This window comes from Sphingobium sp. RSMS (assembly GCF_005406185.4).
In the GTDB taxonomy this organism is placed as follows: Bacteria; Pseudomonadota; Alphaproteobacteria; order Sphingomonadales; family Sphingomonadaceae; genus Sphingobium; species Sphingobium fuliginis.
Genome location: NZ_CM191257.1, coordinates 1307402 through 1364758 on the forward strand (window position 1 = coordinate 1307402; position 57357 = coordinate 1364758).

The 57357-nt window shown below is 64.9% G+C and carries 50 protein-coding genes (2 of these 50 only partly in view); 21 read left to right on the forward strand and 29 right to left on the reverse strand.

The genetic code is table 11. The annotated features are described in order from the left end of the window. The 5 genes from EGM87_RS06070 to EGM87_RS06090 all read right to left on the reverse strand — a co-directional run. Nucleotides 1-502, reverse strand: the beginning of a protein-coding gene (locus tag EGM87_RS06070; RefSeq protein WP_044662350.1) for an acetyl-CoA carboxylase biotin carboxylase subunit. The gene continues 1499 nt to the left of window position 1, outside the view; 502 of the gene's 2001 nt are visible here — the first part of the coding sequence; it begins with the start codon at nt 500-502; the stop codon falls past the left edge of the window. 230 nt (nt 503-732) lie between these two features. Next, complete coding sequence (bioB, locus tag EGM87_RS06075) at nt 733-1731, reverse strand: biotin synthase BioB (RefSeq protein ID WP_044662351.1); 999 nt, start codon at nt 1729-1731, stop codon at nt 733-735. Further along, a complete protein-coding gene (gene scpA, locus EGM87_RS06080; protein ID WP_044662352.1) occupies nt 1731-3896 on the reverse strand; it encodes a methylmalonyl-CoA mutase in 2166 nt (721 codons plus the stop codon). The genes bioB and scpA overlap by 1 nt, the downstream gene beginning before the upstream one ends. 1 nt (nt 3897) lies before the next feature. Then, nucleotides 3898-4338 carry a methylmalonyl-CoA epimerase gene (gene mce, locus EGM87_RS06085; RefSeq protein ID WP_025547355.1) on the reverse strand — a complete coding sequence of 147 codons (441 nt, stop codon included), beginning with the start codon at nt 4336-4338 and terminating at the stop codon, nt 3898-3900. Nucleotides 4339-4452: 114 nt separating this feature from the next. Beyond that, nucleotides 4453-5985, reverse strand: coding sequence for an acyl-CoA carboxylase subunit beta (locus EGM87_RS06090; protein WP_025547356.1), 1533 nt, complete (start codon nt 5983-5985; stop codon nt 4453-4455). A 121-nt stretch (nt 5986-6106) separates the two neighbouring features. On the opposite strand from EGM87_RS06090, the gene EGM87_RS06095 reads away from it, so the two are divergent. Then, the gene (locus EGM87_RS06095) at nt 6107-7522 is read left to right on the forward strand and encodes a helix-turn-helix domain-containing protein (protein ID WP_025547357.1); all 1416 of its coding nucleotides are present in this window, start codon (nt 6107-6109) and stop codon (nt 7520-7522) included. Nucleotides 7523-7559: 37 nt separating this feature from the next. On the opposite strand, the gene EGM87_RS06100 is transcribed toward EGM87_RS06095, so the two are convergent. After that, complete coding sequence (locus tag EGM87_RS06100) at nt 7560-8456, reverse strand: LysR family transcriptional regulator (RefSeq protein ID WP_025547359.1); 897 nt, start codon at nt 8454-8456, stop codon at nt 7560-7562. Between the two features lie 108 nt (nt 8457-8564). On the opposite strand from EGM87_RS06100, the gene EGM87_RS06105 reads away from it, so the two are divergent. After that, the gene (locus tag EGM87_RS06105; protein ID WP_044662353.1) at nt 8565-9350 is read left to right on the forward strand and encodes an SDR family NAD(P)-dependent oxidoreductase; all 786 of its coding nucleotides are present in this window, start codon (nt 8565-8567) and stop codon (nt 9348-9350) included. Between the two features lie 89 nt (nt 9351-9439). Further along, nucleotides 9440-10147, forward strand: a complete 708-nt coding sequence (locus tag EGM87_RS06110) for a 2OG-Fe dioxygenase family protein (RefSeq protein WP_044662354.1) — start codon at nt 9440-9442, stop codon at nt 10145-10147. Nucleotides 10148-10150: 3 nt separating this feature from the next. Here the strand turns inward: EGM87_RS06110 and gor are convergent, their stop codons facing one another. Beyond that, a complete protein-coding gene (gor, locus tag EGM87_RS06115; protein WP_025547364.1) occupies nt 10151-11497 on the reverse strand; it encodes a glutathione-disulfide reductase in 1347 nt (448 codons plus the stop codon). A gap of 164 nt (nt 11498-11661) precedes the next feature. Further along, nucleotides 11662-13167 (reverse strand): glucose-6-phosphate isomerase, encoded by a 1506-nt coding sequence (pgi, locus tag EGM87_RS06120; RefSeq protein WP_044662355.1) that lies wholly within the window; start codon nt 13165-13167, stop codon nt 11662-11664. A gap of 234 nt (nt 13168-13401) precedes the next feature. On the opposite strand from pgi, the gene lepB reads away from it, so the two are divergent. From lepB to era, 4 genes are all read left to right on the forward strand, one after another. Continuing rightward, a complete protein-coding gene (lepB, locus tag EGM87_RS06125) occupies nt 13402-14223 on the forward strand; it encodes a signal peptidase I (RefSeq protein WP_025547367.1) in 822 nt (273 codons plus the stop codon). Further along, nucleotides 14178-14891 (forward strand): ribonuclease III, encoded by a 714-nt coding sequence (rnc, locus tag EGM87_RS06130; RefSeq protein WP_044662356.1) that lies wholly within the window; start codon nt 14178-14180, stop codon nt 14889-14891. Before lepB ends, rnc begins: the two co-directional genes overlap by 46 nt. A gap of 84 nt (nt 14892-14975) precedes the next feature. Next, entirely contained in the window at nt 14976-15296 is a 321-nt protein-coding gene (locus EGM87_RS06135; RefSeq protein ID WP_044662357.1) for a GIY-YIG nuclease family protein, read from the forward strand. Nucleotides 15297-15300: 4 nt separating this feature from the next. After that, nucleotides 15301-16209, forward strand: a complete 909-nt coding sequence (gene era / locus EGM87_RS06140) for a GTPase Era (RefSeq protein ID WP_044662358.1) — start codon at nt 15301-15303, stop codon at nt 16207-16209. A 118-nt stretch (nt 16210-16327) separates the two neighbouring features. On the opposite strand, the gene topA is transcribed toward era, so the two are convergent. The 3 genes from topA to plsY form a co-directional block, all read right to left on the reverse strand. Next, nucleotides 16328-18880 (reverse strand): type I DNA topoisomerase, encoded by a 2553-nt coding sequence (gene topA / locus EGM87_RS06145; RefSeq protein ID WP_044662359.1) that lies wholly within the window; start codon nt 18878-18880, stop codon nt 16328-16330. A gap of 113 nt (nt 18881-18993) precedes the next feature. Next, complete coding sequence (gene dprA, locus EGM87_RS06150) at nt 18994-20076, reverse strand: DNA-processing protein DprA (RefSeq protein ID WP_044662360.1); 1083 nt, start codon at nt 20074-20076, stop codon at nt 18994-18996. Continuing rightward, nucleotides 20073-20687, reverse strand: a complete 615-nt coding sequence (gene plsY, locus EGM87_RS06155) for a glycerol-3-phosphate 1-O-acyltransferase PlsY (RefSeq protein WP_037481602.1) — start codon at nt 20685-20687, stop codon at nt 20073-20075. The genes dprA and plsY overlap by 4 nt, the downstream gene beginning before the upstream one ends. A 183-nt stretch (nt 20688-20870) precedes the next feature. Here plsY and murI point away from each other — a divergent pair, with 183 nt between their 5' ends. Together murI and hemA are read left to right on the forward strand one after the other, a co-directional pair. Further along, the gene (gene murI / locus EGM87_RS06160) at nt 20871-21674 is read left to right on the forward strand and encodes a glutamate racemase (RefSeq protein WP_025547377.1); all 804 of its coding nucleotides are present in this window, start codon (nt 20871-20873) and stop codon (nt 21672-21674) included. Nucleotides 21675-21826: 152 nt separating this feature from the next. Beyond that, nucleotides 21827-23047 carry a 5-aminolevulinate synthase gene (hemA, locus tag EGM87_RS06165; protein ID WP_044662361.1) on the forward strand — a complete coding sequence of 407 codons (1221 nt, stop codon included), beginning with the start codon at nt 21827-21829 and terminating at the stop codon, nt 23045-23047. Nucleotides 23048-23193: 146 nt separating this feature from the next. Here hemA and EGM87_RS06170 read toward each other — a convergent pair whose 3' ends face one another. Both EGM87_RS06170 and EGM87_RS06175 read right to left on the reverse strand, forming a co-directional pair. Then, the gene (locus tag EGM87_RS06170) at nt 23194-23841 is read right to left on the reverse strand and encodes a class I SAM-dependent methyltransferase (protein WP_044662362.1); all 648 of its coding nucleotides are present in this window, start codon (nt 23839-23841) and stop codon (nt 23194-23196) included. Next, a complete protein-coding gene (locus EGM87_RS06175) occupies nt 23841-25058 on the reverse strand; it encodes a BtaA family protein (protein ID WP_044663158.1) in 1218 nt (405 codons plus the stop codon). Before EGM87_RS06175 ends, EGM87_RS06170 begins: the two co-directional genes overlap by 1 nt. A gap of 133 nt (nt 25059-25191) precedes the next feature. Here EGM87_RS06175 and EGM87_RS06180 point away from each other — a divergent pair, with 133 nt between their 5' ends. The 6 genes from EGM87_RS06180 (at nt 25192) to EGM87_RS06205 (ending at nt 32211) form a co-directional block, all read left to right on the forward strand. Beyond that, on the forward strand, nt 25192-26184 hold the full coding sequence (locus EGM87_RS06180; RefSeq protein ID WP_044662363.1) for a ligase-associated DNA damage response exonuclease: 993 nt from the start codon (nt 25192-25194) through the stop codon (nt 26182-26184). Beyond that, nucleotides 26184-27767 (forward strand): cisplatin damage response ATP-dependent DNA ligase, encoded by a 1584-nt coding sequence (locus tag EGM87_RS06185; protein ID WP_025547386.1) that lies wholly within the window; start codon nt 26184-26186, stop codon nt 27765-27767. The genes EGM87_RS06180 and EGM87_RS06185 overlap by 1 nt, the downstream gene beginning before the upstream one ends. Before the next feature lie 112 nt (nt 27768-27879). Then, nucleotides 27880-28230 (forward strand): GFA family protein, encoded by a 351-nt coding sequence (locus EGM87_RS06190; RefSeq protein ID WP_025547387.1) that lies wholly within the window; start codon nt 27880-27882, stop codon nt 28228-28230. Between the two features lie 142 nt (nt 28231-28372). Further along, entirely contained in the window at nt 28373-29578 is a 1206-nt protein-coding gene (locus tag EGM87_RS06195) for a saccharopine dehydrogenase family protein (protein WP_025547389.1), read from the forward strand. Between the two features lie 118 nt (nt 29579-29696). Continuing rightward, nucleotides 29697-30869 carry a carboxynorspermidine decarboxylase gene (locus EGM87_RS06200; protein ID WP_044662364.1) on the forward strand — a complete coding sequence of 391 codons (1173 nt, stop codon included), beginning with the start codon at nt 29697-29699 and terminating at the stop codon, nt 30867-30869. A gap of 148 nt (nt 30870-31017) precedes the next feature. Further along, on the forward strand, nt 31018-32211 hold the full coding sequence (locus EGM87_RS06205; protein ID WP_044662365.1) for a type III PLP-dependent enzyme: 1194 nt from the start codon (nt 31018-31020) through the stop codon (nt 32209-32211). Nucleotides 32212-32285: 74 nt separating this feature from the next. On the opposite strand, the gene EGM87_RS06210 is transcribed toward EGM87_RS06205, so the two are convergent. Genes EGM87_RS06210 through EGM87_RS06240 form a run of 7 tightly spaced genes read right to left on the reverse strand, consistent with a single transcriptional unit; the run spans nt 32286 to nt 40166 of the window. After that, entirely contained in the window at nt 32286-33491 is a 1206-nt protein-coding gene (locus EGM87_RS06210; RefSeq protein WP_044662366.1) for a class I SAM-dependent RNA methyltransferase, read from the reverse strand. Continuing rightward, the gene (locus EGM87_RS06215) at nt 33488-34882 is read right to left on the reverse strand and encodes an NAD(P)H-hydrate dehydratase (protein WP_084694385.1); all 1395 of its coding nucleotides are present in this window, start codon (nt 34880-34882) and stop codon (nt 33488-33490) included. The genes EGM87_RS06210 and EGM87_RS06215 overlap by 4 nt, the downstream gene beginning before the upstream one ends. Then, entirely contained in the window at nt 34882-35241 is a 360-nt protein-coding gene (locus tag EGM87_RS06220; protein ID WP_044663160.1) for a hypothetical protein, read from the reverse strand. Before EGM87_RS06220 ends, EGM87_RS06215 begins: the two co-directional genes overlap by 1 nt. 19 nt (nt 35242-35260) lie before the next feature. Continuing rightward, nucleotides 35261-35977: an N-formylglutamate amidohydrolase gene (locus EGM87_RS06225; protein ID WP_044662367.1), complete on the reverse strand. Its 717-nt coding sequence runs from the start codon at nt 35975-35977 to the stop codon at nt 35261-35263. Next, nucleotides 35974-36873, reverse strand: a complete 900-nt coding sequence (locus EGM87_RS06230) for a 4-(cytidine 5'-diphospho)-2-C-methyl-D-erythritol kinase (RefSeq protein WP_044662368.1) — start codon at nt 36871-36873, stop codon at nt 35974-35976. The genes EGM87_RS06225 and EGM87_RS06230 overlap by 4 nt, the downstream gene beginning before the upstream one ends. After that, nucleotides 36860-38482: a tetratricopeptide repeat protein gene (locus EGM87_RS06235; RefSeq protein WP_044662369.1), complete on the reverse strand. Its 1623-nt coding sequence runs from the start codon at nt 38480-38482 to the stop codon at nt 36860-36862. The genes EGM87_RS06230 and EGM87_RS06235 overlap by 14 nt, the downstream gene beginning before the upstream one ends. Nucleotides 38483-38513: 31 nt before the next feature. Further along, nucleotides 38514-40166 (reverse strand): electron transfer flavoprotein-ubiquinone oxidoreductase, encoded by a 1653-nt coding sequence (locus EGM87_RS06240; RefSeq protein ID WP_044662370.1) that lies wholly within the window; start codon nt 40164-40166, stop codon nt 38514-38516. A gap of 128 nt (nt 40167-40294) precedes the next feature. On the opposite strand from EGM87_RS06240, the gene EGM87_RS06245 reads away from it, so the two are divergent. The 3 genes from EGM87_RS06245 to moaB are packed head-to-tail and all read left to right on the forward strand — an operon-like array spanning nt 40295 to nt 43334. Next, entirely contained in the window at nt 40295-41011 is a 717-nt protein-coding gene (locus EGM87_RS06245; protein WP_044662371.1) for a uracil-DNA glycosylase family protein, read from the forward strand. Next, the gene (locus EGM87_RS06250) at nt 41008-42807 is read left to right on the forward strand and encodes a lytic transglycosylase domain-containing protein (protein WP_044662372.1); all 1800 of its coding nucleotides are present in this window, start codon (nt 41008-41010) and stop codon (nt 42805-42807) included. Before EGM87_RS06245 ends, EGM87_RS06250 begins: the two co-directional genes overlap by 4 nt. After that, a complete protein-coding gene (gene moaB, locus EGM87_RS06255) occupies nt 42807-43334 on the forward strand; it encodes a molybdenum cofactor biosynthesis protein B (RefSeq protein WP_044662373.1) in 528 nt (175 codons plus the stop codon). The genes EGM87_RS06250 and moaB overlap by 1 nt, the downstream gene beginning before the upstream one ends. A gap of 22 nt (nt 43335-43356) precedes the next feature. On the opposite strand, the gene EGM87_RS06260 is transcribed toward moaB, so the two are convergent. Beyond that, complete coding sequence (locus tag EGM87_RS06260; RefSeq protein WP_044662374.1) at nt 43357-43866, reverse strand: YbjN domain-containing protein; 510 nt, start codon at nt 43864-43866, stop codon at nt 43357-43359. Between the two features lie 83 nt (nt 43867-43949). Between EGM87_RS06260 and EGM87_RS06265 the strand changes: the two genes are divergently transcribed. Then, a complete protein-coding gene (locus tag EGM87_RS06265) occupies nt 43950-45017 on the forward strand; it encodes a PA0069 family radical SAM protein (protein ID WP_044662375.1) in 1068 nt (355 codons plus the stop codon). Between the two features lie 85 nt (nt 45018-45102). On the opposite strand, the gene dnaE is transcribed toward EGM87_RS06265, so the two are convergent. Continuing rightward, nucleotides 45103-48639 (reverse strand): DNA polymerase III subunit alpha, encoded by a 3537-nt coding sequence (gene dnaE / locus EGM87_RS06270; RefSeq protein ID WP_044662376.1) that lies wholly within the window; start codon nt 48637-48639, stop codon nt 45103-45105. Between the two features lie 128 nt (nt 48640-48767). Between dnaE and EGM87_RS06275 the strand changes: the two genes are divergently transcribed. Next, nucleotides 48768-50576, forward strand: coding sequence for a diguanylate cyclase (locus tag EGM87_RS06275; protein WP_044662377.1), 1809 nt, complete (start codon nt 48768-48770; stop codon nt 50574-50576). On the opposite strand, the gene EGM87_RS06280 is transcribed toward EGM87_RS06275, so the two are convergent. Both EGM87_RS06280 and EGM87_RS06285 read right to left on the reverse strand, forming a co-directional pair. Then, nucleotides 50562-51251, reverse strand: coding sequence for an ABC transporter ATP-binding protein (locus tag EGM87_RS06280; RefSeq protein ID WP_025547415.1), 690 nt, complete (start codon nt 51249-51251; stop codon nt 50562-50564). The two genes, EGM87_RS06275 and EGM87_RS06280, sit on opposite strands and share 15 nt — an antisense overlap. Continuing rightward, nucleotides 51244-52494 carry a lipoprotein-releasing ABC transporter permease subunit gene (locus EGM87_RS06285; RefSeq protein ID WP_044662378.1) on the reverse strand — a complete coding sequence of 417 codons (1251 nt, stop codon included), beginning with the start codon at nt 52492-52494 and terminating at the stop codon, nt 51244-51246. The genes EGM87_RS06280 and EGM87_RS06285 overlap by 8 nt, the downstream gene beginning before the upstream one ends. A 538-nt stretch (nt 52495-53032) precedes the next feature. Here EGM87_RS06285 and EGM87_RS06290 point away from each other — a divergent pair. Further along, nucleotides 53033-53497: an Hsp20 family protein gene (locus EGM87_RS06290; RefSeq protein ID WP_007685769.1), complete on the forward strand. Its 465-nt coding sequence runs from the start codon at nt 53033-53035 to the stop codon at nt 53495-53497. A 54-nt stretch (nt 53498-53551) separates the two neighbouring features. On the opposite strand, the gene EGM87_RS06295 is transcribed toward EGM87_RS06290, so the two are convergent. The 5 genes from EGM87_RS06295 to EGM87_RS06315 form a co-directional block, all read right to left on the reverse strand. Next, complete coding sequence (locus EGM87_RS06295) at nt 53552-55480, reverse strand: potassium transporter Kup (RefSeq protein WP_044662379.1); 1929 nt, start codon at nt 55478-55480, stop codon at nt 53552-53554. A gap of 142 nt (nt 55481-55622) precedes the next feature. Then, a complete protein-coding gene (locus EGM87_RS06300) occupies nt 55623-56258 on the reverse strand; it encodes a tetratricopeptide repeat protein (RefSeq protein WP_044662380.1) in 636 nt (211 codons plus the stop codon). Beyond that, nucleotides 56255-56665, reverse strand: a complete 411-nt coding sequence (locus tag EGM87_RS06305) for a cytochrome c-type biogenesis protein (protein ID WP_025547423.1) — start codon at nt 56663-56665, stop codon at nt 56255-56257. The genes EGM87_RS06300 and EGM87_RS06305 overlap by 4 nt, the downstream gene beginning before the upstream one ends. Then, complete coding sequence (locus tag EGM87_RS06310) at nt 56662-57189, reverse strand: redoxin family protein (protein WP_025547425.1); 528 nt, start codon at nt 57187-57189, stop codon at nt 56662-56664. Before EGM87_RS06310 ends, EGM87_RS06305 begins: the two co-directional genes overlap by 4 nt. Next, nucleotides 57186-57357: the 3' portion of a heme lyase CcmF/NrfE family subunit gene (locus EGM87_RS06315; protein ID WP_044662382.1), read on the reverse strand. 1769 nt of this gene lie beyond the right edge of the window; only the last 172 of its 1941 coding nucleotides appear in the window; its start codon lies beyond the right edge, outside the window — the gene reads right to left on this strand; its stop codon occupies nt 57186-57188. Before EGM87_RS06315 ends, EGM87_RS06310 begins: the two co-directional genes overlap by 4 nt.

A 57357-nucleotide genomic window follows, 5' to 3' on the forward strand; every position in this document is an offset into this window, starting at 1 on the left:
CCTTGCCGCCGCCGCCGGCCGATGCCTTCATCATCACCGGATAGCCGATCTCGTTCGAGATGCGGACGGCATGTTCGGTATCCTCGATCACGCCGACATAGCCGGGGACCACATTGACGCCCGCCGCCTTGGCGAGCTTCTTCGATTCGATCTTGTCGCCCATGGCGGCGATTGCGTTGGCGGGAGGACCGACGAAGACGATGCCCGCTTCGTCCAGCGCCTTGCGGAAGCTCTCCCGCTCGGAGAGAAAGCCGTAGCCGGGGTGAACCGCGTCGGCGCCGGTCGCCCTGCACGCCTCGATGATCTTGTCGGCCAGCAGATAGGACTGGGCGGCAGGCGGCGGGCCCAGATGCACGGCCTCGTCCGCCATCAGCACATGGGGGCTGCGCGCATCCGCGTCGGAATAGACCGCAACGGTCTTGATGCCCATCTTCCGCGCGGTGCGGATGACGCGGCACGCAATTTCGCCACGGTTCGCGATCAGGATCTTGGTGATTGCCATTATCTATCCTTGCCCCAGTCCTTATTCAGTTCCTCTCACCCCGTTCGGGCTGAGCTTGTCGAAGCCCCCTCCTTCCCTTTCGAAGAGAAGTGCAGCCCTTCGACAAGCTCAGGGCGAACGGAGGTGGTGGTTGATGCTAATCGCCGTGCATGAAGGCGCCCGACGAGAACAAACCCCAGAAGATCACGGCCAGCACAACGACTATCACCGTCATCATTTTCGGCCGAATTTCACTCAGCCGCCTCCAGATGCCCATGCGGCTGAGCCATCATCGGCGTCAGCCCGAGCTTCCCGAGCAACGCGCTATCCTTGTCGTCCCCGGCATTGGCCGCGGTCAGCAGTTTGTCGCCGGTGAAGATGCTGTTCGCCCCCGCCATGAAGCAGAGCGCCTGACAAGCCTCGCTCATGCTCTCGCGCCCGGCGGAAAGCCGCACCATCGACCGCGGCATGACGATCCGCGCCACGGCGACCGTGCGGACGAACTCCACCTCATCGATCTTCGCGAGCGGCGTGTCCTTCAGCATATCGCCCAGCACCGTGCCCTCGACCGGCACCAGCGCATTGATCGGCACGCTTTCGGGATGCGGCATGGTGGCGAGCGCATGCAGGAAGCCGATGCGATCCGATCGCGTCTCCCCCATGCCGACGATTCCGCCGCAGCACACATTGATGCCCGCGTCCCGGACATTTTCCAGCGTCTCGATCCGGTCCGCGAAGGTCCGGGTGGTGATGACGTTGGCGTAATTTTCCGGCGAGGTGTCGATATTGTGGTTGTAATAATCCAGCCCCGCATCGGCCAACTGCTTGGCCTGACCAGCCGACAGCATGCCCAGCGTCATGCAGGTTTCCATGCCCATCTGGCGAACGCCCTTCACCATTTCGATGAGCTTGGGCATGTCCCGTTCCTTGGGATTGCGCCACGCCGCGCCCATGCAGAAACGGCCCGAACCATGGTCCTTCGCCTGCGCCGCCGCCTGAAGCACCGCCTGCACGTCCATCAGCTTGGTGGCCTTGAGGCCGCTTTCCGCGTCGGTCGACTGGCTGCAATAGCCGCAATCCTCCGGACAACCGCCCGTCTTGATCGACAGCAGGGTCGAAAGCTGCACCTCATTGCGCGGGAAGTTCGCACGATGGATCGACTGCGCCTCGAACATCAAGTCGTTGAAGGGCAGGTCGAACAGCGCGGCGATTTCGTCGCGGGTCCAGTCAGTGCGAGGCGTCTTAGTCATTATGCGGCTTCCTCCAGCCCCGCCGGGGGCATGTTGTGGCCGAGGAGGCGCAGCACATCGGCGGCGCATTCCACGACGTTGGAGCCCGGTCCATAAATCCCTTGGACGCCTGCGTCACGGAGGAAGTCGTAATCCTGCGGCGGAATGACCCCACCCGCCACCACCTTGACGTCGTTGCGCCCCTGTTCCCGAAGCTGCCTGATGAGTTCGGGAATAAGCGTCTTGTGCCCGGCGGCCAGCGACGAGGCGCCGACCACGTCCGCGCCGCTGTCGAGCGCCAGCACCACCGTTTCCTCCGGCGTCTGGAACAGCGGGCCCGACACGATGTCGAAACCCATGTCCCCGAACGCGGACGCGATCACGTTGGCGCCCCGGTCGTGGCCGTCCTGCCCCATCTTGGCGATAAGGATCTTCGGCTTGCGACCGAGGCGCCGCTCGACGGCCTGCACCCCGTCAAGAACCTGTTGCCAGCGGGCATCCCGCGAATAGGGCTTGGAATAGACGCCCTTCACCGGCGTCGGCACCGTGCCGTATCGGTTGAAGCTGTCCTCCATGGCGGAGGAGATTTCGCCCAGCGTGGCGCGGGCACGCGCCGCTTCGACCGCATGGGCGAGAAGGTTGTTCTCGATCGACTGCTCGCCCGCTGCCGCCCGGCGCAGCGCATCCAGCGCGGCCTGACAGGCGGCCTCGTCACGCTCCGCCTTCACCTTGTTGATGCGGGCGATCTGCGCTTCACGGACCTTGCTGTTGTCGACTTCCAGCGTCTCGAGCAGGTCCTCGTTCGCCAGACGATATTTGTTCACGCCGACGATCACGTCCTCGCCCCGGTCGACCCGCGCCTGACGGGCGGCGGCGGCGGTCTCGATCATCGCCTTGGGCCAGCCGGCGGCCACCGCCTTGGCCATGCCGCCTTCGGCCTCGACGCGGTCGATGATCTCCTGCGCGGCGTCGACCAGTTGCTGGGTCAGCGCCTCGATATAATAGCTGCCGCCCAGCGGATCGACGACATTGCACATGCCCGTCTCTTCCTGGATGACGATCTGCGTGTTGCGCGCGATACGGGCCGAAAAATCGGTTGGGAGCGCGATTGCCTCGTCCAGCGCGTTGGTGTGCAGCGACTGCGTGCCGCCCAGCATCGCCGCCATCGCCTCGATGGTGGTGCGCATGACATTGTTATAGGGGTCCTGCTCGGTCAGCGACACGCCCGACGTCTGGCAATGGGTGCGCAGCATCTTGGAGCGTTCGTCCTTCGCGCCGAGCTTCGTCATCACCCGATGCCAGAGCACGCGGGCAGCGCGCAGCTTGGCGATCTCCATGAAGAAGTTCATGCCGATGGCGAAGAAGAAGCTCAGCCGCCCCGCGAACTTGTCGATGTCCAGGCCCGACGCCACGCCATAGCGCACATATTCCGCGCCGTCCGCGATGGTGAAGGCCAGTTCCTGCACCTGCGTCGCCCCGGCTTCCTGCATATGATAGCCGGAGATGGAGATGCTGTTGAACCTGGGCATCTCCCGGCTGGTATAGCCGAAAATGTCGCTGATGATCCGCATCGAGGGTTCGGGCGGGTAGATATAGGTGTTGCGGACCATGAACTCCTTCAGAATGTCGTTCTGGATGGTCCCGTCGAGCAGCCTGCGCTCAACCCCCTGCTCCTCGCCCGCGACGATGAAGAAGGCGAGGATCGGGATCACCGCGCCGTTCATGGTCATGGAAACCGACATCTGGTCGAGCGGAATGCCGTCGAACAGGATCTTCATGTCCTCGATGGTGTCGATGGCGACGCCCGCCTTGCCGACGTCACCCACGACACGCGGATGGTCGCTGTCATAGCCGCGATGGGTGGCCAAGTCGAAAGCGACGCTCAGCCCCTTCTGTCCCGCCGCCAGATTGCGGCGATAGAAGGCGTTGGATTCCTCCGCGGTCGAAAAGCCCGCATATTGCCGGATGGTCCAGGGACGCCCCGCATACATGGACGCGCGCACGCCCCGCGTGAACGGCGCGAAGCCGGGCAGGCCCGGATCGCCAACTTTATCCGGGGTGACATCCTCCGCCGTGTAGAGCGGCTTGACCGTGATCCCTTCCGGGGTTTCCCAGTTCAGGTCCTTGCCCTTCACCTCCTTGGCGGCGGCGGCGGCCCACTGGTCCAGCGTCGGCTTCTCTGTCATATCAATGCGCGCCTTCCTTGGGCGTTTCCATGATTTCGGTCAGCACCCCATTCATGTCCCTGGGATGGACGAAGAAGATCAGCGTCCCATGCGCCCCGATGCGGGGCTCGCCCAGCACCTTCTTGCCCAGCCCCTCGAACCACGCCTTGGCTTCATGAATGTCGGGCACTTCATAGCACATATGATGCTGCCCGCCCGCCGGGTTCTTGGCGATGAAGCCGTGAATGGGCGAGTTTTCGCCCAAGGGTTCGATCAGCTCGATCTGCGTGCCGGCGGTGCCGTTCTCGCCCGGCGTATCCACGAAGCAGACCTTCACCCCCTGCGCCGGAAGGTCGAACGGCTCATGCGCGATGGTCGCGCCCATGACGTCGCGATAATAGGCAATCGATGCTTCCAGCGAGGGCGTCGCCACGCCGATATGATTGAGACGGCCGAGTTTCATAACGTCATTCCCAACTTCGTCATTCCCGCGACGGCGGGAATCCATCTCCCGCCCTCTCCCCGGATATGATGTCCGGAGAGGGTTCCCCGCCCGCGCGGGGATGACGGATTCACCTTAGAGCGGAATATTGTCGTGCTTCTTCCAGGGGTTCTCCAAAGCCTTGTTCCGCAGCTTGCGCAGCCCCAGGGCGATCCGCTTCCGGGTCGAATGCGGCTGGATCACCTCGTCGATGAAGCCCTTGCCCGCTGCCACGAAGGGGTTGGCGAAGCGGTCCTCATATTCCTTGGTCTTTTCCGCGATCTCTTCGGGCGTCTTGCCGCGGAAGATGATCTCCACCGCGCCCTTGGCCCCCATCACCGCGATTTCGGCGGTGGGCCAGGCATAGTTGAGGTCGCCCCGCAGATGCTTGGAGGACATGACGTCATAGGCCCCGCCATAGGCCTTGCGCGTGATCACGGTGATCTTCGGCACGGTCGCCTCCGCATAGGCGAACAGCAGCTTCGCGCCATGCTTGATGATGCCCGAATGCTCCTGCGCCGTCCCGGGAAGGAAGCCGGGCACGTCGACGAAGGTCACGATCGGAATCTCGAACGCATCGCAGAAGCGCACGAAGCGCCCGGCCTTCTTGGACGAGTTGATGTCCAGCACCCCGGCAAGCACCATCGGCTGGTTCGCGATGACGCCCACCGTCTTGCCCTCGACCCGGCCGAAGCCGCAGATGATGTTGCCCGCATGGGCGGGCTGCACCTCGAAGAAGTCGCCCTCGTCCACCACCTTGCGGATCAGCTCATGCATGTCATAGGGCTGGTTCGCATTGGCGGGGACCAAAGTGTCCAGGCTGTCCTCGATCCGGTCCCACGGATCGGCGCTCGGCCGCTCCGGCACCGGCTCCTTGTTGGACGCCGGCAGGAAGTCCACGAAATCGCGCACCGCCAGCAGCGCCTCGATGTCGTTCTCGAACGCAAGGTCGGCCACGCCCGATTTGGTGGTATGCGTCACCGCCCCGCCCAGTTCCTCCTGCGTCACGACCTCGTTGGTGACGGTCTTCACCACGTCCGGGCCGGTCACGAACATGAAGCTCGAATCCTTCACCATGAAGATGAAGTCGGTCATCGCCGGCGAATAGACCGCGCCGCCCGCGCACGGCCCCATGATCACGCTGATCTGCGGCACCACGCCCGACGCCAGCACATTGCGCTGGAAAATCTCGGCATAGCCCGCCAGCGAAGCCACGCCTTCCTGGATGCGCGCGCCGCCCGAGTCATTGAGGCCGATCACGGGAGCGCCCACCTTCAGCGCCATGTCCATGATCTTGCAGATCTTCATCGCGTGCCGTTCCGACACCGCGCCGCCATAGACGGTGAAGTCCTGGCTGAAGACATAGACCAGCCGGCCGTTGATGGTGCCCGATCCGGTGACGACGCCGTCGCCGGGGATATGCTGCCCGTCCATGCCGAAGTCGATGCAGTTGTGCTCGACATACATGTCCAGCTCCTCGAAGCTGTCCTCGTCCAGCAGCACGTCCAGCCGCTCCCGCGCGGTCAGCTTGCCCTTGGCATGCTGCGCGTCGATGCGGCGCTGTCCGCCGCCCAGACGCGCGGCCTCCCGCTTGGCTTCGAGCTGTTCGATGATGGCGAGCTTCGACATATCAGGCTTTTCTCCGGCTTGTCGCGGACGTCTATGTCCGCCCCTTCCCAATCTTTCCGCATTTTCGCAAATGCAATTTTGCCAATTTGCAAATCGCGATTTTGCAAATTATGGACGATCCATGGCTCGTGGCAATCGAATCTTCGCAGGACCGCGCCTGCGCCAACTCCGTCTCGACCATCGCATGGACCAGGCGACCATGGCCCAGGCCCTTGGCATATCGGTATCCTATCTCAGCCAGCTTGAGAATGACGACCGCCCCCTGACGGCCAAGGTCAAGGCGGCCGTCGCCAGCGCCTTTCCCACCGACTGGGCCAGCTTCGACAGCCGGGAGGAGGAACAGCTTCTGGGCGCCTTCACCTTCGCCCTCGCCCATCCCGAACTGCCCGGCGTGCCGATGGAGCCGGAACGGATCGAGAAGCTGCACCTGCATTTCCCCGAATTCGCGGCGCGCTATGTCGACCTCTACAATGCCCATATGCGCGCCAATGAACGCATCAACATGATCGAGGAGGCCATTGCCAACGATCATGCGGTGCAGGCCCGCCTGCCCTGGGAAGCGGCGCGCGACTGGTTCCACGAAGCGGGCAATTACGTCCATGTCCTTGACTGCCTGGCGGAGGACATGGCCGCCAGCTTCACCGCCGGCCAGACGCTGGACGAAGGCATGCTGGTGGAGGCGCTGGCCCGCCGCCACGGCATCGAAACGCTGATCGCGGAAACGCCGGATTCCGCGCTCCGCTCCTATACCAGCAGCGAAAAGCGCCTGTTCGTGAACGCGGCCCTGCCCACCGAAAGCCGCAAATTCATGCTCGCCCACCAGTTGATGATGCTGGAGGGGCAGGCCGTGATCGCGGACGTGGTCAACAGGGCGGCGCTGCCCGTGCCCGGCGCGGACCGGCTGCTCGCCATCGGCCTCGCCAATTATGCGGCGGGGGCGCTGCTGATGCCCTATGCCCCCTTCCGCGAAGCCGCCCGCGAAGTCCGCCATGACATAGACCGTCTCGCGCGCCGCTTCGGCGTCAGCTTCGAACAGGCCTGCCACCGCCTCTCGACGCTGCAAAGGCCCGGCCTGCGCGGCATCCCCTTCTTCTTCTGCCGCGTCGACATGGCGGGCAACATCACCAAGCGCCACAGCGCCACCCGCCTGCAATTCGCCCGCTTCGGCGGCGCCTGCCCCTTATGGAACGTCCATGAAGCGGTCGCGGTCCCCGACCGGATCAACGTGCAACTGGGCGAAACGCCCGACGGCGTCCGCTATGTGTCCATGGCGAAGGGTCTGGTTAAACCCTCCGGCAGCTACAGCCGCACGCCGCGCCGCTTCGCCGTCGTGCTGGGCTGCGAAATCGCGCATGCCGCCAATTTCGTCTATGCCGACGGCCTGCAACTGGAGGTGGAGGGCGCGGCAACCCCGATCGGCATCACCTGCCGCCTCTGCCCCCGCCAGAGCTGCGACCAACGCGCCTTCCCGCCCGCGGACCGCCCGATCCGCGTCGATCCCGACAATCGCCAGATCGTGCCCTATTGGATCGGCTAAGGCACACCGCTTTCCTCGCTGCGCCCAGACCGCTGGGCTAATCCGGCAATTCCAGCTCCTCCTCCAGAAAATCGAGAAAAGCCCGCACCCGCGCCGCCAGCCGGTCCTGCGCGGAATAGAGCGCGTGAATATCCTCGCCCTCCCCCGTGCTGAAATCGCCCAGCACCTCGACCAGCCGCCCTTCCCGCACGTCGGCGGCGACGTGAAAGCGCCCGTGCCGCGCTATGCCGCCGCCCGCGATCGCCATCTGCCGCACGACCTCGCCCGAATTGCCGAAGAAACGCCCCTGCACCGGACGCTGCACCGTCCGCCCGCCGATCCGGAAGGCCCAGCTGTCCACCGATCGACGAAAGCTGAACTGCAGGCAGTCATGCCCGTCCAGATCGTCCGGCCTGAGCGGCATGCCCCGCGCAGCCAGATAGGCGGGACTGGCGACCAGCACCATGCGGCTGCGCCCCAGCTTCTTGGCGCGCAGCCGCGTATCGCGCAGCGGCCCGATCCGGATGGCGATGTCGGCCCTCTCCTCCACCAGGTCCACCACCGCATCGGATAACGCCAGATCGACCGTCACGGCCGGATGCCGGGCCAGAAAGCGGGGCAGGATCGGCAACAGGCAGTGGATGCCGAAGGATACGGAGGCATTCACCCGCAACAGCCCTCGCGGTCCCTGCTCCTCCTGCCCCAGCCTGCTTTCGACATCGGTCATTTCCGCCATCAGCGCCGACATCCGGTCGCGATAGGCGGCCCCTTCCATCGTCAGCGCCAGCGACCGCGTGGTCCGCCGCAGCAGGGTTACGCCCAGCCGCTGCTCCAGCCGGGCGATGCTGCGGCTGACGGCGGACGGCGTCAGCCGCAAGGCCCTGGCGGCGGAGGCAAGGCTGCCCTCCTGCGCCACCGCCAGAAACGTCTCTATATCCCCAAAGCGGTTGTCCATGCATCGCTCATGATCTGAAATCACTTCTATAGTGACGACGATCATTCTAATCATCAATGATCCCTTCTCCTATTTCTGCGTTCACTCACGCAGAACAGGAGTTGCCCCATGGATCTGAAACTCAACGGCAGGACCGCGCTCGTCACCGGATCGACCGCCGGGATCGGCTTTGCCATCGCCAGGCGCCTTGCCGAAGAAGGTGTGGAGGTCGTGATCACCGGCCGCAATCAGGCCAAGCTCGACGATGCGGCCGCGCAGCTTGCCCAGTCAGGCAGGGTCCGCCCGATCCTGGCCGATCCCGCGACGGCGCAGGGCGCGGCCACGCTCATCGAAGCCGCTCCGGACGTCGACATCCTCGTCAACAATCTCGGCATCTACGAAGCGAAGCCCTTCACCGAAATCTCCGACGAGGACTGGCATCATTTCTTCGAGGTCAACGTCGTCAGCGGCGCCCGCCTCGCCCGTCATTATTTCCCGCGCATGATCGCGAAGAACTGGGGCCGCATCATCTTCATCGCCAGCGAAAGCGCGCTGGTGATCCCCGGCGAGATGATCCACTACGGCATGACCAAGACCGCCCAGCTCGCCATCGCCCGCGGACTGGCCGAACAGACGCGCGGCACCGGCGTGACGGTGAATTCGGTGTTGCCCGGCCCCACCCGTTCGGAGGGGATCGTCGACTTCATCCAGTCGGTGGTCGAAAACAAGGACGCGCCGGAGGCCGAACGCGAGGCGGAATTCTTCCGGACGCTGCGCCCGCTCTCCCTCGTCCGCCGGCTGATCGAGGCGGACGAGATCGGGTCGATGGTCGCCTATCTCGCCAGCCCGCTCGCCGCCGTCACCAATGGCGCGGCGATCCGGGCGGAGGGCGGGATCGTCCCCACCATAGCCTGATAGGGGCGCCCGATATGGGCGCCCGATCCATATCCTGCTTGCGGGAACTGGCCCTGTCGCTCGTCTGTCTCTCCGGATAGGAAGGACGGATGAGCGACACGGACATTCTCATGGACACGCCCCTCCGGCACGAACTGGCGGAAGCCGGCTATGCCCGCCTGTCCGGGGCAGACCTGTTCGAACGGCTCCCCTCCGCCGGCTGGAACGCGCTCGCGCGAAGCTGGGACGATCTCGGCCCCGACCTCTATATGGCGGACGGAGGGCGCTATCGCCGCCGCCGCCACGCGACCTTCGCCTGCGAACAGGGCGTCTTCACGCGCCAACCGCACCAGCCGCATTTCCAGAGCCGCGACTATAATCCCCTGAATGGCGATGTGCAGCGCTGGTTCGATCCCGTCGAGCAAGGCACCATCGACAATAGCGCGATGCAGGCGATCTTCGCCTTCTGCGCGCGCAGCTTCCCCCTGGCCGGACGGCAGCATGTCGAACTCCACCAGTTCCGCATAGAGGCCCGCACCGGGGAACTGGGCCGCCCCACGCCGGAAGGCATGCACCGCGACGGCGTGGACTGGGTCTTCGTCATGCTGGTCGAACGCCGCAACGTCCGCGAAGGCGTCACCCGCATCGGCACGCCGGAGGGCGGCGCATTGGGCGAATTCACCCTTGCCCGCCCCGGCGACGCGGTGCTGATCGACGACCACCGCATCATGCACGGCGTCACCGAAATCCATGCGGTCGACCCGGCGCAACCCGCCTGGCGCGACGCTCTCGTCCTCACCTTCGCGGCCGGCGCCTGATCCTTATTTCAACAGCACCAGCTCCTCGGCCATGCTGGGATGGAGGGCGACGGTGTCGTCGAACTCCTGCTTGGTGAGGCCGGCCTTCACCGCAATCGCGGCCGCCTGAAGGATTTCCGGCGCATCCGGCCCGATCATGTGCAGCCCGACCACGCGATTGGTCGTCGCGTCCACCACCATCTTGTAGAGCGCCCGCTCGTCCCGCCCGGCCAGCACATTCTTCATCGGCCGGAAGTCGGAGGTATAGACCTTCACCGTCCCATATTTGTTCTTCGCCTGCGCCTCGGTCAGCCCCACGCCCGCCAGCGGCGGATGGCTGAACACGGCGGAGGGCACGCAATCATAATCGACCGTGCGCGGATTGTCCCCGAACACCGTATCCGCAAAGGCGTGCCCCTCGCGGATCGCGACCGGGGTGAGCTGCATCCGGTCGGTGACGTCGCCCACCGCATAGATGCTCTCGCAGCTCGTGCGGCTATATTCATCGACCTTGATCGCGCCCTTGTCGCTCAGTTCGACCCCGGCATTCTCCAGCCCCAGCCCATCGACATGCGGCTTGCGCCCGGTCGCGAAGACCAGCAGGTCGCAGGCGATCGGATCGCCGCTCCTGAACCGGACGCACAGCGTGCCGTCCTCATTCTTCTCGATCTTCTCCATCTCGGCGTTGAAGCGGAAATTGATCCCCTTCATCGTCGAAATCTGGAGCAGCCGGTCGCGGATCTGCTCATCATAGCCGCGCAGCAGGGTGTTGGACCGGTTGACGATCGTCACATGGCTGCCGAACTGGTGGAAGATGCCCGCAAATTCATTGGCGATATAGCCGCCGCCGACAATCACGATCCGCTTCGGGCATTCCTCCAGGTGAAACAGTTCATTGGACGTCACGCCATGCTCCGCCCCCTCGATGTCGGGAACGATGGGCCAGGCGCCGGTCGAAACCAGGATATATCTGGCCGTGACCTCGCGCCCGCTGGCCAGCTTCACGCCATGCGGCCCGGTGATCGTCGCCCGCTCGGGGATCAGTTCGACCTCATGGCTGTCCAGCGTGTTCTTGTAGAGGCCCTCCAGCCGGTCGACATCGGCCAGCACATTGTCGCGCAGCGTCGTCCATTCGAAGCCGCAATCGGGCACATTCCAGCCGAAGCGCCGCGCATCCTTCAGATCCTCGGCAAAATGCGCGCCATAGATGAGCAGCTTCTTGGGCACGCAGCCGCGAATGACGCAGGTGCCGCCGACCCGATATTCCTCGGCCACCGCCACCTTCGCGCCATGCGCCGCCGCCACGCGCGAAGCCCGCACGCCACCGGATCCCGCCCCGATGACGAAAAGGTCGAAGTCGTAATTGCTCATCCATCCCTCCGCTAGATTGCGCCCGCATATGGAGCGTCCCCAGCGGAGTTACAAACCAGAATCTTCTTTCTCCCCTCCCGCAGGCGGGAGGGGCCGGGGGTGGGCGCGAGCAAAGCGCGCCTCCCAACGCCACCCCCCTCCCACAAACGGGAGGGATTCATTCGTCAAACCCCGCCCAAAGCCAGATCGATCAAAGCCATGGTCGAAGGATCGAACCCCTTCGGCCCCTCCGCCTCGATGGACCTGGCGATTTCCTTGCCCAGCTCGACACCGAACTGATCGAACGGATTGATCCCCATCAGCACCGCATTGGCAAAGGTCCGATGCTCGTAGAAAGCGATCAGCGCCCCCAGAACCTCCGGCGTCACATCGTCCAGCAATATGGTGGTCGAAGGCCGGTTCCCCGGATAGGCCCGCGCCGGATCGGCCTCATTATCCTTGCCCCGCAGCAAAGCCGCGCCCTGCGCGAAGCAGTTCACCAGCAAGGCCCGATGATGCGCCGGATCGAGCGCATGGCCCGGCTCGATGGAGGCGATGAACTCCACCGGCGTCAGGATCGTCCCCTGATGCAGCAGCTGGAACACGGCATGCTGCGCGTCCGTGCCGACGCCGCCCCAGGTGATCGCCGCCGTCGGTCCATCGACGGGCTTGCCGTCGCGCGTCACGCTCTTGCCGTTGCTCTCCATCTCCAGTTGCTGGAGATAGGAGGGCAGCAGCCGCAGCCTTTCGTCATAGGCGAACAGCGCCCGCGTCTGGCATCCCAGCACCCGCGCATAATATTGGTCGACAAAGGCGGCGATCAGCGGCGCGTTCTGCCTGGGGTCGCTCAGCCGGAAATGCCGGTCCATCGCCGCCGCGCCTTCCAGCAGGCTCTCGAACGCATCCCATCCCAGCGCCAGCGCCGCCGGAAACCCGATGGAGGACCAGAGCGAATAACGCCCGCCTACGCTCTCCGCGAAGGGCAGCACCCGCGTCTCATCCACGCCCCACTCGATCGCCTTGTCGGGCGATGCGGTCAGCGCGATCACCCGGCCATAGGGGTCTTCCACCCCCGCCTCGACCATCCAGTTGATCGCGCTCGCCGCGTTCAGCATGGTCTCCGTGGTGGTGAAGGTCTTCGAAGCCACGGCGATCAAAGTCGCCTCCGGATCGAAGCGGGAAATCGCCCGCTCCAGCGCCGTGCCGTCGACATTGGACACGATGGCGACGTCATAGCGCGCTCCGTCGCCGCCCAATGCATCGACGATCAGGTCGGGCCCCAGCGCCGACCCGCCAATGCCGATATGCAGGATATGCCGGATCGGCCCCAGCGCCTCGCCCTCTATGGCGTCGATCAACGCCCGCATCCGCGCATGGAACATCTTGGCCCGCGCCACGCTGTCGGCATTGCCCTCGCCCCGCTCGGCGGGATGCTCGGCGGCGCGGCCCTCGGTGTTGTTCACCGCCTCGCCCGCGAACAGGGCGTCCCGCTGCGCGGCAAAGCCCTTTTCCTCGGTCAGCGCCAGAAATCCCTCGAACAGCTCGTCGGTCAGATGCGTTTTCGACCAGTCGAAGCGCACGGGCCCCTGACGCAGGGTGAACTTGCTCAGCCGGTCGGGATCGGTGGTGAAGATGGACTTGAGATCGGCCTGGGGAAGAGCCGCGAGCGCTGCCAGTGCAGGGCTGGACATTGGGACATATCCTCTTGTTTTGCCGTTGATCGATACCGACGCTGCACCTGTCGATTCTTGCCCATCCTAGCCAAGTCGTTCCGCTATTGCACCGTTCGAGGGGAAAAATCGGGCTGCGGGGCAGCATGAAGTGACAACCCGTTGGTCTCTAGCCCGCTTGACGGCGGCTTTACTAACCCGCAAAAGCCGCGACGGCCTGTTTTCAGGGCGAATTGAAGGAAAAGACGACCAAGCATGAGCGCAAAATCCGAAACGCGGGATTTCCTCTGGTTTCTCGCAAAGCTGGCGGTGTTCGTCTTCGTCCTTCGCAGCTTCATCGTGTCGCCCTTCAACATCCCGTCGGAATCGATGCAGCCGCGCCTGCTGATCGGGGATTATCTGCTGGTGGCGAAATGGCCCTATGGCTATTCGCGCTATTCGCTGCCCTTCGGCATACCGCTGATCCCCGGCCGCATCTTCGCCTCGACGCCGCAGCGCGGCGACGTGGTGGTGTTCAAGGCGCCGCCGAACCAGAAGAACGACTATATCAAGCGCGTCATCGGCCTGCCCGGCGACATGATCTCCGTGCGCGGGGGCACCGTCTATCTGAACGGTCAGGCCATTCCGAAGCAGAAGGTGGCCGACCTCGTCATACCCGTGACGCCCAATATGGAGGATGCGGCGGCGAAGGAAGGCAGTCCATCCCCCTGCTACCGCCCGAAGTTCGAGGAGGCCGTGCCCGGCGGCCGCCAGTGCCGCTACCCCCAATATCGGGAGACGCTGCCGGGCGGCAAAAGCTACAATGTCCTCGACCTGGTGCCGGACGGCGCGGCCGACGACCGCGACACGGTGGTGGTGCCCGAAGGCCATCTCTTCATGATGGGCGACAATCGCGACCGCAGCGCCGACAGCCGCTTCCCGGCGGTCGACGGCGGCGGCATCGGCCTTGTTCCTGAGGAAAATCTGGTCGGCAAGGCGATGATCTCCGTCTTCTCGACCGACGGCAGCGCCAACTGGCTGCTGCCCTGGACATGGGTGTCCGCCGCGCGCTGGAGCCGCATCGGGGAAGGCTTTTGACGAAACCCGACACCGAAGGCTGGCTGAGCGCCCTGATCGGCCGCGCGCCGAAGGACCCGGCCGCCTTCAACCAGGCGCTAACCCATGGCAGCGCCCATGCGGTGAATTATGAACGGCTGGAATTCCTGGGCGACCGCATCCTCGGCCTGCTGATCGCGGAGTGGCTCTACGACCGCTTTTCGGGCGAACCCGAAGGCAAGCTTTCCCGCCGCTTCAACGCGCTGGTTTCCGGCGAGACCTGCGCCGAAGTCGCCCGCAGCGCCGGAGTTCCGGCTCATCTGGTGCTCGGCAAGCAGGCCCGCGACGACGGCGCCGCCGACAGCGACAATGTGCTGGGCGACGTCATGGAGGCGCTGATCGGCGCGCTCTATCTGGAGGGCGGCCTGGAGGAGGCCCGCACCCTCGTCCGCCGTCTCTGGGCCGACCGCGTCGACACCCAGTCCAGCGCGCCCAAACACCCCAAGTCCGCGCTCCAGGAATGGGCGGCGGCCAACAAGCGCAAACCGCCGGAATATGCGATGACCGACCGCTCCGGCCCCCACCACGCCCTGAAATTCACGGTAACGGTCAGCATCAAGGGCGCAGGCGAAGCGAGTGCCACCGGCGGCTCCAAACAGGAAGCCGAAACCGCGGCGGCAAAGGCATTGCTGGACCAACTCACCGCTTAACCGCCCCGCGCCCGCAACTGGCACACAACCCCACCCCGTTCGCCCTGAGCCTGTCGAAGGGCTTTTCTTTCTTCTGGAACGACATTGCCCTTCTGGACCTACATGCTCCACTGCGCCGACCGCAGCTTCTACACAGGCCACACTGACAATCTCGAAACTCGCATCGCCCAACATGAGGCAGGCGCAATCCCCGGCCACACCCAAAACCGCCGCCCTATAAAACTGGTCTGGTCGCAGGAGTTCGGAACCCGTATGGAGGCGCTTGAAGCAGAGCGCCAAATCAAAGGCTGGAGCCGGGCCAAGAAACTCGCTCTCATTCGCGAGGATTGGACACTCATCTCTACCTTGGCGCGCTCGAACCAAGAAAAGGAAAGCCCTTCGACAAGCTCAGGGCGAACGGAGTGATTTTTTGAGCCTAAATCCTGAATCCCAACGCTGCGGCGTCATCGCCATAGTCGGCGCCCCGAACGCAGGCAAATCCACGCTGGTCAACGCGCTGGTAGGCCAGAAGGTGGCGATCACCAGCCCCAAGGCGCAGACCACCCGCACCCGCGTCATGGGCGTGGCGATCGAGGGTGACGCGCAGATGGTGCTGGTCGACACCCCCGGCATCTTCGCCCCCAAGCGCCGCCTTGACCGCGCCATGGTGCAGGCCGCATGGGGCGGCGCGCAAGGGGCCGACCTGATCGCGCTGGTCGTCGACGGCAAGGCGGGCCTCGGCGCCAAGATGGAACCGATCATCAGCGCCCTCGCCGCCCGGCCGGAGAGGAAATGGCTGATCCTCAACAAGGTCGACATCGCCATCAAGGAAAAGCTGCTGGTCCACACCCAGCGGCTCTACGAACAGCTCGACATAGCGGAGACCTTCTTCGTCAGCGCGGCGACCGGCGACGGCCTTCCCGAACTCAAGACCGCCTTCGCCAGGGCCATGCCCGAAGGCCCCTGGCACTTCCCGGAGGATCAGGTCTCCGACGCCACCGACCGCATGCTGGCGGCGGAGATCACGCGCGAACAGCTCTATCACCAGCTCCACGCCGAACTCCCCTATGCCGCCGCCGTCGACACGGAAAAATATAGCGAGCGCGAGGACGGATCGGTCGAAATCCACCAGCAGATCCTCGTCGGCCGCTCCAGCCAGCGCGCCATCGTGCTGGGCAAGGGCGGCCAGCGCCTCAAGGAAATCGGCTCAAAGGCCCGCGCCGAACTGGCCAGCCTGCTTGGGGTCAAGGTCCATCTCTACCTCCACGTCAAGGTGAAGGAAGATTGGGAAGACGACCGCTTCATCTACCGCGACATCGGCCTGGATTGGGTGGAGTAAGCCAACCCGCTTATCAATCATCGTCATTCCCGCGCAGGCGGGAATCCATCGCCTGACCTTGCGCCAGGCACAATTTATGGGAGATGGATTCCCGCCTGCGCGGGAATGACGAGCATAATTACTCCGCCGCCACCTTCTTCTTGGCAGACGCCTTCTTCGCGGCAGGCTTCTTCGCCGCACCCTTTTTCGCCGGCGCCTTCTTCCCCTTCTTCGCAGGCGCCGCCGCAGCCCGCGCATCGATCAGTTGCGCAGCCTCCTCCAGCGTCAGGGCATCCTGCTCGATGGTCTTGGGCAGCGTCGCATTGGTCGTGCCGTCGGTCACATAGGGACCATAGCGCCCCGCCATCAGCTTGATCTCGGCCTCAGTGCGCGGATGCTTGCCCAGCACCTTCAGCGGCTCCCGCGACGAAGCGCCACGCCCGCCCTTGTTCGCCGCATCGGCCAGCTTGGCCACGGCGCTGTTCATCCCCACCTCGAAAATCTCCGCGGTGGAGGACAGCCGCCCATATTTGCCGTCATGCAGCAGATAGGGCCCGAACCGCCCAATATTCGCCACGATGGGCTTCCCCGTTTCAGGATGCAGCCCGATCTCGCGCGGCAGGCTCAGCAGCTTCACCGCCCAGTCCAGCGTCAACTCGCCATCGGGCAGATCCTTGGGAATGGAGCCGCGCTTCGCCTCCTTGCCCTCGCCCATCTCGATATAGGGCCCGAACCGCCCGGATTTCCGGACGATGTCCTGCCCGGTCTCGGGATGCTGGCCCAGCACCTCCGGTCCCTTGTCCTCGCCATCCTTGTCACCGCCCGGCTGCCCGAACTTGCGCGTATATTTGCACTCCGGATAGTTGGAGCAGGCGATGAACGCGCCGAACCGCCCGCCGCGCAGCGACAATTGCCCATCGCCGCACATCGGGCAGGCACGCGGATTGGACCCGTCCGCCTTGGGCGGGAACAGCATCGGCTCCAGGAATTTGTCCAGCTCGGCCGTGATGTCGGAAGGCTTCTGCTCCATCACCTCGGCGGTCTTGGGCTTGAAGTCGCGCCAGAACGCTTCCAGCACCGCCTGCCACTGGGCCCGCCCGCCGGAAATATCGTCCAGCTCCTCCTCCAGCCCCGCCGTGAAGTCGTAGGACACATACCGCTCGAAGAAACGCTCCAGAAAGGCCGTCACCAGCCGCCCGCTCTCCTCCGCGAAGAAGCGGTTCTTCTCGATCCGCACATAGTCGCGGTCCTTCAGCACCTGCAAAGTCGAGGCATAGGTGGAAGGCCGCCCGATCCCCAGTTCCTCCAGCTTCTTGACCAGCGACGCTTCCGAATAGCGCGGCGGCGGCTGGGTGAAATGCTGCTCCGCCGTCACTCTCTTCTTGGCGGGAGCGTCGCCCACGCCCAAGCGCGGCAACAGCCTCGAATCATCGTCTTCCGCATCGTCGCGCCCTTCCTCATAGAGCGCCAGGAACCCCGGAAAGATCACCACCTGTCCCGTGGCGCGCAGCCCATGCTGCCCGGTCGCATCGACCAGATCGACGGTCGTCCGCTCCAGCCGCGCCGAAGCCATCTGGCTCGCCAGCGCCCGCTTGAAGATCAGGTCGTACAGCCGCGCATGGTCGCCCGACCCCACCTTGTCGCGCGAAAACTCGGTCGGACGAATGGCCTCATGCGCTTCCTGCGCATTCTTGGCCTTGGTCTGGTACTGGCGCGGCTTTTCGGGCAGATAGCCGCCGTCATAGCGCTCCGCGATCGCCTTTCGCGCGGCGGAGATGGCGCTGCCGTCCATCTGCACGCCGTCGGTCCGCATATAGGTGATCGCGCCATCCTCATAAAGCTGCTGCGCGATCCGCATCGTATGGCTGGCGGAGAAGCCGAGCTTGCGCGCCGCCTCCTGCTGAAGCGTCGAGGTCGTGAATGGCGGCGGAGGATTGCGCGAAACCGGCTTGGTCTCGACCTTCTCGACGGTGAAGCGCCCGGCCTCCACGTCCGCCTTCGCGGCCATGGCGTCGCCTTCCCTGCCGATGGTCAGCCGCTCGATCTTCTCGCCGCGCCAGCGCACCAGCCGCGCGACGAACCCCTGTCCGCCCTGCTCCATCTCGGCCGCGACCGACCAATATTCCTGCGGCACGAAGCTTTCGATCTCGCGCTCCCGGTCCACGACCAGCCGCAACGCCACGGACTGCACCCGCCCCGCCGACTTGGCGCCGGGCAGCTTGCGCCACAGCACCGGCGACAGGGTGAAGCCCACCAGATAATCCAGCGCCCGCCGCGCCCGATAGGCGTCGATCAGATCCTCGTCCAGCGCGCGCGGCTGGGCCATCGCCTCGGTCACCGCCTGCTTGGTGATCGCGTTGAAGGTCACGCGGTCCACCTTCTGCGGCAGCGCCTTCTTCGCCCGCAGCACCTCCTGCACATGCCAGCTTATCGCCTCCCCCTCGCGATCGGGGTCGGTCGCCAGGATCAGCCGGGTCGCCTTCTTGGCTTCGTCGGCTATGGCCTTGAGCTGCTTGCCCTTGTCGCCATAATTTTCCCAACTCATGGCAAAGCCGTTGTCGGGGTCCACCGACCCGTCCTTGGGCGGCAGGTCGCGGATATGCCCATAGCTGGCCAGCACATGGAAATCGCCGCCCAGATATTTTTCGATGGTCTTCGCCTTGGCCGGCGATTCAACGATGACAAGCTGCATTCATGCCCCGGTTCAAATTGTCTCTCACGTACACGCGCGAGTCTGAAAGCTGTTTCCGCTCCCCGTCAAGCCGCAGCGATGCAGGCCGCATTCCGCACGGTCAGGACGCCCCGTCACGACGGGCTGACCTTCCCACCCGCATGCCGCTCCAGCCGGGCGGCGAGTTCCAGTTCCAGCAGCACGGTCTGCACCACGGCGGGGCCAAGGCCCGACAGCCTTATCAGTTCATCCACCGGCACGGGCGCCGGTCCCAGCAGCGCGACGACCGACGCCCGCTCCCGCTCGGCCACGTCGCCGGACGGCGGCTCGCCCGCGAAGTGGCCGCCGGGCTGCCGAACCATGCGCGGGTCGATGGCGCCGATCGCCTCGATCACGTCGGCGGCGCTCTGGACCAGCACCGCGCCCTCCCGGATCAACTGGTTGCACCCCTGGGCGCGGGGATCGAGCGGAGAGCCGGGCACCGCCATCACCTCCCGTCCCGCCTCCCCCGCCAGCCGCGCCGTGATCAGCGAACCGGACCGGGGCGCGGCTTCCACGACGACGGTCCCCCGCGCCAGCCCGGCGATGATCCTGTTGCGCGCCGGGAACTGCCGGGCCAGCGGCTGCGTGCCCGGCGGATGCTCCGTGACCAGCAGCCCTTCCTCGGCCAGCCGCTCCTGCAATTCCGCATTTTCGGGCGGGAAGGCGATGTCGATGCCGCAGGCGATGACGGCGATGGTGCCGCTCTCCAGCGCGCCCTGATGCGCGGCCGTATCGATCCCCCGCGCCAGCCCCGACACCACGACCGCCCCATGCTGTCCCAGATCCTGCGCCAGCATCCGGGCGAAGCGGCACGCCGCGGCGGAGGCGTTGCGCGCCCCCACCATCGCCACGCAATCCCGCGCCGCCAGCGATACGTCCCCGCGCACGATCAGGGCCGGCGGCGCGCCCTCCATCTGCTCCAGCAGAAAGGGGTAATCGGCATCGCCCATGATCAGGTAGCGGGCGCCAGCCGCCCGGCTGCGCGCGATCTCCTGCTCGACGATCTTCGCGTCCACGATGCTGGCCTTGCCGCCGCCGCGCGCCGCCAGATCGGGCACCGCGCGCAAGGCCTCGCCCGCCGTGCCGAAACGCGCCATCAACTGGCGGAAGGTGACAGGGCCGATGCGCGGCGAACGGATCAGGCGCAGGCGGTTGAACCGCTCCTGCTCGCTCATTCCCCGGCCGCCGCCTTTTTCGAAGCGCCCACCTTCGGTTCGGTTCCCCTGGCGAGCCGCGCGATATTCTCCCGGTGCCGCCACAGCACGATCAATGCGAGCGCCAGCGCGACGGGGACCAGCTCGATCCGGCCGAAGCACCACATGGCGACAGGCGCGCTGACCGCCGCGGACATGCCGCCGACCGACGACCATCTGGTCCCGAACAGCGCCCCCAGCCACACGGCCGCGAAGACGATCCCCGCCGGCCAGTACAGCGCCGTCACCACGCCCATCATGGTCGCCACGCCCTTGCCCCCGGCAAAGCGCAGCCAGACCGGATAGCAATGTCCGATAAAGGCCATGGCCCCGGCCATCGGCCCGCCACCATCGACCAGCGCCGCGCCGACCAGCACCGCCGCCGCGCCCTTCAGCAGATCGAGCAGCAGCGTCGCCGCCGCCAGCCCCTTTCGCCCCGTCCGCAGCACATTGGTCGCGCCGATATTCCCCGACCCGATCTTGCGCAGGTCGCCCGCCCCGGTGAGGCGCGTCAGCAGCAGCCCGAACGGGATGGAACCCAGCAGATAACCGATCAGCAGGACGAATGCGGGAAGTAGCCAGGGAGGAGTCATGATCTCGCCAAATTGGTTGCGGCGCGACCATAGCGTTCCCGGCAAACCGGGCAATGGCGAAGGTGACGAAATATGGGTCGGAATATCGGGGATGGGGGTTCCCGCCATCAAGCCCTTCCTCTCAAGGGGAGGGCTCTTGAGGGAAGTTGACAGGCCCGCCCCATGCCGCGACATGTCTGCCCGATGACAGTCGCACCCCATGCCCCCCTTCTTTTCTTCGATTCCGGCGTCGGCGGGCTTTCCATCCTTGGCCCGGCACGAAGCGCCCTGCCCAACGCGCCGGTCGTCTATGCCGCGGACAGCGCGGGCTTCCCCTATGGCACCAAGAGCGAGGCGGAGATCGCCGCCCGCGTGCCCGCCCTGCTCGGGCGGCTGGTGGAGCGCTACCGCCCGCGCCTCGCCGTCATCGCCTGCAACACCGCCTCCACCATCGCCCTGCCGGCGGTCCGCGCCGCGCTCGACATCCCCGTTGTCGGCACGGTACCGGCAATCAAGCCTGCCGCCCTGCTCTCGCAAAGCCGGGTATTCGGCGTGCTCGGCACCGACGCCACGGTGCGCCAGCCCTATGTCGACAGGCTCGCGGCCGAACATGGCGCCGACTGCACGGTCCTGCGCCATGGGTCGGCCGCGCTCGTCCAGCTTGCCGAGGCGAAACTGCGCGGCGAACCGCTCGATCCCGCCATTGCGCGGGACGCGCTGGCCGGCCTGTTCGACCAGCCGGGCGGCGATCGGATGGACATAGTGGTCCTCGCCTGCACGCATTTTCCGCTGGTGGAGGCCGAACTGGCCGCCGCTTCGCCCCGTCCGCTCAGATTCGTGCACGGCGGTGAAGGAATTGCGCGCCGCATCGCCTATCTCACCCAGGGGCAGCCATGGCCGTCCGAACCGCAGCCCGGAACCGCGGTCTTCACTCGCCTGGACGAGAGCGTGGAGCCACTCCGCCCAGCGCTGGAAGGCTATGGCTTGCAACGGATCGAAGGACTTTGAAGGGGTGGACCTTTGGTCCAATCGCAAGTCCTTCTATCAGTGTGATAGGTAATTCTCCCTAAGGCTGCGAGCGTTTATCACTGGTAATAGGCCAAAACAGCGGATAAATGCCCCTCAAAGAGGGGATGCGGGAATAGGGACAGGGCGTTCAAGTGAACTACAAGCACATCTTCACGCAGGCGATCGACCGGCTCCATAGCGAAGGCCGCTATCGCGTGTTCATCGACATCCTGCGCAACAAGGGCGCCTTCCCCAACGCCCGCTGCTTCCACGGTCATAACGGGCCCAAGCCCATCACCGTCTGGTGCTCCAACGACTATCTCGCCATGGGCCAGCATCCCAAGGTCGTCGCCGCGATGGAAGAGGCGCTGCACGATGTCGGCGCGGGCTCGGGCGGCACCCGCAATATCGGCGGCAACACCCATTATCATGTCGATCTGGAGGCCGAACTGGCCGACCTGCACGGCAAGGAAGGCGCGCTGCTCTTCACCTCGGGCTATGTCTCGAACGAAGCGACGCTCTCGACCCTCGCCAAGATCCTGCCCGGCTGCATCATCTTCTCCGACGAGCTGAACCATGCCTCGATGATCGCGGGCATCCGCAATTCGGGCTGCGAGAAGCGCGTCTTCCGCCACAATGACGTCGATCATCTGCGCGAACTGCTGGCCGCCGAAGACCCGGAAGCGCCCAAGCTGATCGCCTTCGAAAGCGTCTATTCGATGGACGGCGACATCGCCCCCATCGCCGCGATCTGCGACCTGGCCGACGAATATAATGCCCTCACCTATCTGGACGAGGTTCATGCAGTCGGCATGTACGGCGCGCGCGGCGGCGGCATTTCCGAACGGGACGAGGTGGCCGATCGCGTGACCATCATCGAAGGCACGCTGGGCAAGGCGTTCGGCGTGATGGGCGGCTATATCGCCGCCGACCAGATGATCGTCGACGTGATCCGCAGCTATGCGCCCGGCTTCATCTTCACCACCTCCCTGTCCCCCGTGCTGGTCGCCGGCGTGCTGGCCAGCGTCCGTCACCTCAAGCAGTCGAGCGAGGAACGGGAGGGCCAGCAGGCGTCCGCCGCGACCCTGAAGCGCCTGATGGCGGAAGCCGGCCTGCCGGTGATGCCGTCGGTGACGCACATCGTCCCCCTGATGGTGGGCGACCCGGTGAAGGCCAAGCGGATCAGCGACATATTGCTGGCGGAATATGGCGCCTATGTGCAGCCCATCAACTATCCCACCGTCCCGCGCGGCACGGAACGCCTGCGCTTCACGCCCGGACCGGCGCATACCGAAGAAATGATGCGCGAACTGGTCGATGCTCTGGTGGAAATCTGGGACCGGCTCGAACTGGAATTCAAGAAAGCGGCCTGACCGGCGCCTGCGCGAATTCCGCTGGAGGCGCTGTCCTCATTCCCCCTCCCACAGGCGGGGGGCTGGGATGGATCGGCGCAAATCAGCGGCAATTTCCAGCGGTCAGGCCGGAATTCGCAACCCCGATCCGGGAACCGGCCAAAAACTCACAGCCGGATCAACCCACCCCTGACTGCATAGCCCCGATACAGGCTCCGGCTATGCGCAAAGCCCCCCATGTCCGCCGCCACCCTGCCGATCGCCTGCCTGAATTCCGCCCGCGGCGACACATGAAAGCGCGCCAGCCACCCGAACAGCGCCCGCTTCCACAAGCCCGGCAGACCATCCTGCTGCCCGAAGTCGACAATCTCCAGCTTGCCGCCATGCGCGACGCAACCCGCCGCCTGCCCCAGAGCCGCTTCCCAGTCCGGGATCATGGACAGCGCATAGCTGATGAACACCCGCTCGAACCGTTCGCGCCCGAACAGCGCCCCTGCATCGAACGCACAGGCATCCCCCTGCGCCAGCACGACGCGATCCGCCAGGCCCGCCTTCGCCACGGCTTTGCGCGCCGTCCCCAGCATCGCCTCGGAAATATCGACGCCATAGAGCCGCGCCTCCGGCCAGGCCTTGCCCACGGCGATCAGATTGCGTCCCGTGCCGCAGCCGATCTCCAGCACCGCCCCACCGCGCGGCGGCGCCAGATCGGCAATAAGCCCATCCCGCCCCAGCAGGTAGAATTTCCGCGACAGGTCGTAAATGTGCCGCTGATGCCGATAGACGCTGTCCATCAGCCCGCCATGCCCGCCCGTCATCACGCGCTCCCCAGCACATAGAGGTGGACGCCGCCATAAATGGCCGAGCGGTCCCGCGCCGTATATTCCCGCGATTCCTCCGCCCGATAGTCCCAGCGCGACAGCAGCGTATCGTCGACCCGCCCCGGCAGGATGCTCGGTTCGCCCGCCGTCCGGAACAGCACCCGCGCACCCCGTTTCGCCGTTCGCGTGATCTGGGCCCAGAGCGCGTTCAACTGCGCATCGTCCATCCAGTCTTGCGCGTCGAGCAGGATGTAGCGATCGACGGACCCCGCCTCCTGCGACGCCAGGAAGTCGGTGAAGTTCACATGCCGGACATCCACCCGCCCGGCGCGTTCCACCACGGCCGCATGGTTCGCGGCCTGCAAATAGGGCGGCAATGGCCCCTCGCCGCCGGCATAACCGCGCCCGAAAGCCTGCACCGCGAAATAATTGTCCTTGAGGTCGAAGCCGCAGGCCAGCTTTTCCAGCCGCGCCTTCAGCACGCCGTCCATCCGCGCGTCCCCGGCCAGCGCCTCATATTGCGCGGGCGGGATGCCCAGGCCGAAGAGCGAAGCCGGCTGGCTCGTCAGCCACCGCATGAAGGCGCTGTCGAACACCGGCGCCAGCTCCGTTTCGAAGATCGCCCGCTGCTCCTCCCGCGATTTCGCATCCAGCATCCGCCGCGGATCGACGCCATGCAACCGCGCCAGCAGATGCGCCGCGCCGATGAAGCGCCCCAGCAGCCCATGCCTGTAAATCCCCCGCGCAAAGCCGCCGATCCGCCGCCGCCCGATGAAGTCCCGCCCCTCCCAATAGCGCCGCGTGGCGTCGTCCAGCACCGGCGCCACGAAGGTGCGATAGGCCGCCACATTCTCCCTGCAATCCGCCCTGGCGAAGAAGCGATGGAAGGCCCGATGGTCCGGCAATGCCTGTGCCGCCGCCAGCTTCAGCCGGTTGAGCGCGATATGCGCGGTGTTGAGGTCGACCGCCGTGATCTTCGCCGGATCGGCCGTCAGATAGCTCAGCACATTGCACCCGCCCGAAGCGATGGTGACGACATGGCTGTCCGGCCCGATCGCCAGCGCTTCCATGTCGACCTCCGGATCTTCCCAGATCTGCGCATAGACAAGGCCCCGGAACGCAAAGGTGAAGGCCCGTTCCAGCAGGCCCTGTTTCGACAGATGCCGATGCCGGTGCACCGCGCGGGTAACATTCTGGTGAGCCGTAGATGCCATGTGCCGCGCCTCCTCGCTGCCGGTCGTCCGGCGGCGCATAGGGCAACGGCATGTCGTACCCATGACGATCGGGTTACGGCAATATGAAGGCCCTTGCGGAACCAAGCGGCGCATTCCACCTTCTTCCACAGCAATGCCTCACTGGATCGAACCCCACCCCACCGGCATCTATGTCCGCCCGGCCGATGCCTGGATCGATCCCTCCGTCCCGCGGGAACGCGCGCTCGTCACCCATGGCCATGCCGATCATGCGCGCGGCGGCCACGGCCATGTCTGGGCGACGGAGGAAACGCTGGCGATCATGGCCCTGCGCTACGGCACCGCGTCGGGCACGGCGGTGCCCTATGGCGAAGAAATCCGCATGAACGGAGTCACGATCAGCTATGTGCCCGCCGGCCATGTCCTCGGTTCCGCCCAGATCCTGCTGTCCCACGCCGGCGAGCGCGTGGTCGTCACCGGCGACTACAAGCGCCGCCCCGATCCCACCTGCAAAGCCTTCGAACCCGTCCCCTGCGACATCTTCGTCACCGAAGCCACATTCGGCCTGCCGGTCTTCCGCCATCCCGACACGGGCAGCGAGGTCGACCGCCTGCTCGCCGCCCTGCACGCCCATCCCGACCGCTGCGTCCTGGTCGGCGCCTACGCCCTGGGCAAGGCGCAGCGCCTGATCTGCGAACTGCGCGCCCGGGGCCATCACGACCCCATCCACATCCATGGCGCGCTGGAGAGGATGTGCGCGCTCTACGAACAATTCGGCGTCGCCCTGGGAGAGCTGCGCCCGGCGACCGGCCTCCCCGCCGGGGACATGCGCGGCCGCATCGTCGTCTCGCCCCCATCCGCCCTCAACGACCGCTGGAGCCGCCGCCTGCCCGACCCGATCACCGCCATGGCGTCGGGCTGGATGCGCGTCCGCCAGCGCGCCCGCCAGCGCAATGTCGAACTTCCGCTCATCATTTCCGACCATGCCGACTGGGACGAGCTGACCGACACCATCCGCGAGGTGGCCCCGTCGGAAACCTGGATCACCCACGGGCGGGAGGAAGCCCTGCTCCACTGGTGCATGACCCACCAGATGCGCGCCCGCGCCCTTGCCCTGGTGGGCCGCGAAGACGAGGATGAAGGCTGATGCGCGCCTTCTCCCGGCTTCTCGACGGCCTCGTCTACACCCGCTCCCGCAACGGCAAGCTGGACCTTATCGCCAGCTACATGCGCAGCGCCCCCGACCCGGACCGGGGCTGGGCGCTCGCCGCCCTCACCGGCAATCTCGACCTGAAAGCGGTCAAGGCTTCCACCATAGCGGAAATGACCCGCGCCCGCGTCGATCCGGTCCTTTTCGAAATGAGCCGGGACTATGTGGGCGACCTCGCCGAAACCGTGGCCCTCCTCTGGCCCAAGGCGGAGGACCAGCCGCCGGAGGTGGACGACGGCTCCCTCACCCTATCCGCCATAGTCGACCGCCTCCACGCCACCAGCCGCGCCGCCGCCCCGACGACCCTGGCCAGGATGATGGACCATCTCGACGCCTCCGGCCGCTTCGCCCTGCTGAAGCTCGCGACCGGCGGCCTGCGCGTCGGCATCTCCGCCCGGCTCGCCAAGACCGGCTTCGCCCAGGCCTTCGGGCTCGACGTCGACGATGTCGAGGAATGCTGGCACGCACTGGCCCCACCCTATGCCGACCTGTTCGCCTGGGCGGAGGGCAGGTCGGACCGCCCGGATCCCGCCGGCACGCCCTTCTTCCGCCCCTTCATGCTCGCTCATCCGCTGGAGGCCGAAAGCGTCGACCTTTCCGACTATGCCGCCGAATGGAAATGGGACGGCATCCGCATCCAGATCGTCGGCACGGGCGCGCAGACCCGCCTCTACAGCCGCGCCGGAGACGACATCACCGGCAGCTTCCCCGACATAGCCGAAGCCTTCCGCCATCATGCGGTGCTGGACGGAGAACTGCTCGTGAAAGGGGAGTTTCAGGGCGGAGAGGCTGCCAGCTTCAACGCCCTCCAGCAACGCCTCGGCCGCAAGGCGGTGACGGCGAAGATGATGGACGATTATCCCGCCTTCGTCCGCCTCTACGACATATTGCTCGACGCGGAGGAGGACCTTCGGCCGCTCCCCTGGGAACAGCGCCGCCTCCGCCTCGAAGCCACCGTGCCCCAGCTGGACCCGCACCGCTTCGACATCTCGGCCCTCATCGAAGCACCCGATTTCGACAGCCTGGCGGAAATACGCGCCGGCGCCCGCGACGCCGCGATCGAGGGCGTGATGCTCAAGCGCCGCGACAGCCCCTATGTCGCGGGGCGCAAGGCCGCGCTCTGGTATAAATGGAAACGCGATCCGCTGACCGCCGACTGCGTGATGATGTACGCGCAGCGGGGCCATGGCAAACGCTCCTCCTTCTATTCCGACTATACCTTCGGCTGCTGGACGGCGGATGGCGAACTGCTGCCCGTCGGCAAAGCCTATAGCGGCTTCACCGACGAGGAGCTGAAATGGCTCGACCGCTTCGTGCGGACCAACACGGTCAACCGCTTCGGCCCGGTGCGGGAGGTGGAAAAGTCGCTGGTGCTGGAGGTCGCCTTCGACAGCATCCACGAAAGCAAGCGGCATAAATCGGGGCTGGCCATGCGCTTCCCCCGGATCGCGCGCATTCGGAAGGACAAGCCTGCGCATGAGGCGGATACGGTGGAGGGATTAAGACGGTTGGTGAACTGACGCGCGCCTCGCCTGAACCTGAAGAGGACGGGCCTATGGCGGAAAATCACCCGATTCCCCCAATTCCCTTCCAGTCCCAATGCCTCTAGGCTCTCCAAAAAAGGAGATTCCAATGCCCTACACCGGAAGCTGCCATTGCGGCGCCGTCACCTTCACCGTAGCCGCCGATGCGCCCGGCGAGGCGATGACCTGCAACTGCTCCCACTGCCGCCGCAAGGGCTTCATGCTGACCTTCGTCCCCGCGGACCAGTTCACCCTCGACAGCGGCGCGGACAAGCTGAGCGACTATCAATTCTACAGGCACAGGATCACGCACCAGTTCTGCACCGACTGCGGCACGCAGGCCTTCGCACAGGGCCAGGGCCCCGATGGCTCGGCCATGCAGGCCATCAATCTGCGCTGCGTTCCCTCCGTCGATCTCGACGCGCTCAGGATCAGCAAGGTGGATGGGGCGAGTTTCTAGGACCGGTCGATATTCAGCCCATGGCGTGCGGGAGGGGGGCTGCCCGGGCTCCCTCTCGACAGACTGACTTTGCGCTGTAACGCCAACTCCCTATATGGGCGCTTTCGCGCGGATCGCGCGGCACAGCTATGGAGCAGTTGAATTGAGCAAGGTTCTGGTCATTGGTGCGGGTGGCGTCGGGTCTGTCGCGGTTCACAAAATGGCGATGAACTCTGACATTTTCAGCCATATCACACTCGCCAGCCGCCGCATCGTCTCCTGCGAGAAGGTGGCCGAATCGGTGAAGGCCCGTACCGGCGTCACCATCGACGTGGCGCAGGTCGACGCCGACAATGTCGCCGAAACCGTCGCCCTCATCGAAAGGGTGCAGCCCAAACTGGTCGTGAACCTTGCCCTGCCCTATCAGGACCTGGCGATCATGGACGCCTGCCTCGCGACCAAAACCGACTATCTCGACACCGCCAATTACGAACCGCGCGACACGGCGAAGTTCGAATATAGCTGGCAGTGGGCCTATCAGGAGCGCTTCAAGGAAGCCGGCATCATGGCGCTGCTGGGCTCGGGCTTCGACCCCGGCGTCACCAGCGTCTTCGCCAGCTATATCAGGAAGCATCTGCTCGACCGGATCGACACGCTCGACATACTCGACTGCAATGGCGGCGACCATGGCCAGCATTTCGCCACCAACTTCAACCCGGAAATCAACATCCGCGAAGTCACCGCGCCCTCGCGCCACTGGGAAGGCGGCAAGTGGGTGGAGGGCCCGGCGCTGAAACACAAGCAGGTCTTCGACTTCGACCAGGTGGGGCAGAAGAACATGTACCTCATGTATCATGAGGAACTGGAATCGCTCGCCAAATTCTACCCCGAAATCAAGCGCATCCGTTTCTGGATGACCTTTGGCGACGCTTATCTCAAGCATCTGGAAGTGCTCCAGAATGTCGGCATGACCCGCATCGATCCCGTGATGTACAATGGGCAGGAAATCATCCCGCTCCAGTTCCTGAAGGCCGTGCTGCCCGAACCGTCCAGCCTGGGTTCGACCACCAGGGGCAAGACCAATATCGGCGACATCGCCACCGGCCTCAAGGATGGAAGCCAGAAGACGGTCTATGTCTATAATGTCTGCGACCATGAGGACGCCTATGCCGAAACCGGCAACCAGGCGGTCAGCTACACCACCGGCGTCCCCGCGATGATCGGCGCGGCGCTGATGCTGACCGGCGCATGGCGGGGTGAAGGCGTGTTCAACATCGAACAGTTCGATCCCGATCCCTTCATGGACATGCTGAACCGGCACGGCCTGCCCTGGCAGGTGAAGGAACTGCCCGCGCCGCTGGATTTCTAAACTGGATTTCTAAAAAAGCTTCGTTCCTGACGCCGTTCGGGCTGAGCCTGTCGAAGCCCCTTACTTTTCTTCAAAGTAAGCCGCACCTCAACAGGCTCAGGGCGGCGTGGATGAACCGATGGAAACCAAAGCCGGCGATCCCGCCGCCTTCGCCCATTTCGACCTGCGCCGCGTCCCTTCGCCCGCCTTCGTGGTGGACGAGGCCGCGGTGCGCCGCAACCTGTCGGTCCTGCGCGACATCCGCGACCGCGCGGGGATCAGGGTGCTGGGTGCGCTCAAGGCCTTCTCCATGTGGTCGCTTGGGGGCGTGATCGGCGAATATCTCGACGGCGTCTGCGCCTCGGGCATATATGAAGCGCGCCTCGGCCGGGAAGAATATCGCGGCGAAGTCGCCACCTATTGCGCCGCCTACAAGCCTGAAGATCTGGCCGAAATCCTCAGGATTTCGGACCATGTCATCTTCAACAGCCCCGGCCAGATCGCCCGCCTGCGCCCGGTCATCGACGATGCCCGGATGAACGGTGTGAACTTCGACATCGGCCTGCGCCTCAACCCCCTCCATGCGGAGGGGGAGGTGCCCAAATATGACCCGTCCCAACCGCACAGCCGCCTCGGCTTTCCCATCGACCAGCTGCGCCCCGAACATCTGGAGGGCGTCGACGGCCTCCACATCCACAATCTGTGCGAACAGGATTTCCTGCCGCTTCAGCGTACCTGGGCCGCCATCGAATCCCGCGTCATGCCCCATGTCGGCCGCCTCAAATGGCTGAACTTCGGCGGCGGACATCATGTCACGCGCGCGGATTACCAGATCGACGACCTGATCGCCTTCCTCCAGGCGATAAAAGCGCAAACCGGCCTCGAACTCTATATCGAGCCGGGCGAGGCGATGGCGCTGGACGCGGGCATATTGGTCGGCGAAATCCTCGACGTGATCGACAACGGCATGCCCGTGGCAATCACCGACATCTCCGCCACCTGCCACATGCCCGACGTGATCGAGGCGCCCTACCGCCCGGCCATGCTGCATGAGGAAGCGGACGGCCCCGTCACCCGACTCGGTGGTCCATCCTGCCTCGCCGGGGACATCATAGGGGACTATCGAGTCCCGGGCGGCGCGACTCCGGGGCGGCGGATCGCCTTCCTCGACCAGGCCCATTATTCGATGGTAAAGACCAACACATTCAACGGCGTGCCGCTGCCGGCCATCTGGCTGTGGAACTCGGAAACCGACGAACTCAAGCAAATCCGCGAGTTTTCCTACCAGGATTTCAAGTCCCGTCTCTCCTGACGCACATTTCATAGCCGGTCGCGCAACAAAATTTACGCATGCGCTTTACAGGGGGACCCCTGCCGCATATATCGCCCTTCCGCTGCCCCATGGGACTTCCACCGCAAGGCAGCTTCTTTGCCAACGACTACCCTGGAGGTCCCTTGAGTTGCACAAGCATCATAGCGCGCTGGGGGTAGCGACCGCCCTCAAACCGGCAGCACCGGTAACGCTGATCCGTCCCCAGGCTGCGGCCCGGGCCGCCCGATTCTTCTCTGAGAAGTTTCCGGGGCGCTCGCTCTATGCAGTCAAGGCGAATCCGTCTCCCGATCTGATCCGCACCCTCTTCGCTTCCGGCATCACGCATTTCGACGTGGCGTCCATTGCGGAGGTGCGCCTGGTGGCGGAGACGCTGCAGGGCGAAGGCAAGCTTTGCTTCATGCACCCGGTCAAGGCCGAGGAAGCGATTGCAGAGGCCTATCACATCCATGGCGTGCGCACCTTCTCGCTCGACACGCTGGACGAGCTGGCGAAGATCATGCGCGCCACGAATGATGCGACCGATCTTGAACTGTGCGTGCGCCTGCGCGTTTCCTCCGAACATTCGGAACTCAGCCTTGCGTCCAAATTCGGCGCGGAACTGGGCGAGACCCGCGAACTGCTGATGGCGACCCGCCAGGCGGCCGATGCGCTGGGCATCTGCTTCCATGTCGGCAGCCAGGCGATGAGCCCGCAGGCCTATAGCGACGCCATCGAACGCGTGCGCGCCGCCATTGTCGACGCGGCTGTCACGGTCGACATCATCGATGTCGGCGGCGGCTTCCCGTCCATCTATCCCGGCATGGAGCCGGTCGCGCTCGAAAATTATTTCGACGCGATCCACCGCGGTTTCGAGAGCCTGCCGATCAGCTATTCGGCCGAACTATGGTGCGAGCCCGGCCGCGCCCTTTCCGCCGAATACAGTTCGGTCGTCGTGCGCGTCGAACGCCGCCGCGGCACGGAACTCTATATCAACGACGGCGCCTATGGCGCGCTGTTCGACGCGGCGCATATCGGCTGGCGCTTCCCTGTGGCCCTGCTGCGCGAGGAAGAGAGCGAGGCGGAACTGACCGGCTTCTCCTTCTATGGCCCCACCTGCGACGACATGGACCATATGGTCGGCCCCTTCATGCTGCCGGACGACGTGCAGGCGGGCGACTATATCGAAATCGGGATGCTCGGCGCCTATGGCGCTGCGATGCGCACCGGCTTCAACGGCTTCACATCCGAAGCCGTGGTGGAGGTGGAGGATGAGCCGATGGCTAGCCTCTATGTCGATGCGATTCCGGTCCGCCGTCGCGCAACTGTCATCAAGCTGGGGTAGAGGCTTGGGCCTCCCCCTTGAGGAGAGGATGCAAGGCCCCTCGCCGCACTCCCCCGCGGCGAGGGGCTAATCTTTCAGCGCCGGAAGATGCCGACCAGTTCCACATGGGTGGACCAGCGGAACTGCCCCACCGGCCGAACCCGCTCCAGCCGATAGCCGCCGGCGATCAGATGCGCGGCATCCCGCGCGAAACTGGCAGGGTTGCACGAAATATAGGCGATCACCGGCACCCGCGATGCGGCGAGCTGCATCGCCTGCTCGCGCGCCCCTGCGCGCGGCGGATCGATGACAATCCCCGCGAACCGGTCAATCTCCGCAGGCGTCAGCGGTCGCCTGAACAGATCGCGATGATCCGCCACCATGCGCCGCCGCGCCCTATTCGCCGCCGATTGGAGGGAGAGGACAAGATCACGCGCCGCCTCCGCCGCATAGACGGGCCGCTCATCCCCCAAAGCCAGGGCGAATGTGCCAAGCCCGCAAAAGAGATCCGCAACGGCGCCCTCCGCCGGCATGGCGGCCTGCGCTTCCCGCGCCAGCGCGGCTTCGCCATCGGGGGTCGCCTGAAGAAATGCGAAGGGCGGAAAGGCAACCGGCACGCCGCCGAAGCGGACCGTGACCGGCTCCGGTTCCCACCGCGTCTGCGGACCCTCCCCTTCATCGATGGTCAGGCGAGCCAGCCCATGGTCCTGCGCAAAAGTTAGAAGCGCCTCGTCGGCGGCAAGCCCCTCGATCCGCACGCCCTCCAGCAAAAGGTCGACGCCCTGATCGGTCAGCGACATGCGGACATGCGCAGCGCGCTTCTCGGGCAGGATGACCGCGCACAGGCTCCTCAGCGGCGCCACCAGCGCGAACAGCCGGGGATCGAGGATCTCGCACATCGCGAGGTCGACCAGCATATGGCTGCCCGATTCGGCAAAGCCGATGACGACCTTCCGCCCCTGCCTGCTCGCGCGCAGCGATGCACGGCGACGGACCTTCGGCGGCGAGATATGCGGCGGCAGAAGCATGCCGGGTTCCACGCCCTGCCCTGCCAGGGCTCCTGCAACGCGCGCCGTCACGAACTCCGCGTAGCTCGCATCGTCGATATGCTGCAACTCGCATCCGCCGCAGGTCGGAAAGTGAACGCATGGCGCGTCGACATGATGCGGCCCCTGCAATATGCCGCCGTCCGCCGCAATCCTGTCTCCAGGCGCGGTCAACGGAACATGGCGGCCAAGGGCGGTCACGCCATCGCCCTTCGCGGCGATGCGGACGATGATGTCGGTATCAGGGTCGGTCACAGGCGGGAGGCGATAGCCGCTGGCAGCTCCGCAAGCAAATCGTCCGCGATGAACGCCGCGCCCGCCCGCCTCGCCGCCTCTCCATGCAGCCACAGCGCTTCACATGCCGCCTGGAATCCGTCCCCCGTGACAGCGAGCCGAGCAGCGACCAGCCCCGCCAGAACATCGCCCGTCCCCGCCGTCGACAGCCAGGATGAACCCGGCGGCGAAAGGACAGCGCGCCCATCCGGCGAGGCGACAATGCTGTCGCTTCCCTTGTAGATCAGCGTCGCGCGCGTCCGCTTCGCCGCCTCCAGCGCCCGTTCCACCTTGCTGCCCGGCAGATTTCCGAACAGGCGGACAAATTCGCCTTCATGGGGCGTCAGGACCGAGCCCTGCGGAATGGCGTCCACCCCCTCTTCTCCCAGCAAGACCAGCGCATCGGCGTCCAGAACGAGCGGATGCCCGGCGGCAAGTACGGCTTTCCACCGATCCGAAGCCTCGCTCCCACGTCCCAGTCCCGGCCCTACCAATATGGCCCTGAACCGATCGTCGTTCAGCGAACGCGCTACATCCCCCGCCTTATCGGCCTGCTGCGTAACGATGGCGCCCGGCCCCAAGTGCACCGAACCCTGCACCAGATGCCGAACCATGCCCGATCCCGCGCGTGCCGCGGCCTGGCTGGCGAGCAGTCCGGCGCCTGCCATTTCGCCGCCCACCACGGCAACCAATCCCCGGCTATATTTATGCGCCTCGGGGGCCGGCGGATGCAATTGCGGCGGCGCCAGCCGGTGAATCTTCGCGCCGGACGCATCAATGCCGATGTCGGCACAAACCAGCCGCCGCCAGCATCCTGCGGCCGGTTGCAACATATGCGCCGGCTTTAGCGCACCTAGGGCAATGCAGACGCCCATGTCAGGCACATCGGAAAGCAGTTCGCCCCTATCCGTCTGCACGCCGCTCGGCAGGTCCACGGCATAGCTGAAGCTCGCCTGTTCGGTAAGGGCGCGCAGCTTCGCCGCGATCGCCCCGTCCAGCCCACGAGAGAGGCCGGTCCCGAACAGCGCGTCCACGATCTGCGTCGCCGGCGCCGCGTCCAGGAAAGCTTCGACGGGGCCACCCCATGCCTCCCGCGCCTTCATGCTAGAATCCGTTCGGCTTTCGCCAAGGGCGGCGACGCGCACCGGCACGCCTCGCGCCCGAAGGAGCCGCGCGATCACGAAGCCGTCGCCGCCATTATTGCCGGGACCGCAGAGGACCAGCAAATCACGCTTTCCACCTGCCCGCCAGATGATCTCCGCAGCGGCGGCCCCCGCGCGCTCCATCAGCATATATTCGGGGATGCCGGCTGCGATCACGGCCTGCTCCGCCCGCCGCATCTCGGCCGCCGTCAGGATCGCATGCATCCGCATCATTTCTTCCCTTCGGAGAAGCGGGCCGGAAGGCGATAGCGGTCCTGCCCGACGCTCAACGCGATTGCCCCCTTGCCGGCGACCTGAATACCGGCCTGTTCCGCCCCGTCCGCCGGCGCGATTCCGCGTCCGTCATGGACTATCCGGAAGCGCCGGAAGCCGCCGTCCGCATGGCGCACCGTCAGCATCTTCCCATCCCGCTCGACCGCACAATCCTCGCTCCACTCCGCGCCCGGTCCGATTGCGCAGAAAATTATTTCCCGCCCTTTCCCCGCAAGTTCGCCGGACTCCGGGCGAGGGCTGCATCCGGCCAGCGCCAGACACAGAAGCGCATCTTGCATCAACGAGCGGGATTTCATCATTCCTGCCCGCTGCCCGTCATGCGAGCCGGCTGCGGCATTCGAGAACCACCGGAGCCAATATTGCGGCAAATCGCCTTTGCCCTTCCGCATCGCCGACCAGATCCTGCCGCATCTCTATGCCCAGATAGGGAATGCCGTTCCTCTCCGCATGACGGTTCATCGTGGCGTTCAGCACCTTGCCCGAATAGGGCAGTTGGTCACCCACCTTGAGCCCCGCCGCCTCCAACATGGGAATGGCGATCCGCGCGGCCCTGTCATCCTGGTTGTAGAGCACGCCGATGTCCCAGGGCCGCTTCTGATCGGGATCGCTGGCGAGGCGCGGCGTGAAGCTGTGGACGGACAGGATGAACGGCGAAGCCATGCCGTCCAGCAGCCGCGCGACATGATGATGATAGGGGTGGTGGAACCGCATCATCCGGTCGGCGAGGTCGGCATGGCGGTTTCCCGCAATGGCATGGCCATCGCTCATGACGGGCAGCAGGCCGGGTGCATCCTCTTCCCGGTTGAGGTCGATGACGAGGCGCGAAACGCCGCCGAGCACCGCCGTGCAGCCCAGTTGCCGCGCCAGCAGCGTGCTGACCTCCGCCACGCCGATGTCTATGGCGATATGATCGCTCAGCAAGGCGGCATCGATCCCAAGATCAATGTCCGCCGGAACATGCGCCGAGGCATGATCGGCAATGATCAGGATGTTGAGGTCGCCTCCATCGATCTGTGTGAAAGCCTCGCTCATGCCGCCCTGATCCTCGTTTCCGCGACCCACCATCCGTTCCAACCAGCGCGCAAGGCTGCCGCCGCCTCCGCCATCTGCCGATCCGTATCGAAGAGGGCGAAGCAGGTCGCGCCCGACCCGGACATGCGGACAAGGCGCGATCCGGCGCAGGCTCCCAGCGCCGCCAGTACATCCGCGACGACCGGCGCTGCCGCCATGGCGGCCTGCTCCAGGTCGTTGCGCCCCTCGCTGATCAACTGTTCCAGCCCCTCTGCCGCAAGCGGACCCCGGTCTAGTCGATCCCAAAGTCCGAAGACTTCCGCGGTCGACAGGGCGACGCCGGGATTGACGAGCAGGATCGGCATGGCGGTAAGGCCTTCGACAGCCTGGGGCTGCAATAGCTCGCCGCGTCCACGCACCATTTGCGGGATGCTGCCGATGCAGGCGGGAACGTCCGATCCCAATGACAGGGCGATGCGCTCCAGAGCCTGCGGAGCCATCGGCGCATTCCAGAGCCTGGTCAGCAAACGCAGCGCAGCCGCGGCATCGGCGGAACCGCCGCCAATGCCCGAGGCGACAGGCAATATCTTGGTCAGCCTCAGATCGGCGCCGGGACTTCCCCCCAGATGGGCCTGCAACGCGCGGGCGGCCTTCACCACCAGATTGTCCGGGCCGCCATCCAGCAAGGGGCCGAACGGGCCATCCATCTCCAGCCTGATTTCTCCGTCCGCGCGGATGCGGCCCGTCAGCCGGTCGCCCAACTCGGCGAAGACGAACAGGCTCTCCAGCGCATGATAGCCGTCTGCCCGCTTGCCCCGGACATGGAGCGCCAGATTGATCTTGGCAAAGGCGGTTTCGACCAGTTCGCCCGCGTCCACGGGGCGGGCGGCGACATCCTCCGCTTCAACGTGCGGCATATTCCGGCTTCATCCCCTCTTTCGTCTTGGCGGCCAGTCGCTGCGCCGTCTCTCCCTCAGCAAAGACGGCCGCGGCGCGCCAGGCATAGCGCGCCTCATATCGTCGTCCGGCTGCCCAGAGCGCATCGCCCAGATGTTCGTTGATGGTCGCGTCTGAGGGTGCGCCCGCCGCTGCCCGCTCCAATATCGGCACGGCGGCATCGATGTCGCCGGTCACGAACTGCGCCCAGCCCAGGGAGTCGGTGATCGATGCATCCTGCGGCTTCAGCGCGCTCGCCTTCTTCAGCAATTCCAGCGCCGCATCCATGTTCTGCCGCCGCTCGATCTGCGCATAGCCCAGATAATTGAGTATGGCGGGTTCGTTCGGCGCCAGCCTGGCCGCCCTCTCCAGCACCGCCCTCGCCTCGTCCCATTGCGCGCCCTGTTCCAACGCGCTGCCTTCGAACAGCAGCAGCGCCCAGGGAACAGCATCGTCCGAATAGCCTGCCTGCGCCGCGCGGAAGGCCGATGCGGCCGCCCGGTAATCCTTTTCCTGCATCAGCAACTGACCCAGCCGGACATGGCGTTCGGGCTCCGCATTGGGGACGGCTGCGAGCGCATGGGCAAGGGTGATCGCCTCCGGCCGCTGGCCCGCCGCCGCCAATGCCTCGACCAGTTCGGCCTGCCCCAGCGCGCCGTACCAGCCGGCGCCGGGGACCTTGCGGGCTTCCTCGACCGCATAGGCCGCATAGCCGCCCCGGCTCAGCAAATCGGCGGCGACGATGCGGGGCGCGGCCCCGGCAGGATCGGCAAAGGCGGCGATGCGCGCAAGCCTGATCCCCAGCGACCCCGTGCTGCCGTCCGAGGATATGTCGGCTGCCAGCCGGGTAAGCAGCCGGGCGAACCCCTGCCCCGCCGTCAGGGCCTTGCCATGGAACGAAAGCGCCTTGCCCCTGGCAATATCCTCGCGGGCCTGCGCGAAATTGGCGTGGGTTTCGGGCAGAAGCGCCAGCGCATCCGCCCTGGCGCCCCGCGCCGCCAATTGTCCGGCGAAGAGCAGCCGCAGTTCGTCCGCCTCCGCGGTCCGCAATGCAAGCGCCTGGTTGATCGATGGCCGGGCAGTCTGAAGGTCGCCGTTACGCAGCGCCTGCAGCGCCAGATGTTCGTCCAGATAACGTTTCGCGAGGGAGGCGAAACGATCCGTGGGATCGATGACGGGCGCCGCATAGCGCCCCTCCCCCACCGATATCCAGCTGCGCATGATCGGCGCCAGAAAGGCGAAATTGCCTTCCGCCACCATGCGGTCGACGATCAGCCTTGCACCTGCCCAATCCTTCCGGTTCAGCGCATCCGCGATCTGGAGCAGAGTGCCGTCGCGCGGCAGGATTCCGTCGCTTTCCAGTACGGCGGCGGAGCGCAGCGCCAGCCCCATATCGCCGCTGATCACCGCCTGGAAATAGGATCGGCGTGCAACCTCCAGACTGGCGGGATCGCCCGCCAGCGCTTGCCGGTAGCTGGTCAGCGCAAGGCCGGGAGCGCCGTCGTCATCGGCCAGGCGCCCCCGCATATAGGCATGCAATGCGCTGCCGGGGTCCACCGATGCGCCCGCCGCGGCGGGCAGCACCAGCATGATTGCAGCAAATGCCTGTTGAGGTAGGCGCCTACATGTTCGGATAGTTCGGTCCTCCACCGCCCTCGGGCACCACCCAGTTGATGTTCTGGGTCGGGTCCTTGATGTCGCACGTCTTGCAGTGGACGCAGTTCTGCGCATTGATCTGGAAGCGGGGTTCGCCTTCTTCCAGCCCGACCACTTCATAGACGCCCGCCGGACAATAGCGTTGCGCCGGCTCGTCATAAAGGGGCAGGTTGTAGGAAATCGGGATGGACGGGTCCTTGAGCTGGAGATGGACCGGCTGATCCTCCTCATGATTGGTGTTGCTGAGGAACACCGACGACAGCCGGTCGAAGCTGATCACGCCATCGGGCTTGGGATAGTCGATCTTCCTCGACACGTCCTTGCGCCACAGCTTCTCCGCATCGGGCTTGTGCTTCATCGTGAAGGGCAGGCCGATCTTCAGCGTGCGCATCCACATGTCGATGCCCGCCAGCACCGTGCCGATGGTGTTGCCGAACTTCGACAGCAGCGGCTCGGCATTCTTGACCAGTTGCAGTTCGGTCGCGATCCAGCTCGACCGCAGATTGGCCTCATAATCGTCCAGCACATCGCTCGACCGTTCGGCCCGGATCGCAGCGAAGGCCGCTTCCGCCGCCAGCATGCCCGACTTCATCGCGGTATGCGTACCCTTGATGCGGGGCACGTTGACGAAGCCCGCCGAGCAACCGATCAACGCGCCGCCCGGGAAGGCGAGCTTGGGGATCGACTGCCAGCCGCCCTCGTTGATCGCCCGCGCGCCATAGGAGACGCGACGGCCGCCCTCCAGATATTTGCGGATTTCCGGATGCTGCTTCCAGCGCTGGAATTCCTCGAACGGGTAGAGATAGGGGTTGCGATAGCCCAGCCCCACGACGAAGCCCAGCGCCACCTGCCCATTGGCCTGGTGGTAGAGGAAGCCGCCGCCATAGGCGTCGGTCAGCGGCCAGCCCTGGGTATGGATGACGAGGCCGGGCTTGTGCTTGGCGGGATCGATGTCCCACAATTCCTTCATGCCCAGGCCATAGACCTGCGGCTCGCTGTCGGCATCTAGCGCGAACTGGCGCTTCAATATCTTGGTGAGATGGCCCCGCGCGCCCTCCGCAAAGAAGGTGTAGCGCGCATGCAGTTCCAGCCCAGGTTGATAGTCAGGCTTGCGATTGCCCTCCCGGTCGATACCCATGTCGCCGGTCGCGACGCCCTTCACCGACCCGTCCTCATTGTAGAGGATTTCCGCCGCCGCGAAGCCGGGGAAGATTTCGACGCCCAGCCCCTCGGCTTGTTCGGCCAGCCAGCGGCAGAGATTGCCCAGCGATCCGGTATAGGTGCCCTTGTTGTGCATCCAGCCCGGCGTCATGATGTGCGGCATGCTCATCTTGCCGCCCTTGCTGAGGAACCAGTGCTGATTGTCCGTCACCGGCACTTCGGCCATCGGGCAGCCCATGTCGCGCCATTCGGGGAACAACTCATCCAGCGCCTTGGGATCGACCACCGCGCCCGACAGGATATGGGCGCCGATTTCCGAGCCCTTTTCCAGCACGCAAACCGACAATTCCTGCCCAGCCTCGTTCGCGAGTTGCTTCAGCCTGATGGCCGAAGACAGCCCCGCCGGTCCCCCGCCGACGATGACGATGTCATAGGGCATCGAATCCCGTTCGCTCATATTCCCTCCATTTCGTCGACGCCGCCGGTTTTCCTTCCTGATCCGGTCGCCGCGCTACCCAAACGTTTTGCCACTGAGCGCGATGAAGAAACTTGACCACGGCGTCAACCTCTGGCCCAAGACAATCGATGCGGGGATTATTGCAGGAAAATCTGGCGGAGACCGCCAATGCCTATATGGCGTGGTGGAGGCTGGCCGGCGTGGATTGCGCCATCGGGGAGGAACCGACCAACTGGTTGCGCCCCGTTCAGGAGCCGCCGCGAAAGCGGATCGCCGCGTCCGACGATGCTCCCGCCCAGGCGAAGCCCCAGTCTTTCGACTCCTTCCTGACTTGGCTTGCGGAGGACGCCGCCCAGCCGGAGCGGCGCTGGCCGGGCGCCGCGCTGATGCCCGCAGGGCCCGTCAACGCACCTCTCATGGTCATCACCGACATGCCCGATCCCGCAGACATCGGGGCAGGAGCCCTGCTCAGCGAGCGTGCGGGTCAATTGTTCGATGCCATGTTGCGGACGATCGGCCTCAAGCGGCAGGACATCCATCTGGGGTCGCTCTTCCTGTCGCGTCCGCCGGGCGCGATGGTGGAGGCGTCGGACCTGGCGGCCGCCGCAGCGCGCATGCGCACACATGTGATGCTTGCCTCCCCCCGAAGATTATTGTTGTTGGGCGACCGGACGATCCGCACCCTTCTGCCAACGCCGGAGACAGGTTTACGGAATTTTAACCATGATGGCGGCACCTTACCCGCCTTCGCCACATTTCACCCGCGTTTGCTGCTTGGCCAACCCGCAGCAAAGGCAGAATGTTGGCGTGTGCTGCAAGGTCTGATCGAGGAAATGACTGAGTGATTCGCGCAACCACCCTTTCATCATGCCTGGCAGCGCTGGCTTTCGCCGCGACGGCCATGCCGGCAAACGCCGACACGGCGGTTACTGTTCCCGCGATTGCCAGGGAATTGCCCTCATCGCCTCTCCAGCTGAGCGAGGCCGACAAGGGCCGGTACAGCGCCATTTACGCCGCCTTGCGGGACCAGAAATGGATGGATGCGAAGGCGATGATCGGCGCGCTGGACGCACAGGACGCTTTCCGCCCGGTCGCCCTGGCCGAACTCTACCTCGCAAGGAATTCCCCCAGGGTCGAGCTGTTCGAACTGCTCGACCTCATCAACAAGGCGCCATGGCTGGACAAGGCCGATCAGCTTTCCCGGCTGGCGCAGAAGCGTGGCGCCACGATCCTGCCCGCCCTGCCCCAGGTGCAGAAGATGGTCTGGCTGGGTGGCGCGCCCCGCCGCGAATATGTGTCGGCGGTGAAGACCGATGCGCTGGCTCAGGCACTGGTCGGTCAAATCCAGCCCTTCATCAAGAATGACGATCCGGCCGGCGCCGAAGCCCTGCTTTCCACCGGTGAGGCGGGGCTGACGCCGGAGGGCCTGACCGAAGTGCGGCAGCGCATCGCCTGGGCCTATTATATCGAAAGCGACGACGCCAACGCCCGGCGCATGGCGGCGAAGGCCCTTGAAGGCCGCAGCGGCGGCGATTGGGCTGTTCAGGCCTATTGGACCACCGGCCTTGCGGCCTGGCGCCAGAATGACTGCCGGGCCGCTGCGCCTGCTTTCGGCAATGTCGCGACGCTGGCCGGCAATAGCGACATGCGCGCAGCAGGCGCCTATTGGGCGGCGCGCGCCTATATGGTGTGCGGAGAACCGGAGCGGGTCGAAGCCCTGCTGAAGACCGCTGCGCGCTCGGAAGAGAGCTTCTACGGCCTGCTCGCCCGCGAAACGCTGGCCGTGCCCTTGGGCGGCGCGCCTGCCGCACCTCGCTTCGGCGCTACGGAATGGCAGCAGCTCAAGGACAGCCCTAATGTGCGGGCGGCCGTCACCCTGTCAGCCATTGGTGAAACGGCACGAGCGGACCAGATCCTGCGCTATCAGGCGAAGATCGGCGGGACCGGCCAATATGATGCGCTGATCCGGCTGGCGGGCGCGCTGAGCCTGCCGGAAACCCAGCTCTGGCTCGCTCATAACGGTCCTGCGGGCAAGCAGCCGGGCAGTTTCGCGCGCTTCCCCGCGCCCGATTGGCGGCCGGATGGTGGATGGCGGGTCGACCCGGCGCTGATCTATGCCCATGCGCTCCAGGAATCCGGTTTCCGCCGGGATGTCGTGAGCAGCGCAGGCGCGCGCGGACTGATGCAGGTGCTGCCCAGCACGGGCAGCCTGATGGGGCTTTCCGCGTCCGATCAACTGTTCGTGCCGTCGACCAATATGGAATATGGCCAGCGCTACCTCGAAAATCTGCGCGACATGGGCGCGACCGGCGGGCTGCTGCCCAAGGTGATGGCCGCCTATAATGCCGGGCCGATGCCCGTCGAGCGTTGGAACAGCGAAGTGAAGGACAATGGCGACCCGCTGCTGTTCATCGAATCCCTGCCCTATTACGAAACGCGCGCCTATGTGAACATCGTGATGCGCAACTATTGGATGTATCAGATCCAGGCGAAGGGCAGTGCGGAATCGCTGGCCGGCATGGCGCAGGGACTTTGGCCGACCTTTCCGGGAACGAAGGGCACGCGCCTGGTGCGCCTGGCTCCCAGGAAGCCGATGGCCAGCGCAAGCATCGCCGCCAGTATTGCCGGCGGTTCCGACTGATGCCGATCGACGAAGGCCGGCCCTTCCTGCCGGTTCGGATTGCATTGCTGACAGTGTCGGACAGCCGCACGGCCGCCGACGACAGGTCGGGCGACATTCTGGCGGATCGCATTGCCGCCGCCGGCCATGTCCTGGCCGACCGTCATATCGAGCGGGACGAACGCTCGGCCATCGTCGCGCGTCTGCATGGCTGGATCGACGATCCGCAGATCGACTGCATCATCACGACAGGCGGAACGGGAGTCACGGGCCGCGACGTCACCCCGGAGGCTTTGGCGCAGGTGCAGGACAAGGAAATTCCGGGCTTTGGAGAGTTGTTCCGCTGGCTCAGCTATCAAAGCATCGGCACGTCCACCATCCAGTCGCGGGCGACCGCCTGCGTCGCACGGGGCACCTATATCTTCGCGCTGCCTGGATCGACGGGCGCGGTGAAGGATGCCTGGGACGGCATCCTCGTCAGCCAACTCGACAATCGTTTCCGGCCCTGCAATTTCGTGGAACTCATGCCGCGCCTGACCGAACGCTGAGACATCGCCACAATTTGCGGCCTCATTTGGTCGGCGCAGGGTTTTCCTTGAAGAATTTGCTGGCCTCACCCAGCATGACCGTCCACCAGTCGATCACATCCGCGAAATTCTTCTGGTTAAGCCCGCCGACGGTCGTCACGTCATAGGCGACCGCCAGCGATCCGTCGTCCCAGACGGACATCTGCGCGAACCTCTTGTCCTTGTTCCATTTATTGGCAAGCTCCGGCGTATTGCCGCCGTCATCCTCAAAGCTCACCTGAAATTGCAGCGACCCGCAATGCCGCGTCTGCTCGCATTCATAGAAGAAGATCGAGTAATCATAGCCGCTCGCCGCGCTTTCGATCTTCGGATTGCCGGTCTGCTTGCTCTTGCCCAACAGCGCCTTGTATCCGGCGGCCTGAAGCGCCTGCACCACGGTTTGCGGATCGCTCGCGCATATCAGGCCCGCACCGCAGGCCCCAGCGTCGGCAGCCAGGCCGGGCGTTGCCAAAGCCGCCATCCACAAACCTGCCACGGCGATGATCTTCCGCATGATGTCCCCCTTTTCGAATGGGCTTCAGATGAACCGGCGGATACGGCCTTGTCAATATGTTCCCTTTATGTTCTAATTCCGAGATGGCGGTTGAGAAAGGCAGAGGTGCGACGGTAAACGGCGAAAGCCGGCGTTTCAACATGCCCGAACGAACGTCCGACGGCGATTGGCTGGATGCCCTGGCCGACATTGACGGCGTCCCGCCGCGGCGGCGTACGGAGGTGACGGTAGAAAGCCCTCGAACCATCATCAGCCGCAACAACTCTCCCGACATTGCCTTCAGCCAGTCGATCAACGCCTATCGGGGCTGCGAACATGGCTGCATCTATTGCTTCGCCCGTCCGACCCATGCCTATCACGACCTGTCGCCCGGCCTGGATTTCGAAACCCGGCTGTTTGCCAAGCCCGACGCGGCAACGTTGCTTCGCAAGGAGCTTTCCAAGAAATCCCATCAGGTCAACCCGATCGCGATGGGCACCAATACCGATCCCTATCAGCCGATCGAACGGGACTGGAGGATCACCAGACAATGCCTTGAAATATTGTGGGAATGCCGTCATCCGGTCTATATCACGACCAAATCCGACCGGATATTGCGCGACATCGACCTGCTGACCTGCATGGCGCGGGAAAGGCTGGTCGCGGTGATGATTTCGGTGACCTCGCTGAATCCCGCCACGGCCAGAACGCTGGAACCGCGCGCGCCGCATCCGCTTCGCCGGGTGGAGGCGATCCGGCGGTTGGCGGATGCGGGCATACCGGTCGTCGCCAGCATATCGCCCATAGTTCCCGCTATCACCGATCATGAGATAGAGGATATTGTCGCTCGCGTCGCATCGGCTGGCGCACGGGACGCCAGCTATATTCCCGTCCGCCTGCCCCATGAAGTCGCCCCGCTGTTCCGCGCCTGGCTGGAAGAACATTATCCCGACCGCGCGGCCAAGGTGATGGCAATCATCCATGACATAAGGGGCGGTCGCGACAATGACGCGAATTTCGGCAGCCGGATGCGCGGGCAGGGAGTATGGGCCGACCTGATCCGCACGCGCTTTCAAAAGGCACGTAAACGGGCGGGCTTCACTGGAGAACGGGTGACTCTGCGCACCGATCTGTTCCGAAGGCCGGAGGGTGACCAGATGAGCCTATTCTAGGGGTTCAGGCTCCAGATCGAGCTTCGGAACTGGGGTTCCTGCACATGGCGACGGTGAGGGCAAGCTGTCCTCGACCGGAGGAAGCTCAACCAGCCACCAAGCGCAAGCCCGAACGCCGATTGCGTGCGCGATAGCCGTCCGCTTTGGCTTCCATCCGTTCGAACGACCCAATGCGCAGGCCGGCAATCGTCGCGATGCTGTCGACCTGGTCCGCACCGATCAGATAATCGTCGCCCAGGAACAGCCGCGCCGCCTTGCCTCCCCCCACGGGCGCACGCAGGAAGACTTCGCTCCGTCCTCCCTTCGCGCGCGCCAGAAGCTGCGCCAACGTCCCGATTGCGGCTGCATCGCTCACATCGACCACCAGTTCCATGCGGGAACTATTGGCCAATTGGCGGAAAGGTTCCACCCCGCGGACCGTCACCCGCGGCGTTTCTTCGCCCGGCAAGCGGTCCAGTTCAACCATCAGCAACGCGCAATCGCCTTCGCGCGCCATATCCTCGATAGCCTTGCAGGCATCCTCATCGAAGCAGCTTGCCTGAAACTGACCGCTGCTGTCGGAGAATGTTGCGGCGGCATAGCGCGCACCGCGCTTGGTTTCACGCCAGCGCACATCCTCAACCATGGCCGCCATCACGCCGGTGGCACGTCCGCCCTCCGCCACCGGTTCGGCGCAAATCGCGCCATAGCTTTTCGCGCCGCGCGCCTCTGCCAGATGGCGGTAGCGGTCCACCGGATGCGCGGAGAAATAGAAGCCGAAGGCATCCTTTTCCTGCGCCATGCGGTCCGCCGTCGACCAGGTCTGGTGCGGCGGGATGCGGACATCCGCATGCGGCGTTTCGACATCTCCGAACAGACCGCCCTGACCGCTTTCCCTTGCCTCCGCAGCGCTGGAGGCGACGCTGAGGATCGTTTCCGCCGCTGCATGGACGCCGGCCCGGTCGGCATGCACGCCGTCGAAGGCGCCAGCCGCCGCCAGGCTTTCCAATTGCCGCCGGTTGAGCAGACGCGGCTCGATCCGGTCGGCAAAATCGTCCAGCGACTTGAACGGGCCGCCAACCTCCCGCTCGGCCACAAGCTGTTCCATCGCCTTCTCGCCCACGCCTTTCAGCCCGCCCAGCGCATAGCGCACGGCAAAGCCCAGGCGCGGGTCGTCGCCTTCATATTGGACCGGCTCGACCGAAAAATCCGCCAGGCTGCGGTTGATGTCCGGCGCCAGGCAGCTCAGCCCCATGCGCCGCATGTCGTCCACGAACACGGTCAGCTTGTCCGTCAGGTGGATGTCGAAGGCCATGGACGCGGCATAGAATTCCGCCGGATAATGCGCCTTCAGCCAGGCGGTCTGATAGGCAAGCAGAGCATAGGCGGCGGCGTGCGACTTGTTGAAGCCATAGCCCGCGAACTTGTCGATCAAGTCGAACAGATCGTTCGCCTTGCCCGCCGCGATGCCGCTGTTCGCGCACCCCTCGACGAAGCGGGCGCGTTGCGCATCCATCTCCGCCTTGATCTTCTTGCCCATGGCGCGGCGCAGAAGGTCGGCATCGCCCAGCGAATAGCCCGCCAATATCTGCGCGGCCTGCATCACCTGTTCCTGATAGACGAAGATGCCATAGGTCTCTTCCAGGATCGGTTTCAGCAATATATGTGGATATTCAATCTCTTCCTGACCGTTCTTGCGACGGCCGAACATCGGGATGTTATCCATCGGCCCAGGGCGGTAGAGCGACACCAGCGCGATGATGTCCCCGAAATTGGTTGGACGCACGGCGGCCAGCGTCTTGCGCATGCCCTCCGATTCCAACTGGAACACGCCGACCGTATCGCCCCGCTGGAGCAGTTCATAGACCGCCGGATCGTCCCAGCCGAGCGAATTGAGGTCGACCTCCACCCCCCGGCCCGCAAGCAGTTGCACCGCCTTCTGCAAGACGGACAGCGTCTTGAGGCCAAGGAAGTCGAACTTCACCAGCCCCGCGCCCTCGACATATTTCATGTCGAACTGCGTCACCGGCATGTCGGAGCGCGGATCGCGATAGAGCGGCACCAGTTGCGACAGCGGCCTGTCGCCGATCACCACGCCCGCCGCATGGGTGGAGCTGTGGCGCGGAAAGCCCTCCAGCTTCATCGCATAGTCGATCAGTCGCCTGACCTGCGCGTCATTGTCATATTCCGCCCTGAACTCCGCCACGCCGTTCAGCGAGCGTTCCAGCGTCCAGGGATCGGTCGGATGGTTGGGCACCAGCTTGGCCAGGCGGTCGACCTGCCCATAGCTCATCTGCAGGACGCGGCCCGTGTCCTTCAGAACGGCGCGCGCCTTCAGCTTTCCGAAGGTGATGATCTGCGCGACATGGTCCGTGCCATATTTCTGCTGGACGTAGCGGATCACCTCGCCTCGCCGGGTTTCACAGAAGTCGATGTCGAAGTCCGGCATGGAGACGCGTTCCGGGTTCAGGAAGCGCTCGAACAGCAATCCCAGTTGCAGCGGGTCCAGATCGGTGATCGTCAGCGCCCAGGCGACGACCGATCCAGCGCCCGAACCACGTCCCGGCCCCACCGGAATGTCATGATCCTTCGCCCATTTGATGAAGTCGGCCACGATCAGGAAGTAGCCCGGAAATCCCATCTGGATGATGATGTCGGCTTCGAACCGCAGCCGGTCGAAATAGGGCTTTCGCGCTTCCTCGTCGGTGATGCCGGCCTTGGCCAGCCGGGCTTCCAGCCCTGCCGTCGCCTGCTCGCGCAGCATCTTCGCCTCGCCCTCTATGTCGCCGGCCAGGCTGGGGAGGATGGGCTTGCGCTTGGGGGCGGCAATGGCGCAGCGCTGGGCGACCACCAGCGTATTGGCGAGCGCTTCGGGCAAATCCTCGAACAGCCGCCTCATCTCCGCCGCCGGTTTCATCCAGGCGTCCGGCGAACTGGTGCGACGGTCGGGCGTCTCGACATAGGCGCTGTCGGCAATGCAGAGCATCACGTCATGCGCTTCGTGGAAATGCGGCTCGGCAAAGCAGGTCGGGTTGGTCGCCACCAGAGGCAGGTCGCGGGCATAGGCAAGGTCGAGCAGTTCCGGTTCCGCCTTCCCTTCGATGGGGTCGAAACGGCGGCAGATTTCGATATAGAGCCTTCCGGGAAACAGCGCTTCCAGCCGACTGGCATAGGCCAGCGCAGCAGCAGGCTGATCCTCGGCGAAGAGCCGCGCCAGCGCGCCTTCCCCTCCGGCGGTCAAGGCGATCAGGCCATCGGTCCGCCCCTCCAGCATGTTTAGGCTGATATGCGGCACCTCTTCGACGGGCCGGTCGAGATGCGCCATGGATACCAGCGCACAGAGATTGTCATAGCCGACCGCATCCTGCGCATAGAGGGCGATCCAGTCGTGCACGGGCGCCGCATTGGCCGGGCGGTCGGGGCGCGAAATGCCGATCATCGCGCCGATGATCGGCTGCACCCCCTCCCCCTTGCAGGCGTCGGAAAAGGCCATGGAGCCATACAGGCCGTTACGGTCGGTGATGGCCGCGGCGGGAAAGCCCAGAGCCCTGGCCTGCTTCGCGATCTTCTTGGGGTCGATCGCCCCCTCCAGCATGGTGAAGGATGAAAAGACGCGAAGGGGGACGAAACCGGCATGAGGCATGACCTCATCTAGGCATTCCCACCGATTCGGCGCCAGCCCCCGGACGCAGAAAGTCGTGGGTAAAATTGCACCGTCACTGGCCGATGGTTAACACATCTCCAACTATTGAGTTCTAGCCTGAGCGGATCATGCGTCTATCCACCATCACCAACTATGCCTATGGCGCCACCGTGGCCCTTACCCTCGCTTCGGGGGCGGTCATGCTGATGGCCTCCAGCGCGGAAGAAAAGGAGCGGGCCGCCGTCGAGCAGCGGGCCGTGTTCGACCAGATGACCGCCACGCTGGAGGAAGACACCTATCGGCTGACCGAGCAGGCGCGCGCCTATGTGATTACGGGCGATCCGTCGCATATCATCGCCTATCGGCGGGAGAAGGCGGCGCTCCGCTCTGTCGAGCAGCGTATCCTGCATCTGCGCGACCGGGGGGCAAGCATCAGCGAACTGGCGGCGTTGCGGCAGGGGTTGCACTGGGCCGACGCGCTGACCGATGAGCAGGAAGCCGCCATCAACGCCGCCGAAAAGGGAGACCGGGAGACCGCGCGCACCATAGTCTTCGGGGACGAATATGGCCGGGAACTCGATCGCGTCGCCGCCCAGATCGGCAAGTTCCAGTATATGCTGGATCAGCGGGCGGAAAACACCGTCCAGCAGGCGACCGAAGCGGCCCGGCAGTGGCGCATCATGTCGGAAATCATGCTGGGTGCTACCGCCCTGCTGTTCCTGTGCGTGCTCTACTTCATCCTGAAGCAGCGCATATTGCGTCCGGTTGTGAGGCTGAGCGATGTTGTGACGCGCCTTGCCGCGCAGGACTACGCCGCTGTGCCGCCCGACTTTCCCCAGGTGGACGAGATTGGCGACATGGCGCAGGCCATCCGCATTTTCCGGGAAAACGGCCTGGAAAGGCAAAGGCTGGAGCAGGAACGCGATGCGGACCGGATCACGCGCGACCAGCTTTCCCGCATGACGCAACGCCTGCAGGGATGCGACAGCACCAGCGATCTGGTCGAGGTCGTCCGGCGTTTCGCGCCTGAGATCGCGCCGGGTTTTGCCGGGCGGCTCTACATTCACGACACGCGCCGCAACATGATGGTGCAGGCCTGCGACTGGCTGTCGCCCCGGCAGTCGGGCGGCGATTTTACGCCCGCCACCTGTTGGGCGCTGCGGCGGGGGCAGATTCACAAGCCGGCCGGCGATCTGGTCGACATTCCCTGCGAGCATCTGACGGGAAATGCGCAGGTCCGCACCATCTGCATACCGCTGACGGCGCAGGGGGAGAGCATCGGCCTGCTCTATGTCGAGCAGCCCGAGGATCGTACCGCCGACCAGATCGGCCGCACCGAGAAATATCTGGAGATGCTGGCGGAAAATATCGGCCTGGCTCTTGCCAATCTGCGGCTGCGCGATGCGTTGCGGCAGATGGCCATGGCCGATCCGCTGACCGGGCTGGCCAATCGTCGCCGCTTCGATGCGGTGTTCAACGAACAGGTGGCCCATGCCGAAAGCGCCCTGACGCCGCTGGCCTGCCTGATGGTCGACATCGATCATTTCAAGCGGTTCAACGACGCCCATGGCCATGATGCGGGCGATGCCGTGCTGCGCGCCGTGGGCGGCGTGCTGGACGAAGCGTTGCGGGAAAAGGATTGCGCTTTCCGTCTGGGCGGGGAGGAGTTCGTGCTGTTGATGCCCGGCTTCGCGCAGGATCAGGCCATCGACCGCGCCATTCAGGTGCAGCAGAAATTGCAGGAACTGCGAGTCGAGCATCGGGGCGAAGAACTGGGGCCGATCACAGCCTCCTTCGGCCTTGCCGTCTTCCCCGACCATGGCAGGGCGGAAACACTGGTCCGGACGGCGGACGCCGCGCTGCTTCGGGCGAAGAATCAGGGAAGGAACCAGATCGTCATCGCGACGGTCCGGGATGCGGCGTCACATTCCGCCTGAACTTTCCTCCAGCAGTCCTTCATGAAGGCGGACAACCCGGTCCATCTTCTCCGCCAGTCTTTCATTATGCGTCGCCACCAGCGCGGCGGAACCTTCCTCGCGCACCAGCCGCAGGAATTCGGCCAGCACGACGTCGGCGGTCCGCTCGTCCAGATTGCCGGTGGGCTCGTCCGCAAGGACCAGCGCAGGCCGGTTGGCGAGCGCCCGCGCCACGGCCACGCGCTGCTGCTCGCCGCCGGAAAGCTGGCTGGGCCGATGTTCCAGCCGATGGCCAAGCCCCAATGACCCGAGCAGGGATTCGGCGCGAGCGCGGGCCGTTGCCATCTCCTCATCGCGGATCACCTGCGGCAGGATGACATTCTCCACCGCATTGAAGTCGGGAAGCAGATGGTGGAATTGATAGACGAAGCCCAGCGCATCCCTGCGAAGCCGCGTCCGTCCGTCATTGTCGAGCTTCGCCGCTTCCTCGCCCGCGATGCGGATCGATCCGTCGAAGCCGCCCTCCAACAGTCCTACCGCCTGGAGCAGCGTCGATTTCCCCGATCCCGACGGACCGAGCAACGCCACGATTTCTCCCGGCGCCACCGACAACTCGACACCGCGCAACACCTCTATGGTGACGCCGCCCTGGGTGAAGCTGCGCTTGAGGCCTGCGACCTTCAATATCTCATTCATAACGCAGCACCTGCACAGGATCGGTATTGGCGGCCTTGAACGCGGGATAGAGCGTCGCCAGGAAGCTGAAGATCAACGCCATCAGGCAGATGATGGCGATCTCCACCGGATCGGGCTTGGCCGGTAATTCGGTGAGGAAGCGGATCGACGGGTCCCAGAGATTCTGCCCCGTCATGAACTGGATCGCGTTCACCACGCTCTGACGGAAGAACAGGAAGGTGAAGCCCAGCACCATGCCCGCCGCCATGCCCAGCGCGCCGATCGTCACGCCCACGGTCATGAATATCTTCACCAGCCCGGCCCGGCTCGCACCCATGGTCCGCAGGATGGCGATGTCGCGCGTCTTCGCGCGCACCAGCATGATGAGCGAGGAGAGGATGTTGAAAACCGCCACCAGCACGATGATCGACAGCACGACGAACATGGCGACGCGCTCGACCGCCAGCGCCTCGAACAGCGAGGCATTCATCTGCCGCCAGTCGGTGACGATCGCGCGGCCCGCGACCTTGCCGGCCAAGGGTTCCAATATGGCGGCCACCTGGTCGGCGTTGACGGTCTCCACCTCGATCATGCTGACGACATCGCCCAACAGCAGCAATGTCTGGGCGTCCTCCACCGGCATGACGACGAAGGCCTTGTCATAATCGTAGATGCCGACCTCGAAAATGGCGGCCACTTGATAGGATACCTGCCGCGGCACCGTGCCGAAGGGCGTCGAACGGCCCGCGGGATTGATGATGGTAAGGCTGTCGCCCAACTGGATTCCCAGATTTTCCGCCAGCCGCGACCCTATCGCCACCTTGCCGCCATTGGGGGTCAGCGCGCTCAGGCTGCCGGCCACGACCTTCGCCTTCAGCGTTGCATTGTTGCGGATGTCGTTCACCGTCATGCCGCGCACCAGCACCGCTTCCACCCGCCCCTGAAAGCTGCCCAGCAGGGGCTGCTCGATCAATGGCGTGGCGCTGGTCACGCCGGGCGTCGCCTTCGCCTCCCTCAACACCGCCTTCCAGTCCGGCAGGCGTCCGCCATAGCCCTGGACGACGGCATGACCGTTAAGGCCCACGATCTTGTCGAACAGTTCGGCGCGAAAGCCGTTCATCACGCTCATCACGATGATCAGCGCCGCCACCCCCAGCATCACGGCGGCCAGGCTGATGCCGGCAACCAGGAATATGAACCCCTCCCCCTTGCCGGGCAGCAGGTAACGCTTGGCAATCATGCGTTCGTATCGGGATAGAATCATGACGGCGCGAATGGCCTCTCGATTGGACAGGCAGCCCGTCTAGCATGCTATCGAACGACGGCAAGCATTGCCGGATTGTTGCACCGGAGCCACAGCCTCGCGGGGAAAATCACAAGGCTGGGAAATAGCCCGTGACAGCGGCCTGCTCTATACATAGCACAGGCGACGAAGCACAGGTAAATGGCCGTGGTTCAGGGATACTGCATCCCGCTTCGAGCTTAGGGGGCTGAGAAGCGGTCGAGGCAGGCCAAGGGGGAGACGAGCAATCGTCCATTAGTACCCGGGTCGTGGAAACACGGCCCGGGTACTTTTCTTTTCGGGCTTGAACGACCAGCCATTGGGCCGCCTCCGGGCATGTGAACAAGGCTGCGCATGGCGCCCGCCACGCATCCAAAATCCCGTCGCCAGACCACTTGAAACGCTTTTCCATCGAACCATATCAAAGCCGTCCAGCCGCCATATGGGGTTGGGCATGGTACCGCCGGATGCCTTGTTCTGGGTCCGGCATGTTCATTTTGCTCTTTGGGAGATTATGACAATGCGTGGTTTTGACCTTACCCCCTATCGCCGCTCGACCGTGGGCTTCGATCGTCTCTTCGACCTGATCGAGAACAACGCCCGGTTGCAGCAAGGCGACAATTATCCCCCGTTCAACATCGAACGGATTTCCGAAGATCGCTATCGCGTCACGCTGGCCGTCGCGGGCTTCCGGACGGACGAGATCGACATCACTGCCCAGCAGAACCTGCTCCAGGTCACCGGGCGCAAGGAAGAATCGCAGGGCGGCGACCGCTCTCGCTTCCTGCATGTCGGCATCGCCAACCGCAGCTTCGAACGCCGCTTCGAACTCGCCGATTTCGTGCGGGTCGAAAAGGCCGACCTGGCCGATGGTCTGCTGACGATCGAACTGGTGCGTGAGGTTCCGGAGGCGATGAAGCCGAAGAAGATCGCGATCAACGGCGGTCAGCTCGTCGAGATCAATGCCGATCGCGACGCGGCCTGATCCGCTTGGATGGAAGATGGGGCGCGGCGGTCCTGCCGCGCCCTTTTATATGGATCAGATCTCGACCTGGCTGCCCAGTTCGACCACGCGATTGGTCGGCAGCCGGAAGAATTCCATTGCACTTTCCGCATTGCGCAGCATCCAGGCGAAAATCTTCTCGCGCCACAGCGGCATCCCCGGCTTGGCCGACGGCAGCAGCGTCTGCCGGGCAAGGAAGAAGCTGGTGTCCATCATCCTGAACGCCTGACCGCAGCCAGTCACATTCTTGAGCGCGGCGGGGACGTCCGGTTCCTGCATGAAGCCATATTGCAGCACCAGCCGGAAGAATCCGCGGCCCAGATCCTCCAGCTTGAAGCGCCCGTCATCTTCTACAACCGGCACATCCTTGATCTTGACGGTCAAGAGGATGACGCGCTCATGCAACACCTTGTTGTGCTTGAGATTATGCAGCAGCGCATGGGGAACGCCATCGGGCGTGGAGGTCATGAAAACCGCCGTACCGGGCACCCGAACCGCGCTGTTCGCGGCGGACGCGACGAAGACGGGAATCGGCATGGCCGCTTCGCGCAGCCGGTCCTGAACCAGACGGCGCCCGCGCGACCAGGTGGTGAGCAGGGTGAAGATCACGAAGCCGATCAGCAGCGGGAACCAGCCGCCATCGGGCACCTTGGTGAAATTGGCGGCCAGATAGGCGCCGTCCACCAGGAACAGCACCGACAGCAGCGGCGCCGAATAATACCAGCGCCATTTCCATAGCCGGTAGAGCAGCACCGTCAGCAACACATTGTCGATGAACATCGCGCCCGTGACGGCGATGCCATAGGCGGCCGTGAGGTTCGACGAGGTCTGGAACACCAGCACCAACAGGATCACCATGACCATCAGCCCCCAGTTGATGAGGGGGATGTAGATCTGGCCGGCCGTCGACGCGCTGGTATGCGCAATCCGCAGGCGCGGCATGAAGCCGAGCTGGATTGCCTGCTGCGTGACGGAAAAAGCGCCGGAGATCACCGCCTGGCTGGCGATGATCGCGGCCAGCGTGGCCAGCCCGACCAGCGGCAATTGCGCCCATTGCGGCGCCAGATAATAAAAGGGGCTGTGAAGGGCGGCCGCGCCCTCCCGGAACAGCAGCGCGCCCTGCCCCATATAGTTCATCATCAAGGCGGGCAGGACGAAGGTCAGCCAGGACACGCGGATCGGACTGCGTCCGAAATGCCCCATATCGGCGTAGAGCGCTTCCGCGCCGGTCACGGCCAGCACGACCGCGCCCAGGGCGAGGAATGCCGGCAGCGGATCGGTGACGAAGAACATGACCGCCCAATAGGGATTGAAGGCGTGGAGGATGCCCGGCGTCTTGACGATGCTGATGATGCCCAGAACCGCGATGGTCAGGAAATAGAACAGCATGATCGGGCCGAACAGCGATGCGACCCGGTTGGTCCCCAGTCCCTGTATCCAGAACAGGCCGAGCAGGATGACGATCGCGGCCGGCAGGATCAGCGGCGCAAGGCTGCTGTTGTAGACCGCCAGTCCCTCGACCGCCGACAGCACCGACACGGCGGGCGTGATCATCGAGTCGCCGTAGAAAAGGGACGTCGCGAACACGCCGAGCAGGACGATGCCGCGCGACCATCGCTGCGTCCTGGTCTGGCCGTTGATCAGGGCGAGCAGGGCGAGACTGCCTCCCTCCCCCTTGTTGTCCGCACGCATGATGACGGTGACATATTTCAGCGTCACGACCAGCATCATCGACCAGAACATCAGGCTGATGACGCCCAATATATGATCCGGATCGAGGTCCAGATGATGATGTCCGGCGAATGTTTCGCGGAAGGCATAAAGCGGGCTGGTGCCGATGTCCCCGAAGACGATGCCGATCGCACCGACGACCAGCTTCAGCGTGGCCTTCTGTCCGGCATGACCGTGATCATGGGCGCTCTCGTCATCGACGCGCACGGCGCCGTTGGTGATCTCGTCAGCCATGAAGAAAATGCCGAATTGTCATGATCTTTGGACACCCGAACGGGGAAGCGGCCCGTCTTGTCATTCCATAAGCCCCCGCAAACCGCCGCGCCCTATCACGGCTCCCGGGTGGTGGCAATGATGCCGCTGCGGCTTCGACCGTCTATCGGCCTTCGGACCCGAGCATGGCATCGATACGCGCGATATTGCCTTCGAGTTCCTTCTTGACCTCGCTGCCTTCGGGGGCGCTGGCGGCCAGCGGGCCCCAAAGGGCGCGTGCTTCCTTGAGTTGCCCCGCCCGGGCGAGGGCCAGTCCGTAGAAATAGCGGGGCGCCGGACCTTCGGGATCGATCGCCATCGACCGGCGATAGGCGAAATCGGCGGCGGGAGACAGCACTCCGCCTGCATGCGCGACCAGCGCATTGCCGAAGCCCAGCCACAAATTGGGATCGTCCGGAGTCTCGCGAAGTCCGGACAAAAGGACGTTCGCCGCTTCCTTCGTCTTCCCCTGTCGGCCAAGGCCGTCCGAAAGCATCAGCCATTGGCCCGCCTTGCCATAGCGCTCGGCAAGGCCCCGGCGTTGCTCGGCCAGCTTCTCGTCGAACGCGGCGCCGCCCCTGTCGGCCGCCTGCCGGGGCGAGCCAGCCAGTCCGGGACGGCCCTGCCACGCATAGCCGGCCAAACCCAGCAACAGCGCAGCGGCCGTGATTTCCCAGGCCGACCTCGGCACCCGCCCGACAAGGACGAGCGCCACGCTCACCAGGACCAGCTGGGCGCCGGCAATGATCCAGCCGGTCATGCCCGCCTCCCCCGCTTGATCCGACCGCGCAGCAGCAGCAGCCCCAATCCCAGCAGGATCAGGGGCGCGGCCCAGAGCGGCCAGAGGATCGGATCGGCTGTCGGCTCATAGCTGACCCAGTCGCCATAGCGCTCGATCAGCCAGGCGCGGATATGCTCGGGCTCTTCCCCCGCCATGATGCGTTCGCGAATCTGGGAGCGCATGTCGCCGGCCATGCTGGCATTGCTGTCGGCAATCGACTGACTCTGGCAGGTGAGGCAGCGGATCGTCTCCATCAGCGTCCGCGCCTTCTTCTCCAGGGCCGGGTCTTCGATCTGGCGGTCGGCATAGGGCGCCGGCGGCAGCGCGGACTGCGCGAAGACCGGCACGCTCAGCATCAGCGCCAGCAGGGCGACCAGCATCCTCATTGCGCATTCCTCAGCCGGTCCAGGATCATCGGCACATCATCCTGACGGATGTCGCCGACATGCTGATAGGCGATGCGGCCCCTTCCATCGATGATGAAGCTTTCGGGCACGCCCGACGAACCCATGGCGATCTGCACCTCGCTCCGCGCATCCAGGCCGATGCGGGAATAGGGATTGCCATAGCGCTTGAGGAAGGCGTCGACATCGGGCCGGGCATCGCGGATGGCGATGGCGTCGATCTCCACGCCCGCCTGCCTGAGCGCCAGCAACTGCGGCGCCTCGGCCGCGCAGGGCACGCACCAGCTCGCGAAGATATTGAGCAGGCGCGGCTTGCCGGTCGCGAGTTCCGAACTTGCCAGCGGCGGCCGGTCGCTCGCGGCGGCAGGCAGGACAAAGGCAGGCAGCGCCTTGCCCACCAGTTTCGAATTGATGATCCGGTCGTCCGGACGCAGCAGCCCGCTGGCAAACAGCCCGAAAAAACCAAGGAACAGCGCCAGCGGCAGCCAGATCAGCAGCTTCCTCATGCGCCGGCCTCCACGGCCCTGCGCGCCCGCCATTTGAGCAGCCATCCGCGCCGTTCCCGCCCGACCAGCGCCAGTGCGCCGCCCACAGCGATCAGGAAACCGCCCAGCCAGATCAGCGTCACGAAAGGCTTCCACCAGATGCGGAGCTGCCAGCGGCCTTCATCCGCC

What these genes read in the sequence shown, in the direction of transcription:
- bioB (WP_044662351.1), bottom strand. Translation starts at nt 1,731, where the DNA reads ATGACTAAGACGCCTCGCACTGACTGGACCCGCGACGAAATCGCCGCG.
- scpA (WP_044662352.1), bottom strand. Translation starts at nt 3,896, where the DNA reads ATGACAGAGAAGCCGACGCTGGACCAGTGGGCCGCCGCCGCCGCCAAG.
- mce (WP_025547355.1), bottom strand. Translation starts at nt 4,338, where the DNA reads ATGAAACTCGGCCGTCTCAATCATATCGGCGTGGCGACGCCCTCGCTG.
- EGM87_RS06090 (WP_025547356.1), bottom strand. Translation starts at nt 5,985, where the DNA reads ATGTCGAAGCTCGCCATCATCGAACAGCTCGAAGCCAAGCGGGAGGCC.
- EGM87_RS06095 (WP_025547357.1), top strand. Translation starts at nt 6,107, where the DNA reads ATGGCTCGTGGCAATCGAATCTTCGCAGGACCGCGCCTGCGCCAACTC.
- EGM87_RS06100 (WP_025547359.1), bottom strand. Translation starts at nt 8,456, where the DNA reads ATGGACAACCGCTTTGGGGATATAGAGACGTTTCTGGCGGTGGCGCAG.
- EGM87_RS06105 (WP_044662353.1), top strand. Translation starts at nt 8,565, where the DNA reads ATGGATCTGAAACTCAACGGCAGGACCGCGCTCGTCACCGGATCGACC.
- EGM87_RS06110 (WP_044662354.1), top strand. Translation starts at nt 9,440, where the DNA reads ATGAGCGACACGGACATTCTCATGGACACGCCCCTCCGGCACGAACTG.
- gor (WP_025547364.1), bottom strand. Translation starts at nt 11,497, where the DNA reads ATGAGCAATTACGACTTCGACCTTTTCGTCATCGGGGCGGGATCCGGT.
- pgi (WP_044662355.1), bottom strand. Translation starts at nt 13,167, where the DNA reads ATGTCCAGCCCTGCACTGGCAGCGCTCGCGGCTCTTCCCCAGGCCGAT.
- lepB (WP_025547367.1), top strand. Translation starts at nt 13,402, where the DNA reads ATGAGCGCAAAATCCGAAACGCGGGATTTCCTCTGGTTTCTCGCAAAG.
- rnc (WP_044662356.1), top strand. Translation starts at nt 14,178, where the DNA reads ATGGGTGTCCGCCGCGCGCTGGAGCCGCATCGGGGAAGGCTTTTGACG.
- topA (WP_044662359.1), bottom strand. Translation starts at nt 18,880, where the DNA reads ATGCAGCTTGTCATCGTTGAATCGCCGGCCAAGGCGAAGACCATCGAA.
- dprA (WP_044662360.1), bottom strand. Translation starts at nt 20,076, where the DNA reads ATGAGCGAGCAGGAGCGGTTCAACCGCCTGCGCCTGATCCGTTCGCCG.
- plsY (WP_037481602.1), bottom strand. Translation starts at nt 20,687, where the DNA reads ATGACTCCTCCCTGGCTACTTCCCGCATTCGTCCTGCTGATCGGTTAT.
- murI (WP_025547377.1), top strand. Translation starts at nt 20,871, where the DNA reads ATGACAGTCGCACCCCATGCCCCCCTTCTTTTCTTCGATTCCGGCGTC.
- EGM87_RS06170 (WP_044662362.1), bottom strand. Translation starts at nt 23,841, where the DNA reads ATGACGGGCGGGCATGGCGGGCTGATGGACAGCGTCTATCGGCATCAG.
- EGM87_RS06175 (WP_044663158.1), bottom strand. Translation starts at nt 25,058, where the DNA reads ATGGCATCTACGGCTCACCAGAATGTTACCCGCGCGGTGCACCGGCAT.
- EGM87_RS06180 (WP_044662363.1), top strand. Translation starts at nt 25,192, where the DNA reads ATGCCTCACTGGATCGAACCCCACCCCACCGGCATCTATGTCCGCCCG.
- EGM87_RS06185 (WP_025547386.1), top strand. Translation starts at nt 26,184, where the DNA reads ATGCGCGCCTTCTCCCGGCTTCTCGACGGCCTCGTCTACACCCGCTCC.
- EGM87_RS06190 (WP_025547387.1), top strand. Translation starts at nt 27,880, where the DNA reads ATGCCCTACACCGGAAGCTGCCATTGCGGCGCCGTCACCTTCACCGTA.
- EGM87_RS06200 (WP_044662364.1), top strand. Translation starts at nt 29,697, where the DNA reads ATGGAAACCAAAGCCGGCGATCCCGCCGCCTTCGCCCATTTCGACCTG.
- EGM87_RS06215 (WP_084694385.1), bottom strand. Translation starts at nt 34,882, where the DNA reads ATGCGGATGCATGCGATCCTGACGGCGGCCGAGATGCGGCGGGCGGAG.
- EGM87_RS06220 (WP_044663160.1), bottom strand. Translation starts at nt 35,241, where the DNA reads ATGAAATCCCGCTCGTTGATGCAAGATGCGCTTCTGTGTCTGGCGCTG.
- EGM87_RS06225 (WP_044662367.1), bottom strand. Translation starts at nt 35,977, where the DNA reads ATGAGCGAGGCTTTCACACAGATCGATGGAGGCGACCTCAACATCCTG.
- EGM87_RS06230 (WP_044662368.1), bottom strand. Translation starts at nt 36,873, where the DNA reads ATGCCGCACGTTGAAGCGGAGGATGTCGCCGCCCGCCCCGTGGACGCG.
- EGM87_RS06235 (WP_044662369.1), bottom strand. Translation starts at nt 38,482, where the DNA reads ATGCTGGTGCTGCCCGCCGCGGCGGGCGCATCGGTGGACCCCGGCAGC.
- EGM87_RS06240 (WP_044662370.1), bottom strand. Translation starts at nt 40,166, where the DNA reads ATGAGCGAACGGGATTCGATGCCCTATGACATCGTCATCGTCGGCGGG.
- EGM87_RS06245 (WP_044662371.1), top strand. Translation starts at nt 40,295, where the DNA reads ATGCGGGGATTATTGCAGGAAAATCTGGCGGAGACCGCCAATGCCTAT.
- moaB (WP_044662373.1), top strand. Translation starts at nt 42,807, where the DNA reads ATGCCGATCGACGAAGGCCGGCCCTTCCTGCCGGTTCGGATTGCATTG.
- EGM87_RS06260 (WP_044662374.1), bottom strand. Translation starts at nt 43,866, where the DNA reads ATGCGGAAGATCATCGCCGTGGCAGGTTTGTGGATGGCGGCTTTGGCA.
- EGM87_RS06265 (WP_044662375.1), top strand. Translation starts at nt 43,950, where the DNA reads ATGGCGGTTGAGAAAGGCAGAGGTGCGACGGTAAACGGCGAAAGCCGG.
- dnaE (WP_044662376.1), bottom strand. Translation starts at nt 48,639, where the DNA reads ATGCCTCATGCCGGTTTCGTCCCCCTTCGCGTCTTTTCATCCTTCACC.
- EGM87_RS06275 (WP_044662377.1), top strand. Translation starts at nt 48,768, where the DNA reads ATGCGTCTATCCACCATCACCAACTATGCCTATGGCGCCACCGTGGCC.
- EGM87_RS06280 (WP_025547415.1), bottom strand. Translation starts at nt 51,251, where the DNA reads ATGAATGAGATATTGAAGGTCGCAGGCCTCAAGCGCAGCTTCACCCAG.
- EGM87_RS06285 (WP_044662378.1), bottom strand. Translation starts at nt 52,494, where the DNA reads ATGATTCTATCCCGATACGAACGCATGATTGCCAAGCGTTACCTGCTG.
- EGM87_RS06290 (WP_007685769.1), top strand. Translation starts at nt 53,033, where the DNA reads ATGCGTGGTTTTGACCTTACCCCCTATCGCCGCTCGACCGTGGGCTTC.
- EGM87_RS06295 (WP_044662379.1), bottom strand. Translation starts at nt 55,480, where the DNA reads ATGGCTGACGAGATCACCAACGGCGCCGTGCGCGTCGATGACGAGAGC.
- EGM87_RS06300 (WP_044662380.1), bottom strand. Translation starts at nt 56,258, where the DNA reads ATGACCGGCTGGATCATTGCCGGCGCCCAGCTGGTCCTGGTGAGCGTG.
- EGM87_RS06305 (WP_025547423.1), bottom strand. Translation starts at nt 56,665, where the DNA reads ATGAGGATGCTGGTCGCCCTGCTGGCGCTGATGCTGAGCGTGCCGGTC.
- EGM87_RS06310 (WP_025547425.1), bottom strand. Translation starts at nt 57,189, where the DNA reads ATGAGGAAGCTGCTGATCTGGCTGCCGCTGGCGCTGTTCCTTGGTTTT.